This is a genomic window from Variovorax sp. P1_H2, assembly GCF_056405295.1.
In genome coordinates this window covers 1-55408 of sequence record NZ_JBFUCJ010000003.1, presented here as the reverse complement: position 1 = coordinate 55408, position 55408 = coordinate 1, and the positions used below count along the sequence as shown (strand labels likewise).

Annotated in this window: 60 protein-coding genes and 2 tRNA genes (1 of these 62 cut by a window edge); 35 read left to right on the top strand and 27 right to left on the bottom strand. The window is 67.7% G+C overall.

The features are described 5' to 3' along the window. On the top strand, positions 1-312 hold the 3' end of the coding sequence (locus tag AC1D2E_RS02180) for an FMN-dependent NADH-azoreductase (protein ID WP_478195869.1). Its footprint begins 339 nt before the window's first position; only the last 312 of its 651 coding nucleotides appear in the window; its start codon lies beyond the left edge, outside the window; the stop codon is at positions 310-312. Positions 313-384: 72 nt separating this feature from the next. On the opposite strand, the gene AC1D2E_RS02175 is transcribed toward AC1D2E_RS02180, so the two are convergent. The 10 genes from AC1D2E_RS02175 to AC1D2E_RS02130 all read right to left on the bottom strand — a co-directional run bounded on the left by AC1D2E_RS02175 (position 385) and on the right by AC1D2E_RS02130 (position 8171). Then, positions 385-939 carry an NADPH-dependent FMN reductase gene (locus AC1D2E_RS02175; protein WP_478195868.1) on the bottom strand — a complete coding sequence of 185 codons (555 nt, stop codon included), beginning with the start codon at positions 937-939 and terminating at the stop codon, positions 385-387. Positions 940-980: 41 nt separating this feature from the next. Beyond that, positions 981-1895 (bottom strand): serine O-acetyltransferase EpsC, encoded by a 915-nt coding sequence (epsC, locus tag AC1D2E_RS02170; RefSeq protein ID WP_478195867.1) that lies wholly within the window; start codon positions 1893-1895, stop codon positions 981-983. Between the two features lie 81 nt (positions 1896-1976). Further along, positions 1977-2192, bottom strand: a complete 216-nt coding sequence (locus AC1D2E_RS02165; protein ID WP_028250350.1) for a TOBE domain-containing protein — start codon at positions 2190-2192, stop codon at positions 1977-1979. 31 nt (positions 2193-2223) lie between these two features. After that, entirely contained in the window at positions 2224-3060 is an 837-nt protein-coding gene (locus AC1D2E_RS02160) for an ATP-binding cassette domain-containing protein (RefSeq protein ID WP_478195866.1), read from the bottom strand. Then, on the bottom strand, positions 3018-3851 hold the full coding sequence (gene ssuC / locus AC1D2E_RS02155) for an aliphatic sulfonate ABC transporter permease SsuC (RefSeq protein ID WP_478195865.1): 834 nt from the start codon (positions 3849-3851) through the stop codon (positions 3018-3020). Before ssuC ends, AC1D2E_RS02160 begins: the two co-directional genes overlap by 43 nt. Positions 3852-3861: 10 nt before the next feature. Next, complete coding sequence (locus tag AC1D2E_RS02150; protein ID WP_478195864.1) at positions 3862-5100, bottom strand: FMNH2-dependent alkanesulfonate monooxygenase; 1239 nt, start codon at positions 5098-5100, stop codon at positions 3862-3864. Between the two features lie 210 nt (positions 5101-5310). Then, positions 5311-6267: a sulfonate ABC transporter substrate-binding protein gene (locus AC1D2E_RS02145; protein WP_478195863.1), complete on the bottom strand. Its 957-nt coding sequence runs from the start codon at positions 6265-6267 to the stop codon at positions 5311-5313. A gap of 28 nt (positions 6268-6295) precedes the next feature. After that, positions 6296-6436, bottom strand: coding sequence for a hypothetical protein (locus tag AC1D2E_RS02140; protein ID WP_478195862.1), 141 nt, complete (start codon positions 6434-6436; stop codon positions 6296-6298). A gap of 103 nt (positions 6437-6539) precedes the next feature. Continuing rightward, positions 6540-7124 carry an NADPH-dependent FMN reductase gene (gene ssuE / locus AC1D2E_RS02135; protein WP_478195861.1) on the bottom strand — a complete coding sequence of 195 codons (585 nt, stop codon included), beginning with the start codon at positions 7122-7124 and terminating at the stop codon, positions 6540-6542. A gap of 18 nt (positions 7125-7142) precedes the next feature. After that, on the bottom strand, positions 7143-8171 hold the full coding sequence (locus AC1D2E_RS02130; protein ID WP_478195860.1) for a sulfate ABC transporter substrate-binding protein: 1029 nt from the start codon (positions 8169-8171) through the stop codon (positions 7143-7145). Between the two features lie 127 nt (positions 8172-8298). On the opposite strand from AC1D2E_RS02130, the gene AC1D2E_RS02125 reads away from it, so the two are divergent. After that, the gene (locus AC1D2E_RS02125) at positions 8299-8574 is read left to right on the top strand and encodes an oxidative damage protection protein (RefSeq protein WP_478156751.1); all 276 of its coding nucleotides are present in this window, start codon (positions 8299-8301) and stop codon (positions 8572-8574) included. 20 nt (positions 8575-8594) lie between these two features. Beyond that, complete coding sequence (gene mnmC / locus AC1D2E_RS02120; RefSeq protein ID WP_478195859.1) at positions 8595-10469, top strand: bifunctional tRNA (5-methylaminomethyl-2-thiouridine)(34)-methyltransferase MnmC2/FAD-dependent 5-carboxymethylaminomethyl-2-thiouridine(34) oxidoreductase MnmC1; 1875 nt, start codon at positions 8595-8597, stop codon at positions 10467-10469. On the opposite strand, the gene AC1D2E_RS02115 is transcribed toward mnmC, so the two are convergent. Further along, on the bottom strand, positions 10445-13687 hold the full coding sequence (locus AC1D2E_RS02115) for a hypothetical protein (RefSeq protein WP_478195858.1): 3243 nt from the start codon (positions 13685-13687) through the stop codon (positions 10445-10447). The genes mnmC and AC1D2E_RS02115 overlap by 25 nt on opposite strands. Before the next feature lie 112 nt (positions 13688-13799). Here AC1D2E_RS02115 and AC1D2E_RS02110 point away from each other — a divergent pair, with 112 nt between their 5' ends. The 3 genes from AC1D2E_RS02110 to AC1D2E_RS02100 all read left to right on the top strand — a co-directional run bounded on the left by AC1D2E_RS02110 (position 13800) and on the right by AC1D2E_RS02100 (position 17456). Further along, the gene (locus AC1D2E_RS02110) at positions 13800-14696 is read left to right on the top strand and encodes a transglutaminase family protein (RefSeq protein WP_478195857.1); all 897 of its coding nucleotides are present in this window, start codon (positions 13800-13802) and stop codon (positions 14694-14696) included. A gap of 288 nt (positions 14697-14984) precedes the next feature. Next, positions 14985-15998, top strand: coding sequence for a patatin-like phospholipase family protein (locus AC1D2E_RS02105; RefSeq protein ID WP_478195856.1), 1014 nt, complete (start codon positions 14985-14987; stop codon positions 15996-15998). 3 nt (positions 15999-16001) lie between these two features. Then, a complete protein-coding gene (locus AC1D2E_RS02100) occupies positions 16002-17456 on the top strand; it encodes a GntP family permease (protein ID WP_478195855.1) in 1455 nt (484 codons plus the stop codon). A 9-nt stretch (positions 17457-17465) separates the two neighbouring features. On the opposite strand, the gene AC1D2E_RS02095 is transcribed toward AC1D2E_RS02100, so the two are convergent. Further along, positions 17466-17729 carry a hypothetical protein gene (locus AC1D2E_RS02095; protein WP_478195854.1) on the bottom strand — a complete coding sequence of 88 codons (264 nt, stop codon included), beginning with the start codon at positions 17727-17729 and terminating at the stop codon, positions 17466-17468. Positions 17730-18103: 374 nt separating this feature from the next. Between AC1D2E_RS02095 and AC1D2E_RS02090 the strand changes: the two genes are divergently transcribed. The 8 genes from AC1D2E_RS02090 to AC1D2E_RS02055 all read left to right on the top strand — a co-directional run bounded on the left by AC1D2E_RS02090 (position 18104) and on the right by AC1D2E_RS02055 (position 25480). Continuing rightward, positions 18104-19882: a nitrite/sulfite reductase gene (locus AC1D2E_RS02090; RefSeq protein WP_478195853.1), complete on the top strand. Its 1779-nt coding sequence runs from the start codon at positions 18104-18106 to the stop codon at positions 19880-19882. Continuing rightward, positions 19879-20271, top strand: coding sequence for a DUF934 domain-containing protein (locus AC1D2E_RS02085; RefSeq protein WP_478171556.1), 393 nt, complete (start codon positions 19879-19881; stop codon positions 20269-20271). Before AC1D2E_RS02090 ends, AC1D2E_RS02085 begins: the two co-directional genes overlap by 4 nt. Positions 20272-20315: 44 nt before the next feature. Further along, complete coding sequence (locus AC1D2E_RS02080) at positions 20316-20936, top strand: phosphoadenosine phosphosulfate reductase domain-containing protein (protein ID WP_478195852.1); 621 nt, start codon at positions 20316-20318, stop codon at positions 20934-20936. Positions 20937-20980: 44 nt separating this feature from the next. Beyond that, a complete protein-coding gene (gene cysD, locus AC1D2E_RS02075) occupies positions 20981-21934 on the top strand; it encodes a sulfate adenylyltransferase subunit CysD (protein WP_478195851.1) in 954 nt (317 codons plus the stop codon). 124 nt (positions 21935-22058) lie between these two features. After that, positions 22059-23387 (top strand): sulfate adenylyltransferase subunit 1, encoded by a 1329-nt coding sequence (locus AC1D2E_RS02070; RefSeq protein ID WP_478195850.1) that lies wholly within the window; start codon positions 22059-22061, stop codon positions 23385-23387. 42 nt (positions 23388-23429) lie between these two features. Continuing rightward, positions 23430-23759, top strand: coding sequence for a ferredoxin FdxA (fdxA, locus tag AC1D2E_RS02065; RefSeq protein WP_478171552.1), 330 nt, complete (start codon positions 23430-23432; stop codon positions 23757-23759). A gap of 5 nt (positions 23760-23764) precedes the next feature. Next, entirely contained in the window at positions 23765-24787 is a 1023-nt protein-coding gene (locus AC1D2E_RS02060) for an NAD(P)/FAD-dependent oxidoreductase (RefSeq protein ID WP_478195849.1), read from the top strand. A gap of 108 nt (positions 24788-24895) precedes the next feature. Further along, on the top strand, positions 24896-25480 hold the full coding sequence (locus tag AC1D2E_RS02055) for a phosphatase PAP2 family protein (protein WP_478195848.1): 585 nt from the start codon (positions 24896-24898) through the stop codon (positions 25478-25480). Between the two features lie 140 nt (positions 25481-25620). Here AC1D2E_RS02055 and AC1D2E_RS02050 read toward each other — a convergent pair whose 3' ends face one another. From AC1D2E_RS02050 to thiD, 5 genes are all read right to left on the bottom strand, one after another. After that, complete coding sequence (locus AC1D2E_RS02050) at positions 25621-25917, bottom strand: HigA family addiction module antitoxin (protein ID WP_478171549.1); 297 nt, start codon at positions 25915-25917, stop codon at positions 25621-25623. A 165-nt stretch (positions 25918-26082) separates the two neighbouring features. Next, a complete protein-coding gene (locus AC1D2E_RS02045; protein WP_478195847.1) occupies positions 26083-27285 on the bottom strand; it encodes a hypothetical protein in 1203 nt (400 codons plus the stop codon). A 5-nt stretch (positions 27286-27290) separates the two neighbouring features. Beyond that, positions 27291-28292, bottom strand: a complete 1002-nt coding sequence (locus tag AC1D2E_RS02040) for a hypothetical protein (RefSeq protein WP_478195846.1) — start codon at positions 28290-28292, stop codon at positions 27291-27293. Positions 28293-28438: 146 nt separating this feature from the next. Further along, positions 28439-28639 carry a hypothetical protein gene (locus tag AC1D2E_RS02035; protein WP_478171546.1) on the bottom strand — a complete coding sequence of 67 codons (201 nt, stop codon included), beginning with the start codon at positions 28637-28639 and terminating at the stop codon, positions 28439-28441. A gap of 350 nt (positions 28640-28989) precedes the next feature. Then, the gene (gene thiD, locus AC1D2E_RS02030) at positions 28990-29838 is read right to left on the bottom strand and encodes a bifunctional hydroxymethylpyrimidine kinase/phosphomethylpyrimidine kinase (RefSeq protein WP_478171545.1); all 849 of its coding nucleotides are present in this window, start codon (positions 29836-29838) and stop codon (positions 28990-28992) included. Positions 29839-29885: 47 nt separating this feature from the next. Here thiD and AC1D2E_RS02025 point away from each other — a divergent pair, with 47 nt between their 5' ends. The 6 genes from AC1D2E_RS02025 to AC1D2E_RS02000 all read left to right on the top strand — a co-directional run bounded on the left by AC1D2E_RS02025 (position 29886) and on the right by AC1D2E_RS02000 (position 33388). Further along, positions 29886-30986, top strand: a complete 1101-nt coding sequence (locus tag AC1D2E_RS02025; protein ID WP_478195845.1) for an FAD-dependent oxidoreductase — start codon at positions 29886-29888, stop codon at positions 30984-30986. Then, on the top strand, positions 30983-31180 hold the full coding sequence (thiS, locus tag AC1D2E_RS02020) for a sulfur carrier protein ThiS (protein ID WP_478195844.1): 198 nt from the start codon (positions 30983-30985) through the stop codon (positions 31178-31180). The genes AC1D2E_RS02025 and thiS overlap by 4 nt, the downstream gene beginning before the upstream one ends. Positions 31181-31190: 10 nt before the next feature. Continuing rightward, the gene (locus AC1D2E_RS02015; protein WP_478195843.1) at positions 31191-32009 is read left to right on the top strand and encodes a thiazole synthase; all 819 of its coding nucleotides are present in this window, start codon (positions 31191-31193) and stop codon (positions 32007-32009) included. Then, positions 32006-32926, top strand: coding sequence for a thiamine phosphate synthase (locus tag AC1D2E_RS02010; RefSeq protein WP_478195842.1), 921 nt, complete (start codon positions 32006-32008; stop codon positions 32924-32926). Before AC1D2E_RS02015 ends, AC1D2E_RS02010 begins: the two co-directional genes overlap by 4 nt. A gap of 81 nt (positions 32927-33007) precedes the next feature. Next, positions 33008-33083 (top strand) — tRNA-Asn (locus AC1D2E_RS02005). Positions 33084-33312: 229 nt separating this feature from the next. Further along, positions 33313-33388 (top strand) — tRNA-Asn (locus tag AC1D2E_RS02000). Positions 33389-33442: 54 nt separating this feature from the next. Here AC1D2E_RS02000 and AC1D2E_RS01995 read toward each other — a convergent pair. Continuing rightward, positions 33443-34960: an ArnT family glycosyltransferase gene (locus AC1D2E_RS01995; RefSeq protein WP_478195841.1), complete on the bottom strand. Its 1518-nt coding sequence runs from the start codon at positions 34958-34960 to the stop codon at positions 33443-33445. A 131-nt stretch (positions 34961-35091) separates the two neighbouring features. Here AC1D2E_RS01995 and AC1D2E_RS01990 point away from each other — a divergent pair, with 131 nt between their 5' ends. The 3 genes from AC1D2E_RS01990 to AC1D2E_RS01980 all read left to right on the top strand — a co-directional run bounded on the left by AC1D2E_RS01990 (position 35092) and on the right by AC1D2E_RS01980 (position 36717). Beyond that, positions 35092-35541, top strand: coding sequence for a hypothetical protein (locus tag AC1D2E_RS01990; RefSeq protein ID WP_478195840.1), 450 nt, complete (start codon positions 35092-35094; stop codon positions 35539-35541). 130 nt (positions 35542-35671) lie between these two features. After that, complete coding sequence (locus AC1D2E_RS01985) at positions 35672-36238, top strand: phosphatase PAP2 family protein (RefSeq protein ID WP_478195839.1); 567 nt, start codon at positions 35672-35674, stop codon at positions 36236-36238. A gap of 137 nt (positions 36239-36375) precedes the next feature. Beyond that, positions 36376-36717, top strand: coding sequence for a DUF2845 domain-containing protein (locus AC1D2E_RS01980; protein WP_478195838.1), 342 nt, complete (start codon positions 36376-36378; stop codon positions 36715-36717). Positions 36718-36751: 34 nt separating this feature from the next. Here the strand turns inward: AC1D2E_RS01980 and AC1D2E_RS01975 are convergent, their stop codons facing one another. Continuing rightward, the gene (locus AC1D2E_RS01975; RefSeq protein WP_478195837.1) at positions 36752-37423 is read right to left on the bottom strand and encodes a hypothetical protein; all 672 of its coding nucleotides are present in this window, start codon (positions 37421-37423) and stop codon (positions 36752-36754) included. Between the two features lie 321 nt (positions 37424-37744). On the opposite strand from AC1D2E_RS01975, the gene AC1D2E_RS01970 reads away from it, so the two are divergent. The 11 genes from AC1D2E_RS01970 to bcsZ all read left to right on the top strand — a co-directional run bounded on the left by AC1D2E_RS01970 (position 37745) and on the right by bcsZ (position 48042). Continuing rightward, positions 37745-38773, top strand: a complete 1029-nt coding sequence (locus tag AC1D2E_RS01970; RefSeq protein ID WP_478195836.1) for an ABC transporter substrate-binding protein — start codon at positions 37745-37747, stop codon at positions 38771-38773. Positions 38774-38777: 4 nt separating this feature from the next. Then, the gene (locus AC1D2E_RS01965; protein ID WP_478195835.1) at positions 38778-39560 is read left to right on the top strand and encodes an ABC transporter ATP-binding protein; all 783 of its coding nucleotides are present in this window, start codon (positions 38778-38780) and stop codon (positions 39558-39560) included. 7 nt (positions 39561-39567) lie between these two features. After that, positions 39568-40416, top strand: a complete 849-nt coding sequence (locus AC1D2E_RS01960) for an ABC transporter permease (RefSeq protein ID WP_478195834.1) — start codon at positions 39568-39570, stop codon at positions 40414-40416. A gap of 73 nt (positions 40417-40489) precedes the next feature. Continuing rightward, positions 40490-41869, top strand: coding sequence for an FAD-dependent oxidoreductase (locus tag AC1D2E_RS01955; protein WP_478195833.1), 1380 nt, complete (start codon positions 40490-40492; stop codon positions 41867-41869). Further along, positions 41866-43035: a CaiB/BaiF CoA transferase family protein gene (locus tag AC1D2E_RS01950; RefSeq protein WP_478195832.1), complete on the top strand. Its 1170-nt coding sequence runs from the start codon at positions 41866-41868 to the stop codon at positions 43033-43035. The genes AC1D2E_RS01955 and AC1D2E_RS01950 overlap by 4 nt, the downstream gene beginning before the upstream one ends. Then, positions 43032-43808, top strand: coding sequence for an enoyl-CoA hydratase-related protein (locus AC1D2E_RS01945; protein WP_478195831.1), 777 nt, complete (start codon positions 43032-43034; stop codon positions 43806-43808). Before AC1D2E_RS01950 ends, AC1D2E_RS01945 begins: the two co-directional genes overlap by 4 nt. Before the next feature lie 29 nt (positions 43809-43837). Further along, positions 43838-44176, top strand: coding sequence for a ferredoxin (fdxA, locus tag AC1D2E_RS01940; RefSeq protein WP_478195830.1), 339 nt, complete (start codon positions 43838-43840; stop codon positions 44174-44176). A gap of 27 nt (positions 44177-44203) precedes the next feature. Further along, the gene (locus tag AC1D2E_RS01935; RefSeq protein ID WP_478171528.1) at positions 44204-45118 is read left to right on the top strand and encodes a LysR family transcriptional regulator; all 915 of its coding nucleotides are present in this window, start codon (positions 44204-44206) and stop codon (positions 45116-45118) included. Between the two features lie 152 nt (positions 45119-45270). Further along, the gene (locus tag AC1D2E_RS01930) at positions 45271-46194 is read left to right on the top strand and encodes a dihydrodipicolinate synthase family protein (RefSeq protein ID WP_478195829.1); all 924 of its coding nucleotides are present in this window, start codon (positions 45271-45273) and stop codon (positions 46192-46194) included. A gap of 181 nt (positions 46195-46375) precedes the next feature. Further along, complete coding sequence (locus tag AC1D2E_RS01925) at positions 46376-46828, top strand: thermonuclease family protein (RefSeq protein WP_478195828.1); 453 nt, start codon at positions 46376-46378, stop codon at positions 46826-46828. Continuing rightward, a complete protein-coding gene (gene bcsZ / locus AC1D2E_RS01920) occupies positions 46825-48042 on the top strand; it encodes a cellulose synthase complex periplasmic endoglucanase BcsZ (protein ID WP_478195827.1) in 1218 nt (405 codons plus the stop codon). The genes AC1D2E_RS01925 and bcsZ overlap by 4 nt, the downstream gene beginning before the upstream one ends. Here the strand turns inward: bcsZ and AC1D2E_RS01915 are convergent. The 3 genes from AC1D2E_RS01915 to AC1D2E_RS01905 form a co-directional block, all read right to left on the bottom strand. Continuing rightward, a complete protein-coding gene (locus tag AC1D2E_RS01915) occupies positions 48016-49692 on the bottom strand; it encodes a putative bifunctional diguanylate cyclase/phosphodiesterase (protein WP_478195826.1) in 1677 nt (558 codons plus the stop codon). The genes bcsZ and AC1D2E_RS01915 overlap by 27 nt on opposite strands. A gap of 56 nt (positions 49693-49748) precedes the next feature. After that, entirely contained in the window at positions 49749-49916 is a 168-nt protein-coding gene (locus tag AC1D2E_RS01910; RefSeq protein WP_478171524.1) for a hypothetical protein, read from the bottom strand. Positions 49917-50038: 122 nt separating this feature from the next. Next, complete coding sequence (locus AC1D2E_RS01905; protein WP_478195825.1) at positions 50039-50404, bottom strand: FHA domain-containing protein; 366 nt, start codon at positions 50402-50404, stop codon at positions 50039-50041. A gap of 141 nt (positions 50405-50545) precedes the next feature. Between AC1D2E_RS01905 and AC1D2E_RS01900 the strand changes: the two genes are divergently transcribed. After that, on the top strand, positions 50546-50752 hold the full coding sequence (locus tag AC1D2E_RS01900) for a hypothetical protein (RefSeq protein WP_478195824.1): 207 nt from the start codon (positions 50546-50548) through the stop codon (positions 50750-50752). A gap of 25 nt (positions 50753-50777) precedes the next feature. Here AC1D2E_RS01900 and AC1D2E_RS01895 read toward each other — a convergent pair whose 3' ends face one another. The 5 genes from AC1D2E_RS01895 to AC1D2E_RS01875 all read right to left on the bottom strand — a co-directional run. Then, positions 50778-51116 (bottom strand): hypothetical protein, encoded by a 339-nt coding sequence (locus AC1D2E_RS01895; RefSeq protein ID WP_478195823.1) that lies wholly within the window; start codon positions 51114-51116, stop codon positions 50778-50780. A gap of 141 nt (positions 51117-51257) precedes the next feature. Further along, a complete protein-coding gene (locus AC1D2E_RS01890) occupies positions 51258-52742 on the bottom strand; it encodes a Do family serine endopeptidase (RefSeq protein ID WP_478195822.1) in 1485 nt (494 codons plus the stop codon). Positions 52743-52797: 55 nt separating this feature from the next. Next, positions 52798-54120, bottom strand: a complete 1323-nt coding sequence (locus AC1D2E_RS01885) for an ATP-binding protein (RefSeq protein WP_478195821.1) — start codon at positions 54118-54120, stop codon at positions 52798-52800. An 85-nt stretch (positions 54121-54205) separates the two neighbouring features. After that, on the bottom strand, positions 54206-54865 hold the full coding sequence (locus tag AC1D2E_RS01880) for a response regulator (RefSeq protein WP_478195820.1): 660 nt from the start codon (positions 54863-54865) through the stop codon (positions 54206-54208). A 42-nt stretch (positions 54866-54907) separates the two neighbouring features. Then, positions 54908-55408: IclR family transcriptional regulator domain-containing protein (locus AC1D2E_RS01875; RefSeq protein WP_478195819.1), on the bottom strand; the 501-nt coding region annotated here is incomplete at its 5' end.

Genomic DNA, 55408 nt, shown 5'->3' with positions numbered 1-55408 from the left:
ATCGGCCGCACCTTCAAGTACACCGACAAGGGCCCGGTCGGCCTGGCCGGCGGCAAGACCGTGATCGTGGCCTCGACCCGCGGCGGCATGTATTCGACCAGCGAAGGCGGCCAGGCGATGGAACACCAGGAAAGCTACCTCAAGGTGGTCTTCGGCTTCTTCGGCATCACCGACGTGCGGATCGTCCGCGCCGAAGGCGTGGCGATGGGCGATGCGGCCAAGTCTGCCGCGCTGACCGCCGCACGGTCCGATATCGCTGTCGCGACGACCGGCAAGGCCGCGAACCAGGATCAAGCCGCGCTGGCAGCCTGATTCAGGGCCGGACGCCGTCCGGAACGTGACAGAAAGGGCGATCCGCGTTCGGCGGCTCGCCCTTTTCTCGTTCTACTTTCCGGTGTGGGTCTTGATCCAGGCCACGTACTTGTCGACCCAGCCTTGCAGGAACTGCTTGCTGCCCTCGGCGATGTGGCCCTTGTCGTCGAACAAGCCTTCCTTGTTCTGCAGGAAGACTTCGGGCTGGCCGAGCGCCGGCACATCCAGGTAGGCCAGGATGCCGCGCAAATGCTGTTGCGCGACGGCGGTACCGACGGCGCCGACCGACACACCGACCACGCCCGCCGGTTTGCCGGCCCAGGCGCTCTGGCCGTAGGGCCGCGAGGCATTGTCGAGCGCGTTCTTGAGGACGCCCGGAATCGAGCGGTTGTACTCGGGCGTGACGAACAGCAGGCCGTCCGCCGCGGCGACCTCGGTCTTCAGGCGCCGCACCGAGGGAGCCTGGTTGCCGTCGTCGTCCTGGTTGTAGAGCGGAAGGTCATCGATGCGCACATGCTCGAAGGTGAAGTCCTCCGGTGCGAGATGGGCGATCGCGAGCGCGAGCTTGCGGTTCAGCGAATCCTTGCGCAGGCTGCCGATGACGACGGCAATCTTTTTCTGGGCCATGAAGACTCCTTGAAACGGGTTGAGGAAAAGGAAACGATAGCTCAGGCACGGCGCCTCTGCGGCGCGTTCTGCAGGCTGGCCTGCGACACGCTGGCGCCGGGGGGCACGTCGTCGGTGATCCAGACATTGCCGCCGATGGTGGCGCCCTTGCCCAGCGTGACGCGCCCGAGAATGGTCGCACCGGCGTAGATCACGACATCGTCCTCCACCACCGGGTGGCGCGGCAAGCCCTTCTGCAGGTTGCCGTCGGCATCGGTCGGAAAGCGCTTGGCACCCAGCGTCACGGCCTGGTAGATGCGCACCCGCTTGCCGATCACGGCCGTCTCGCCGATCACCACGCCCGTGCCGTGGTCGATGAAGAAGCCGGCATCGATCGTCGCGCCCGGGTGGATGTCGATGCCGGTCTGCCCATGGGCCAGTTCGGCCACGATGCGCGCCAGCAGCGGCAGGCCGAGCCCGTAGAGCTGGTGGCCAAGGCGGTGGTGAATCATGGCCAGGATGCCCGGGTAGCAGAGCAGCACCTCGTCGACGCTGCGCGCCGCCGGATCGCCCTGGAAGGCGGCCAGCACGTCGCCGTCGAGCAGGCGCCGGATCGACGGCAGCGCCGTCGCGAACTGCTGCACCGCAGCGGCCGCTTCGGCCTCGATGTCCTCGGACGCGCGCGGCTGATGGCGTGCCGTGTAGAGCAGCTCGAGCCGGGCCTGGCCCCGCAGCGATTGCAGGGCCGAATCGAGCGTGTAGCCGACATAGAAATCCTCGCTGTCGTGCCGCAGCTCGGGCGGCCCGAGGCGCATCGGGAACAGCGCGCCCTTGAGCGATTCGACGATCCCGGCCAGCGCCTCGCGCGAGGGGAACTCGCGGCTGCCGGGCTCGCGCGAGCGCTGCTGCGAATCGCGCCACTCGTCACGGGCAAGGTGCAGGGCGCGGACGATGTCGCTGACGTCCAGTGGGGGCATGGGGCTTCCTTCGAGGGTGAGGCCGGGCACCGACCATGCACCATCGTACAAAACCCCACCGCGCCGGGGTTAAGCGCCGGCTCACAGCTTCGCGATCGACACCTCCGTCGACTTCACCAGCGCGACGACGTCGGAGCCGGGCTTGAGCTGCAGTTCGTCGACCGAGCGCGTGGTGATCACCGAGGTCACGATGCCCCACGCGGTTTCGACGTCGACTTCGGAGACGACGTCGCCGCGAATGATTTCGCGCACCTTGCCCTTGAACTGGTTGCGAACGTTGATGGCCTGGATGGACATGAAAACTCCTTCGGGTTGAAAAGAATTGAACTCACACGGCCCAGCGCAGCACATGCGCCGGACCGTCGGTCCAGCGGGTGTCGTTGGCAGGCTCGGACCCGGTGGCGTCGGGTTTCTGCAGCACGCGGTCGAGAATGCGTTTCTCGATCGCCGCGAAGGCCGGGTCGCCCTGCGAGCGCGGCCGGGCGAGCGCGATGTTCTCGTCGAGCGCGATCCGGCCGTCCTCGATCAGGACCACGCGATCGGCCAGCGCCACCGCCTCCTGCACGTCGTGCGTGACCAGCAGCGCGGTGAAGCGATGGCGCAGCCACAGGCTCTCGATCAGCCGGTGCATCTCGATGCGCGTCAGCGCGTCGAGCGCACCCAGCGGCTCGTCGAGCAGCAGCAGCCGCGGCTGGTGCACCAGCGCCCGGGCCAGCGCGACCCGCTGGCGCTGGCCGCCCGACAGGCGCGCCGGCCATTCGCCGCCGCGCTCGGCCAGGCCGACCTGCGCCAGCACCTCCCTGCCACGGGCGCGGTCCGCTTCGGGCAGGCCCAGCGCGACGTTGTCGATCACCCGGCGCCATGGCAGCAGGCGCGCCTCCTGGAACATGATCCGGGTGTCGTCGTGCAGTCCGTCGACAGCCTTGCCGTCGGTGAAGAGCGCGCCCTCGGAGGCCTGTTCGAGGCCCGCGACCAGCCGCAGCAAGGTGCTCTTGCCGCAGCCGCTGCGGCCCACGATCGCGATGAACTGTCCGGGTTCGATGGCCAGCTGCGTGTTGCGCAGCACTTCGCGCTCGCCATAGCGCTTCGACAGGCCGCGGATGTCGAGCCGCACGCCGCCGCTCATTTGGCCGCTCCATACGCCGGATGCCAGCGCAGCCACCATCGCTCGAGCCCGCGCGCCAGCAGGTCGGCCAGCTTGCCGAGCAGCGCGTACAGCAGGATGCCGACCAGCACGATGTCAGTCTGCAGGAACTCGCGCGCATTCATCGTGAGGTAGCCGATGCCCGACTGCGCCGAGATGGTCTCGGCCACGATCAGGATGACCCACATGAGGCCGAGCGAAAAGCGCAGGCCGACCAGGATCGAGGACATCGCGCCGGGCAGGATCACTTCCTTGTAGAGCTGCCAGCGCGTCAGTCCGTAGGTGCGCCCCATCTCGATCAGCTGCGGGTCGACGTTGCGGATGCCGTGGAAGGTGTTGAGATAGATCGGGAAGAACACCGACACCGAAATCAGGAACAGCTTGGCCGACTCGTCGATGCCGAACCACAGGATCACCAGCGGGATCAGCGCCAGTGCAGGAATATTGCGCACCATCTGCAGCGTCGAGTCGAGCAGCGTCTCGGCCACCTTCACCGAGCCGGTCAGGAGGCCCAGCGCGAGTCCGAGCCCGCCGCCGATCGCCAGTCCGGTCAGCGCCCGCGCCGCGCTCACCATGACATGGGTCCAGAGTTCGCCCGAAGCGGTGAGCCGCCACGCGGCCTTGACCACGTCGACCGGGGCCGGCAAGACCCGCGTCGACAGCCAGCCGAGCGACGAGGCGATCTGCCAGGCGACGATCAGCCCGACGGGCACCAGCCACGGCACCAGTCGCCGGGCGACGCCGAGCGTGAAGCTCCTGGCCGCGGCCAGCGAGGGCGCTGCCACCGGCAAGGCCTGTACTTGTTGATTCATGGAGAGTCTTTCAGCTCTGGGAGGCGAGCCGCGAGGGCGCGTCGAGATTGGCGACGACTTCGCCGAAGGGACCGCTCAGCACCTGGCCCGGCAAGCCCGGACGCTGCTTGTGCGGCAGCAGCGGGAACACCAGTTCGGCGAAGCGAAAGGACTCTTCCAGATGCGGATAGCCCGAGAGGATGAAGTTGTCGATGCCGAGCGAGGCGTACGCCTCGAGGCGCGCCGCGACCGTCTTCGCATCGCCGACCAGCGCCGTGCCGGCGCCGCCGCGAACCAGCCCGACCCCGGCCCACAGGTTGGGGCTGATCTCGAGCGCTTCGCGCGTCCGCCTGGCACCGCCGGCATGCAGCGCGGCCATGCGCCGCTGGCCCTCGGAGTCCATGCGCGCGAAGGCGGCCTGGGCACGGATCACGGTCTCGTCGTCGACCCGGCTGATCAGCGATTCGGCGGCGCGCCACGCCTCGTCCTCGGTCTCGCGCACGATCACGTGCAGCCGGATGCCGAACTTCAGCGCCCTGCCGCCGGCGCCGCCGGGCCGCCCCAAGGCGGCGGGCGCCCCCTCGGGGGGCAGCGAAGCGTGGGGGTCTGCGTACTTCTCGGCGCGCTGGCGCACGTCGGCGATCTTCTTCGCCACGTCGGCCGGCGGCTCGCCCCAGGTCAGGTAGGCGTCGACCTGCTCGGCGGCGAGATCGTGGGCCGCGGCCGACGAGCCGCCGAACCACACCGGTGGGTGCGGCTTCTGCGTCGGCGGGAACAACAGCTTGGCGCCCTTCACGCTCAGGTGCTTGCCGTCGTAGTCGAAGCTTCGGCCGTCGTGGCTGCTCGCGATGATCCCGCGCCAGATGCGGATGAACTCGGCCGATTGCTCGTAGCGCGAAGCATGGTCCTGGAACACGCCATCGCCTTCGAGTTCGGCCTGGTCGCCGCCGGTGACCAGGTTCACCAGCACCCGCCCGCCCGACAGCCGGTCGAAGGTCGCGGCCATCCGCGCGGCCAGGCTGGGCTGGTGCAGGCCGGGCCGCACCGCGACCAGGAACTTGAGGCGCCGCGTGGCGCCGATCAGGCTGGCGGCGACGACCCAGGGGTCCTCGCAGGAACGGCCGGTCGGGATCAGCACGCCTTCGTAGCCGAGCGAATCGGCGGCGCCGGCGATCTGCTGGAGATAGGCGAGATCGACCGCGCGCGCGCCCTCGGTGGTGCCGAGATAGCGGCTGTCGCCGTGGGTGGGCAGGAACCAGAAAACTTGCATGGGGGTTCTTAGTCGGTCGAGCAGGGTCTTAGTCAGTTGAGGACAGAGCAAAAACTGCTGCGCAGTTTGTTGGTCTGTCCCGCAAGGTCTTCGGAAGTCGAGGACAGAGCAAAAACTGCTGCGCAGTTTCTTGATCTGTCCCGCAAGTCTTAGTCAGTTGAGGACAGAGAAAAAACTGCTTCGCAGTTTCTTGATCTGTCCCGCAAGGTCTCAGGAGGTACCCGCGGCCACGGCTTCGAGCAGGTTGATCTTTTTCGGGATCAGCCCGAGCGCGAGGAAGGTGTCGGCGATCTGCTGCTGCTCGCCGAGGATCGCCTTGGTGATCGGCCCGGTTCCGAACCGGGTGCGCGACACCGACAGGTCGACCACCGGTTGCGGCAGGCCCCACAGGCCCGCGAGCTCGGCCGCGAAAGCGCCGCGGTTGGCCTGGGCCCATTGGTCGACCTTGTCGAGCTCCTCGATCAGGACCTTGACCACGTCGGCGTTCTTGCTCGCGTAGTCGAGCGACGAGAAATAGAAGGCCCGGTTGCCGACCACGCCGGTGGCGTCGGCAAGCAGCCTGGCGTCGAGCGTCTTCTGCGCCGCGGCCAGGAACGGATCCCAGATCACCCAGGCGTCGATCGAGCTCTTCTCGAAGGCGGCGCGGGCATCGGCCGGCGGCAGGAAGATGAGGTTGACATCGCCGTACGCCAGGCCGTTCTTCTCGAGCAGCCTGACCAGGAAGTAATGGACGTTGCTGCCCTTATTGAGCGCGACCTTCTTGCCCTTCAGGTCCTTGACCGACTGGATCGTCGAGGCCTTCGGCACCAGCACCGCCTCGGACTGCGGCCGCGGCACGGTCGCCGCCACGTAGGCCAGCGGCGCACCGGCGGCCTGCGCGAAGATCGGCGGCGCTTCGCCGACGTCGCCGAAGTCGATCGAGCCGACGTTGAGCGCCTCGAGTTGCACCGGCCCGGCCGTGAACTCGGTCCACTTGACGCTGACGCCCAGCGGTGCGAGGCGTTTCTCGAGCGTGCCACGGCCCTTGAGCAGGCTCAGGTTGCCCTTCTGATTGCCGATGCGCAGGGTGCGCGCCGGGGCTTGGGCGAAGGCGGAAAGCGCCGGCAGCGCCAGCGCAGCGGCGCTGACTTGAAGGAGCCGTCGACGAATCGATGAATGCGAGTTCATGGTGATGCTTTCTTTCGAGCTGCGGGAGTCACAGCGGCGCGGAAGTGGCCGCGAGGAAGCCGGTGATGAGCGCGATCGCGGCCACCACCAGCACGCTGATCGCGAGGTCGGCGAGGACCCGGCGCAGCGGGCGCGAGGCTTGGAAGTCGTCGGTGAGAACAGGCGGCATGCGTTTCTTTCGGACAAAGGAAGTCCCGCGCCGCACGAGCGGCGTTTCGAATCGGGAACGGGGTTGTTGAAGGAAGGCGGCGCCGCGACGGACGCCGGGCGGCTCAGACGCTACATCGCACGCGCGAGAAGTCGACCGCCTCGAAGCCCCAGGCCGGCGGCAGGCTGAGGCCTTCTCTGGCCAGCGTCTCGACCGCGTCGTCGAGCCGCTGCGCGAGTTCGGCCTGCAACTGGTAGGCGCCCTCGGGCTGCAGCGTGACCTGGCCATCGGTGGCATAGACGCCCGGCAGGATATGCCGTGCCGCCAGCGATTGCAGCACCGGGCGCAGCGCATAGTCGAGCGCCAGCATATGGTGCGGACTGCCGCCGGTGGCCAGCGGCAGCACGGTCTTGCCCTTGAGCGCCGACTGCGGCAGCAGGTCGAGGAAGACCTTCAGCACGCCGCTGTAGGCGGCCTTGTAGACCGGGGTGGCGATCACGATCACGTCGGCGCGCTGCAGTTGCTCGACCGCATGCTGCACCGACGGGTGCGAGGCCTCGCCGAGCAGCAGGGCATGCGCCGCCAGTTCGCGGATCGCGAGCCGCTGGACCGGCACCGCGCGCGCGGCGAGCCGCGCCGCCACCGCATCGAGCAGCACCGCCGAACGCGAGGGCGCGGAAGGACTGCCGGCAATCAGGAGAACGGACATCGCTGACCTTGCCTGCTGTTACTTCAGCTTCGCCAGATAGATCTGGTCGAAGGAGCCGCCATCGGCGAAGTGCGCCTTGTCGGCCTTGGCCCAGCCGCCGAAGGCGTCGTCGATCGTGAACAACGTCAGCTTGGGGAACTGGCTGGCGAACTTGGCCTTGGCCTTGTCGGAAGTCGGCCGGTAGTAGTTGCGGCCCGCCACCTCCTGGCCTTCATCGGAGTACAGGTACTTGAGGTATTCCTCGGCCACGGCGCGCGTGCCCTTCTTGTCGACCACCTTGTCGACCACGGTCACGGTGGGCTCGGCCAGGATGCTGATCGAAGGCACGACGATGTCGAACTTGTCGGGGCCGAATTCCTTCAGCGCCAGGAAGGCCTCGTTCTCCCAGGCCAGCAGCACGTCGCCGACGCCGCGCTGGACGAAGGTGATGGTCGAGCCGCGGGCGCCGGCATCGAGCACCGGCACGTTCCTGTAGAGCTTGCCGACGAATTCCTTGGCCTTGTCGTCGCCGCCGTACTTGCGCTTGGCGAATTCCCAGGCCGCCAGGTAGTTCCAGCGGGCGCCGCCCGAGGTCTTGGGGTTCGGCGTGATCACCTGCACGCCGGGCTTGACCAGGTCGTCCCAGTCCTTCAGGCCCTTGGGATTGCCCTTCTTCACGAGGAAGACGATGGTCGAGGTGTAGGGGGCCGAGTTGTGCGGCAGCCGCTTCTGCCAGTCGGGCTTGACCAGGCCGCCATGGGTGACGAGGGCCTCCGTGTCGCCGGCCAGCGCCAGGGTCGCGACGTCGGCGTCGATGCCGTCGATGATCGACCGCGCCTGCTTGCCCGAGCCGCCGTGCGACTGCTTGATCGTCACGTCCTGGCCGGTCTTGGCCTTCCAGTACTTGGCGAAGGCCTGGTTGTAGTCGACGTAGAGCTCGCGCGTCGGGTCGTAGGAGACGTTGAGCAAGGTCACGCCTTGGGCAAACGACGGCATTGCTGTCAGGGCGATGCTGGCTGCGGCGGCGGCGCCGAGAGAAAGCTTGATAAAGTCGCGACGGAGGCTCATGGTCTTGTGCTCGTAATAGGCATAACGCTGAAGCCACGTATTCTGAATACGGCATATGGAATCGAGAACAACCAAGTTCTCAGTTCTAAATAACGAAATCAACTAAGACACCCACAAAGGCATCCAAATGGCACGCATGGTCCAGTGCATCAAGCTCGGCAAAGAGGCCGAAGGCCTCGACTTCCCGCCCTACCCCGGCGAACTCGGCAAGCGCCTGTGGGAGAACGTCAGCAAGGAGGCCTGGGCCGCCTGGCTCAAGCAGCAGACGATGCTGGTCAACGAGAACCGCCTCAACCTTGCCGATGCACGGGCCCGGCAATACCTGGCGCGGCAGATGGAAAAGCATTTCTTCGGCGAAGGCGCCGACGTCGCGCAGGGCTACGTGCCACCGCCCGCAGCCTGAGTTCCGGGTCTTCGCGTGCCATGGCCGAGCCCGTAGCCTGGCGCGCCGACGGCATTCCGCGCAGCGCGCGCTTCGATGACATCTACCACTCCGAAAGCGGCGCGCCGGCGCAGGCCCGCCACGTGTTCCTGGGCGGCTGCGGCCTGCCCGCCACCTGGGCCGGGCAGCCGCAATGGCGGATTCTCGAAACCGGATTCGGCTTCGGCCTCAATTTCCTGACAGTCTGGCGCGCCTGGCGCGAGGACCCGCGGCGGCCGCGCCTGCTGCATTTTGTTTCGATCGAGGCCTTCCCGGTGTCGCGCGACGATCTGCTGCGCGCCGCCGGCGCCTATCCTGAATTGCATCCCCTGGCCGAGATGCTGGCGGCACAGTGGCACGGCCTGCTGCCGGGATTCCATCGCCTCGCTTTCGATCAAGGAAAGGTGCTGCTCACGCTCTGCATCGGCGACGTGCAGGCGATGCTGCGTGCGCAGCGTTTCGAGGCCGACAGCATCTTCCTCGACGGTTTCAGCCCGCAGCGCAATCCAGCCATGTGGTCGCCCGACACGCTCAAGGCGGTGTCGCGCTTCGCCCGGCGCGGCACGCGGCTCGCCACCTGGACGATCGCGCGCGCGGTCTGCGATGCGCTGGCGCAGAACGGCTTCCAATTGACCAGGGCGCCCGGCCTGCCGCCCAAGCGCGACTGCCTGCAAGGCATCTTCGAGCCGGCCTGGGAGGTGCGGCAGCGCGCCCCCGCGGCGGCGCCGCTGCCACCGGGCCGCCGCTGCGCGGTCATCGGCGCCGGCCTGGCCGGCGCTGCGGTCGCGGCCAGCCTGGCACGCAGGGGCTGGGAGGTCGAGGTGCTGGATGCCGCCGGGCGCCCGGCGGCCGGCGCCTCCAGCCTGCCGGCCGGGCTGCTGGCGCCGCATGTTTCGCCAGACGATGCGCTGCTCTCGCGCTTGACGCGCGCCGGCATCCGCGCCACCTGGCAGCAGTTGGAACAGTGGCTGGTCGAAGGTGAAGACTGGCGCGYCAGCGGCGTGCTCGAATGGCGCGCCGACGGCGACGATCGCCTGCCGGCCGACTGGTCGGCCGAGGGGCCCAACGAATCGTGGCACGCAGACCCGGATCGGGTCCGCGCGTCGGGCCTGCCGGCCGCTTCGGCGGCCCTCTGGCATGCGCGGGCCGGCTGGGTGCGGCCGGCCCGGCTGGTCGAGGCCTGGCTGGCGCAGCCCGGCATCCGCGTGCGGACCGGCTGCCGCGTGGCCCGGATCGAGCGCCAGGGCACCGGGCACGCGCCATGGGTGCTGCAGGACGCCGACGGCCAGCAGCTGGCCGAGGCCGACCGGGTGGTCATCGCCGCCGGTTTCGAGAGCCATGCGCTGGCGCCCGCCTACCCCCTGCAAGCCGTGCGCGGCCAGGTCGAGGGCGGCCGCATGACGGACGGCATGCGACTGCCCGCGGCACCGGTGAACGGCGATGGCCATCTGATCGCCGGCGTGCCCGCGGCCGGAGGGCTGGAGTGGTTCATCGGTGCCACCTTCGACCGCGACAGCCGCGACGCCCGGCCGCGGGCCGAGGACACCGCCTTCAATCGCGCGCGCCTGGCCCGCCTGCTTCCCGACGCCGCAGTGCAGCTCGGCCGCGCGTTCGACGACGGCGCGACCCGCGCCTGGACCGGCGTGCGCTGCGCCTCGGCGGACCGCCGTCCGCTGGTCGGCCCGCTGTGGCCCGGGCAGCCCGACGGCCTCTGGCTCTGCACCGCACTCGGCTCGCGTGGCCTCAGCTTCGCCGCCCTGTGTGCCGAGCTGCTGGCGGCCCAATGGCACGGCGAGCCCTTGCCGCTGCCGGTCAAGCTCGCGCGGACGCTGGACAGCGCCAGGGCGGCCGGTCAAAGGTTGGCCAGCGCCATGTAGTCGAGCAGGGTCGACCCCCCGAGCGTCGCGAAGGGCAGCAGCACGGCCTTCAGCAGCGGCTGCTGCCAGAACGGCGCAAAGGCGCCCTCATGGAGTTCCTCCACGCGCCCCAGGAGCAGCTTCAGCTGCTCGACCGTGGGTTGGCCTGGGGGCGGCGCCTTCGAGGCGTCGTCGGCGCGCGCGGCGTGGGCCCGCATCAGCGCATCCCGGATCTGGTCGAGGGCGCTGCGCCGGGAGGCCTCGGCCGCCAAGCGCAGCGCCAGTGCGCAGCCGACCGCGATCGCCGCGCCCACGCCGGCCAGCAGGAGGGTGCTGGTGGGCATGAACCAGTCGTCGAAGGTCGCGCTGCGCGACAGCAGCAGCAGCGACAGCACGACGAACGGGTAGTAGATCAGCCGGGTGACGCAGCGCGTGCGCAGCGCGATGAAGCGAAGGTCGATCCAGCTGTCGAGGAACTCCTTGGGAATGCCGAGCTGGCGCTGGAAGGCATCCAGGGTGGACAGCGGCCAGTTGGCGGCCTGGCGGCGCAGGCCGGTGACGAAGCCGACGCACAGCGTGGTGGCATCGACGACGAAGAACTCCAGGTAGTACATCGCCACCACGGCCGGGACCAGCAGCGCCCGGTGCACGCGCAGGGACAGGTCGCCGCGCTGCGGCACGAAGAGGTCCTCGCCCAGGGCCTGCACCAGCAGGCCGCTGAGGCCCAGCATCAGCACGACGAAGACCGTGGTCCGCACCAGCCGCGCGCTCAGTCGGTTCTGCACGATGTGCCGCTTCCAGAAGTCGAGCGCCGCCGCCGGCATGCCGTGGCCCGCCACGGTCTGCGGCGCCGACCGGGGCACGAATTCCAGCGAGAACATGCACAGCAGCCGCTCCCACCAGGGCAGGTCGGCATCGATCGCGCGCTGCTCGGCCACCAGTTCGCGGCGCGTCGGGCCCAGTCGGAACTGGCGGCTGATCTCGTCGACGTTGCGGTCCAGCATGGTCCAGCCGCGCAGCAGCAGATAGAGGCACAGCCACAGCGCGAGCAGGCGGATGCCCTCGGTGGGCCAGAGGCTGATGCCCTCGAAGGCCACCAGCGGCTTGCCGTCGTGCGTCAGCCATTCGGCGAACGGCTGCCATTGCGACGCCAGCCACCAGGGCAGCGCGGCCTGCACCAGCAGCAGCGCCAGCACCAATGCGCCATAGCGCAGCAGCCGCCCGGCCGGACCGACGGCTCCGGCCGCGAAACCCGACAGGCGATGTCGGCCCGAGCGGCTGAGCCACAGCGCGGGAGCCCACAGCGCCAGCAGCAGGCCGCTCAGTATCAGTGCCAGCATGGCCTGCCGAGGCTCCGGATAGCGCGGCGAACCCGGCGGATGGATGTGCTCGCAGCTCATCCAGTCCTGCTCCTTGCAGGGCCTGACCCGGGCCTCGCCGTCGCTGAAGTCGAAGGCGGTGGTGCGCCCGATCTCGAAGATGCGCGGCCGATCGAACCAACTGCTCCTGATCTCGGCCTGCGACACCGATCGGCGTCCGCCATCGTCATGGGCAATCGAAAAACCGGCGCGCTGCGCATCGTCGAGTGCGATGCGCGTGGAGAAGAAGGCCGAGGTCTGGTAGCTGTCGCGAAACGGCGGCGAACCGCCCTGCAGCCGGCGCTCCAGGCTGAGCCCGAAATTGGAGGCCACCAGCAGATTGCGGCTCCAGGCCTGCTCGCGCGGATGCAGGAATCGGGCGTCGAGGTCGGTGGTGAAGAAGATCGCGTTCGGAAACTCGGGCTGCAGTGCCTGCAGCACCAGCAGCTTGTCGTGCACGTCGTTGCCGAGCACGCCGATCGCGCGCAGCCCGCGTCCGTCGGCACTCGACTTGCGTACTTTCCGGTCCTGCACGTGCATCTGGACCGCCAGCCGGCGCAGGTAGTCGAACTGGCTCTGGCCTTCGGCGCGTTCGACGAAGGTGCCGTCCTTGCGCCGGGCGGCATCCTTGTCGTTCGAGACCACCTTGCCGCCGTCGCCGGAACCGGCCGTGCCGTCGCCGCCGCCGCCGCTGCCACTGGGCACCTGGCCGTCGAGCCCGCGAACATAGTTGAAGCGGTCGACGCAAAAGCCCGGCTCGCCCTTCTTCGCCATGAAGGCGCGTCGCAGGCTGCGCCCGTACAGCGTGTCCCATTCAGCCACCACCGCGACATGGCTCGGCGCTTCGACCTGCGAATCGCCCTCGGGCCGGCAGACGGCACTGTAGCCGCCCGCGATCTCGGCGCCTTCGTTGGGTTCCAGCGGCTGCGCGACCAGGCCTCGCCGCACCAGTTCACCGACCAGGCTGGAGACCAATTGCTGGTCGCTGCCGATGGTCCTGACCAAGGTCACGCCCTTGTCCGCCAGAAAGGCGGACAGGGTCGACTTGCCGTCGTAGCCGGCCTTGTTCTCCAGCAGCGCACGATCGGGCACCGTCGCGTAATGCGAGTAGTAGCTGATCCGCTTCAGTCCGGACGGCGCGACCTGGAAATCCCGCTCCACCGTCTCGTCGACCATCGCCTTGAGGCCGTCCGACCCCCAGGGGCCGAGCACCCGCCAGTTCACGCGCACCGACTCGAAGGGCCGGGTCAGGTCCTTCATGCGCTGCAGCGGATGGTCCGCGAAGGATTCGCTCTGCAGCCATACCACCAGCACGGCCGGCCGCGGCCGATCGCCCTCGCGCGGACGGATGTCGGCGGCGGGCTCGAACCATTCGTAGGGCACGACCTCCTGCAGGCGAGACAGGGGCGAACTCGCGGGCGGCGGGATGAAGTAGCCCAGGTGCTCGTTGTCCATCGGGGCATAGCCGCTGACATTGAGGCCGGCGAGCACGGCATAGCGCGTGCGGCGGCGGCTTTCGATGCTGTCCGAGTAAGGCCCGCCGCCGAGCATGACGGCGAGGATCTCCACGCCCTCGCGCCGCCGGACGGCCTCGGCCAGTGCCTCCGCGCTGCGCTGCGCATCGTCCTCGGCGGCCTTGGCCGGCGACTTCTTGCGGAGCTCGGCCCGCCCCCTGGCGACGGCGCCGAAGGGGTCCTGCCAGAGCCGCGCATCGACGTCCTGCAGCGAGAAGTGCTGTTCCATGCCGGGGTCGCTGGCCGGCGGGCGATGGGTCTCCAGCGGGATCTCGCGCACGAACAGCGCTCCGGTCGCCAGCAGCAGCACGGCGATCAGGCCGTTGCCGGAAAGCCCTCCGGCGCCGGGTTTCGACTCCTTGTCCATCCGGGCCTCCTCGTCTCGCCCACGGGATGCGCAGCGGCGTTCATTTGACACCCCCAACGCGGTCGGATGCATCCCCAAACAGGACGAAACGCCGGCGCGGCCACAATGCCCCATGGCCATTCGCTACGACATCACCCACACCACCGTCTACCGCTACAGGACGCCCGTCACCTTCGGACTGCACCGCGTGATGTTCAGGCCGCGCGACAGCCACGACCTGCGGGTGCTCGCCACCGATCTGCAGGTCAGCCCGCAGGCCTACGTGCGGATGATCCAGGACCCGCACTCCAACTCGGTTGCGCTGGTGCAGCCGATGGGCGAGGCGACCGAGCTGCGCATCGTCTGCTCGTTCACGATCGAGCACGTGCCGACGCCGCCGGACGAACTGGCGCTGGACCCCGCGGCGGAAGTGCTGCCCTTCGCCTATTCGCTGGCGGAACGGCTGGACCTCGAACACTACCTGCGCCCGCACCACGACGATCCGGACGGCACGCTGATCCGTTGGGCCCACCAGTTCCTGCACACCGACCAGCCCAACAGCACGCGCGACGTGCTGACGCGCATGAACGCCCACATCGGGCAGAGCCTGCGCTACGCCGCGCGCGACGAGGAAGGCACCCAGACGCCGCTGCAGACGCTGACGCTCGGCAGCGGCAGCTGCCGCGACTACGCGCTGCTCATGATGGAGGCCGCCCGCCGCCTCGGCGTCGCGACGCGTTTCGTCTCCGGCTATCTCTACGACGCCGCCCTCGACACCGGCGAAGCGGAGCCAGGGCAGGCGATCACCGGCTCGGGCAGCACGCACGCCTGGCTTCACGCCTACCTGCCGGGCGCCGGCTGGGTCGCCTTCGATCCCACCAACAACCTGATGGCCAGTTCGCAGCTGATCCGCGTCGGCGTGGCGCGCGATCCGGCCCTGGCGGCGCCGATCTCGGGCAGCTGGTACGGCGACCCCGAGGCCTATGAAGGGCTGGAGGCGACCGTGGTGGTGCGCCGGCTGCCGGACTGAATTGAAGCTCCCCTGAAGCGCCTGCGGCGCCGCCCCCTCGAGGGGGCGATACCAGCGGCCCGGCGAAGCCTGTTCCGCGCGATCCCTGGCGCTGCAGTTCGCTGATTCAGGCGCCGAAAAGCGCGCTTGCGCAAGCCAAACGAAGACGTTGCCGCAATGACCAGCACGCCCTTAAAGTCGTGCGCTGCGCCCGCCTGGGCGCAATTCTTGCTGCTGACACCGTGCCGACACGGCGCGGCTGGACACTCTCGCCAGGCAGCGGCTTCGCTACGCCATCGGAGGTTCTGATTGAAGACTTTTCCCATTGATCTCGCATTGCAGGGAGGTGGTTCGCACGGCGCCTTCACTTGGGGCGTCCTCGACCGCCTGCTCGAGGAGCCCTGGCTGCGCCTCGAGGGTATCTCGGGCACCTCGGCCGGCGCCATGAACGCCGCGGCCCTGGCCTCGGGCCATGCGGTGGGCGGCGCCGAGGGTGCCCGCGAGTCGCTCGACGCCTTCTGGCGCGGGGTTTCCGATGCCGCCAAGTACAGCCCGTTCAAGCGCAGCTGGATCGACATGCTGACCGGGACCTGGACGCTCGACAACTCACCGGCCTTCATGGCGGCCGACCTGGCGACGCGCCTGTGGTCGCCCTACGATCTCAATCCGCGCGGCATGAATCCGCTGCGCGGCATCCTGGCCGAACTGATCGACTTCGAGCGCCTGACGGTTTCGCCGATCAAGCTCTTCGTGACTGCGACCAACGTTCGCACCGGCCGCGGCCGGGTCTTTCGCAACGCCGAACTCACGCCCGACGTGCTGCTGGCGTCGGCCTGCCTGCCGACCATGTTCCACGCGGTCGAGATCGAAGGCGATCCGTACTGGGACGGCGGCTATGCCGGCAACCCGACGATGACGCCGCTGATCCGCGAATGCCAGTCGAGCGACACCATCCTGATCCAGATCAATCCGGTGGAACGCGCCGGCGTGCCACGCAGCGCGAGCGAGATCAACAACCGCCTCAACGAGCTGTCCTTCAACTCGCCGCTGCTGAAGGAACTGCGCATGATCGCGCTGCTGCACCAGGTCGCCGATCCGGGACGCGGCGAAGGCGCCGCCTGGGCCCGCATGCGCATCCACCGCATCGCCACCGACGCCATGCTCGCGCTCGGCGCCTCGTCGAAGATGATCTCGGAGTGGCCCTTCCTGTGCCAGCTGCGCGATGAAGGCCGGCGCTCGGCACAGGCTTTCCTCGATGCCCACAAGAGCGACATCGGCAAGCGCTCGACGCTCGATCTCGACGCCCTCCTCGAAGGAGTCTGAGCCATGGGACTCGCAGGCATCTTCCTCGGCCTCGGCCTCCTGATCTGGCTCTCCTACCGGGGCTGGAGCGTGCTGGTGCTGGCGCCGGCCGCGGCGCTGATCGCCGCGCTGTTCGCCGGCGAGCCGCTGCTGGCCCACTGGACCCAGACCTTCATGGGGTCGGCGRCCGGCTTCCTGGCCCAGTTCTTCCCGCTGTTCCTGCTGGGTGCGGTGTTCGGCAAGCTGATGGACGACAGCGGCTCGGTGCAGACCATCGCCCACTTCATGACCGAGAAGCTGGGTCCGAAGCGGGCGATGCTGGCGGTGGTGCTGGCCGGCGCGCTGGTCACCTATGGCGGGGTCAGCCTGTTCGTCGCCTTCTTCGTGCTGGCGCCGATGGCACAGGCCCTGTTCCGCGCCGCCAACATACCGGCCCGCCTGATGCCGGCCGCAATCGCGCTGGGCACCTCGACCTTCACGATGTCGGCGCTGCCCGGAACGCCGGCCATCCAGAACGCGATCCCGATGCCCTTCTTCGGCACCACCGCCTTCGCGGCACCGGGGCTCGGCGTGATCGCCTCGGCCATCATGCTGGGCTTCGGGATGTGGTGGCTGCGGCGCGCGGAGTCGAAGGCCCGCGCGGCCGGCGAGAGCTTCGGCACCCTGAACTCGGACGCCCACGTCGACGCCGCCGAAGATCCGGTGGTGCGCGAGCGCGCCACCACCGCCGGCAGCTTCGACCCGGCCGAGGTGCAGCATGGCCAGCACAGCGGCGACCAGCCCGCCATCGTGGTGGCGCTGCTGCCGCTGGTGGTGGTGGTGGTGGTCAACCTGCTGATGGCGCTGGTCGTGCTGCCGCGCATGGACACCGGCTACCTCGCCGACGTCCGCTTCGGCAGCATCAGCCTGGCCAACGTCGGCGGCGTCTGGGCAGTGCTGGTGGCGCTGGCCGCGGCGATGGCGGTGCTGGTGGCGCTGAACTGGAAACGCCTGCCCTCGCTGCGCGCCACGGTCGATGCCGGGGCCAATGCCTCGGTGCTGCCGGTGATCTGCGTCGCCAGCCTGGTGGGCTTCGGTGCGGTGGTGGCGGCGATGCCGGCCTTCGAGATCGTCCGCGAATGGGTGCTGGGCATCGGCGGCGGACCACTGGTGTCGCTGGCACTGTCGACCAACATCCTGGCCGCCCTCACCGGCTCGGCCTCGGGCGGCCTGACGATCGCGCTCGACGCGCTGGGCGGCACCTTCATGGAACTGGCCGCCACCACGGGCCTCGATCCGGCCTTGATGCACCGGGTGGCGGTGATCGGTGCCGGCACCCTCGACAGCCTGCCGCACAACGGCGCGGTCGTCACCTTGCTGGCGGTCTGCGGCACCAAGCACCGCGACAGCTACTTCGACATCGTGATGGTCGGCATCGTGAGCGCGCTGATCGCGCTGGTGGCCGTGATCGTGATCGGCTCGGCCGTCGGCTCGTTCTGAGCCGCCGGCTCAGCTCACCCGGTGCCGGAAGCCGGCGAAATGAGGCGTCGGGGGCGCTGCGAGGCGGCGCGCATAGGCGGCCTCGGCCTCCTCCAGGGCTTCGCAAAGCAGGTCCAGCGCCCGGACATCCTGCTGGCACGGCGGCGTTCCGTCCCCGCACATGAAGTCGCCGAGCTGCTCGACCAATGCTTCGCGCGCGGCAGCCACGGCCAAGCGGCAGCGCACCATCTCGCCCCGCAGCTTCGCCAGCTCGCCTCTTTTCGACCGATGCACGTCATCTCCCCGTTTGCCATTTGGAGTACTTAGGTATTAGCAAACGATAAGGCCTTCGCGGCCCGCGGTCCATATGGCTTAGGCCCTATCCGACAAGCTCAGTTGCAATCCGTTTCAGATTGCGCCGGGATCCGCGGGGCGCCGAGCAGTGCATCGCGACACCCGGCTTTTCCTAGAATCGACGGTCCCCCACCGATTCCGCCTTATCCGGAAAAGCCCTCGAATCGCCCGCAAACCCGCATGGGGACTGGCAAATAAGCTTATCCGCATAAGGCGCGAACCAAAAAATAGTTTGTTTCCATAAGGCTGGCTTTTACATTCCACGCTCGCTTTGACGGGCGGTGGACGCGTCGCCTTCCAGCCACTGACACACGATGTACCAATACACAGATTTCGACCGCCAGTTCGTGCACCTGCGTGCCGCGCAATTCCGCGACCAGCTCGAGCGCTGGCAGAGCGGCAAGCTCGCCGAGGACGAGTTCCGTCCGCTGCGCCTGCAGAACGGCTGGTACGTCCAGCGCTACGCGCCGATGCTGCGCGTGGCCGTGCCCTATGGCGAACTGTCCAGCCGCCAGCTGCGCGTGCTGGCGAAGATCGCCCGCGAGTACGACGAGCCCGAGGCCGAGGTCTACAAGCACGCGCTGGCGACCCAGGGCAAGCTCGGCACGCACAAGCTGCCGACCCACTACGCCCACTTCACGACGCGCCAGAACGTCCAGTACAACTGGATCCCGCTCGCCAAGTCGGCCGACGTGATGGACCTGCTGGCCACGGTCGACATGCACGGCATCCAGACCAGCGGCAACTGCATCCGCAACATCACGAGCGACGAGCGTGCCGGCATCGCGGTCGACGAGATCGCCGACCCGCGCCCGTTCGCGGAAATCATGCGCCAGTGGAGCACGCTGCACCCCGAGTTCGCCTTCCTGCCGCGCAAGTTCAAGATCGCGATCACAGGCTCGAAGGAAGACCGCGCCGCCACCGGCTGGCATGACGTCGGCCTGCACCTGCTGAAGAACGAAGCCGGCGAGCTCGGCTTCCGCGTGCAGGTGGGCGGCGGCATGGGCCGCACGCCGATCATCGGCACCGTGCTGCGCGAGTTCCTGCCGTGGAACCAGATCATGAACTACCTCGAGGCGGTGATCCGGGTCTACAACCGCTACGGCCGGCGCGACAACATCTACAAGGCGCGCATCAAGATCCTGGTCAAGGCCGAGGGGCAGCGCTATATCGACGACGTCGAGGCCGARTACCAGCAGGTGATCGAGCACGACGGTGCGCCGCACACCATCACCCAGGCCGAGCTCGACCGCGTGAGCGCCTCCTTCGTGCCGCCGACGCTGGCCACCCGGGTGTTCCGCAGCGCCGAGGCCACCGACGCCGACCTGCGCGCGCAAGCCGCCGACGACGTGATGTTCGCGCGCTGGCTGCAGCGCAACGTGGCGCCGCACCAGAACCCCGCGCTGCGCGCAGTCACGCTGTCGTTCAAGCGCCGCCTGCAGGCGCCCGGCGATGCATCGGCCGACCAGCTCAACACCGCCGCCCGCCTGGCCGACCGCTTCAGCGCCGGCGAGGCTCGCGTCACCCACGACCAGAACCTGCTCTTGCCCTGGGTCCATGCCGAAGACCTGCACGCGCTGTGGCTCGCCGCCCGTGAGGCCGGCTTCGCCAGCGCCAACGTGCACCTGCTGACCGACATGATCGCTTGCCCCGGCGGTGACTTCTGCGCCCTGGCCAATGCGCGCTCGATCCCGATCGCCGAAGCGATCACCGAGCGCTACCAGGACCTCGACGAGCTCGACGACCTCGGCGAGATCGACCTCCACATCAGCGGCTGCATCAACTCGTGCGGCCACCACCACAGCGGCCACATCGGCATCCTCGGCGTCGACAAGGACGGCAAGGAGTGGTACCAGGTGACGCTCGGCGGCTCCGACGGCTCCGCGCTCAGCGGCGCGCCGCAGCCCGGCAAGGTGGTCGGCCCGTCGTTTTCGGCGGCCGAAGTGCCGGACGTGATCGAGGCCGTGCTCAACACCTACCGCGACACCCGCGAAGCCGGCGAGACCTTCATCGACGCGCTGCGCCGGGTCGGCATCGAACCCTTCAAGGCCGCCGCCAACGGCGCCCGCTTCAAGGTCGAGGTGGCCGCATGACCCGCACCTTGACACTCATCGCCGCCGAAGACCACGTCGACAACGGCGACCCGAACGTGCTGCAGTTGACCAACGATGCCGATCCGCTGGCGATCGAGGTCTGCCTCGACGACGTCGATCGCATCGACCTCGAGTTCCCGAAGTTCACCGACGGCCGCGCCTACAGCCAGGCTTTCCTGCTGCGCCGGCGCCTCGGTTTCAAGGGCGACATCCGCGCCACCGGCGACGTCCTGATCGACCAGCTGGTGCAGATGCAACGCATGGGCTTTTCGAGCGCGGTGCTGAGGGAAGGCGTCGACGCCTCCGCGGCCCAGCGCCAGTTCGACCGCTTCGCCGCGTTCTACCAAGGCGACGCCGTGCAAGCCACGCCGTTGTTCACGCGTACCTGAGCGGGCCGTCGGCACGCCCCTGCCCCCACTGGAAACCTCGCCACATGAGCATCGATCTCGCACAAATCAACGCCAAGTTCGGCCGCAACGCCGAGGGCCTCGTGGACTGGGCCGTCGGCCTGGGCCGGCCGGCGATCATCACCACCAACTTCCGGCCCTTCGAGGCGGTGATCCTGCACATGGTCACGCGCGCGAAGCCCGACGTGCCCGTGGTCTGGATGGACAACGGCTACAACACCGACGCCACCTACCGCTTCGCCGACGAGGTGACGAAGCTGCTGGACCTGGATCTGCGCATTTTCGTGCCTCGGCGTTCGCGGGCGCATCGCGAAGCCGTGGAAGGCCCGACGCCGGCGCTCGACGATCCGCGCCACGCCGCCTTCACCGAGGAGGTGAAACTGGAGCCCTTCGCGCGCGCCCTGCGCGAGATGGCGCCGCAGGTCTGGTTCACCGCGCTGCGGGCCACCGACACCGCCGTGCGCGCGCAGATGGAGCCGGTCAGCATCAACCCCGACGGCCTGATCAAGGTCGCGCCGCTGCTGCACTGGTCGTCGAAGGATCTGCACGACTACTGCCAGGCGCATGGCCTGCCCAACAACTTCGACTACCTGGATCCGACCAAGGGCGAGGACAACCGTGAATGCGGTCTGCACCTCGCGCACTGATGTTCCACGCCGCATCCGATCCATTCTCTGAGCGCCCCGATTCCATGAACGCCCGTACCGATTCCGAGCTGTTGCTGCAAACCGCGCAGTCGCTCTCGCGCCTGTCCAACACGCAACTCGACGCGCTCGAGGAAGAAACCATCTTCATCCTGCGCGAGGTCGCAGCCTCGTTCGAGCGGCCGACCTTGCTGTTCTCGGGCGGCAAGGATTCGCTGGTGCTGCTGAAGTGCGCCGAGAAGGCCTTCGGCATCGGCCGCATCCCCTACCCGCTGCTGATGATCGACACCGGCCACAACTTCCCCGAAGTGACGGCCTTCCGCGACGCCCGCGCCAAGGAGCTCGGTGCCGAGCTGATCGTGCGCAACGTCGAGGATTCGATGAAGCGCGGCACGGTGCGCCTCGCCCATCCGGGCGAATCGCGCAACGTGCACCAGTCGGTCACGCTGCTCGAGGCGATCGAGGAATTCCGCTTCGACGCGCTGATCGGCGGCGCCCGCCGCGACGAAGAAAAGGCGCGCGCCAAGGAACGGATCTTCTCGCACCGCGACAGCTTCGGCCAATGGCAGCCGAAGGACCAGCGGCCCGAGCTGTGGACGCTGTTCAACACCCGCCTGGCACCGGGCGAGCACTTCCGCGTGTTCCCGATCTCGAACTGGACCGAACTCGACGTCTGGCAGTACATCGAGCGCGAGCATATCGCCCTGCCCTCGATCTACTACACGCACAAGCGCGAAGTGGTCGAGCGCCGCGGCCTGCTGGTGCCGGTGACCGAACTCACGCCGACGCGCGACGGCGAGCAGGTCGAAGTGCGCGACGTGCGCTTCCGCACCGTCGGCGACATCACCTGCACCTGCCCGGTCGACAGCCTCGCGGCCGACGCCGGCGACGTGGTGATCGAGACGCTGGCCGCCGATGTCAGCGAACGCGGTGCCACGCGGATGGACGACAAGACGTCCGAAGCGTCCATGGAAAAGCGCAAGAAAGACGGGTATTTTTAGCTCGCCCCCAGGTTGCCCGCACCTCGTGTCGGGCGCCCACCCCCTGCCGGGGGCAACACCAGAGGCCCGGCGGAGCCGGTTCCTCGGTGTTTCACGAACAGACAGCGGATTGCAGAGAACGACCATGAACGCGACGACTTCAACCCTTCAACAGGACGCCGAGACCGGCGCCGCCCTGCGCTTCATCACTTGCGGCAGCGTCGACGACGGCAAGAGCACGCTCATCGGCCGCCTGCTGGTCGACAGCAAGACCGTGTTGCAGGACCAGCTGGCCGGCGTCCAGCGCGGCGGCGAGACCGATCTCGCGCTGCTCACCGACGGCCTCTCGGCCGAGCGCGAGCAGGGCATCACCATCGATGTCGCCTACCGCTATTTCTCGACCGCCCATCGCAAGTTCGTGATCGGCGACGCACCGGGCCACGAGCAATACACCCGCAACATGGTCACGGCCGCCTCCAGCGCCGACGCCGCCGTGGTGCTGGTCGACGCCACCAAGCTGGCCTGGGCCGCCGAAGTCGGCGATGGCGAAGTGGTCAAGCGCGAGCTGCTGCCGCAGACCCGCCGCCACACGCTGCTGTGCCACCTGCTGCGCGTCCAGTCGATCGTCTTCGCGGTCAACAAGCTCGATGCCATCGACGATGCCGAGCTCGCCTTCGAGCGCATCTCGGCGGCGCTCAGGGACTTTGCCGAAGCCGCCGGCGTGCAGGTCGCCGCCACGGTGCCGATCTCGGCGCTCAAGGGCTGGAACGTGGCTTCGCGCCACCCCGCCTGGGCCGGCTACCAAGGCCCGAGCCTGCTCGAACTGCTCGAGCAACTGCCGGTCACCGCGCAGGACGAGGCCGTTCCCTTCGCTTTCCCGGTGCAGTGGGTCGAGAAGTTCTCGGCCTCGGCCGACACCTCGCGCGGGCGCCGCGTGTTCTGGGGCCGGGTCGCCAGCGGGCACATCGAGCCCGGCCAGCGCATCACGGTGCTGCCGAGCAACCAGCACGCCACCGTGGCGCAGGTGCTGAGCCACACGCGCGCGCCCAAGGCGGTGCATGCGGGCCACAGCGCCGGCATCGTGCTCGACCGTGAACTCGACGTCTCGCGCGGCGACTGGCTGCTGGCGCCCGACGCCTTCGAACCGGTGCGCGAGATCACCGCCACGGTCGCCTGGCTCGACGACGAGCCGCTGGTGGCCGGCCGGGTCTACTGGGCGCTGCAGGGCCATCGCTGGGTCAAGGCCAAGGTAGCGCGGATCGTCGACCGGGTCAACATCACGACCCTCGACGCCGAGCCGACCGACCAACTGGAGGCCAATGCGATCGGCGACGTCGTGCTGTCGCTGCAGCAGCCGCTGGCCGTGCTGCCCTTCACGCAATCGCGCGCCCTGGGTTCGCTGATCCTGGTCGATACCGCCTCGCACCGGACCTCCGCCGCCGTGCTGGTGCGGCCCGCCGCCGCAAAGGCCTAAAATTCGGGGTTTCCCCGATCATTCCTCCCGTTAGCCAAGACCATGACCCACGTCGTCTCCGAATCCTGCATCCGCTGCAAATACACCGATTGCGTCGACGTCTGTCCGGTCGACTGCTTCCGTGAAGGGCCGAACATGCTGGTGATCGACCCCGACGAGTGCATCGACTGCGCGGTCTGCATCCCCGAATGCCCGGTCAACGCGATCTACGCCGAGGAGGACCTGCCGGCGAATCAACTGGCCTTCATCAAGCTCAACGCCGAACTGGCCCTGGCCGACGGCTGGAAGAGCATCACCAAGCGCAAGCCGGCGCTGCCTGATGCCGAAGAGTGGAAAGACAAGACCGACAAGATCGGTGAGCTGATCCGCTGAGGGAAGTGGCTGCCGCGCTCCCCATCGAAACCGATGCGCTGATCATCGGCGCGGGCCCGGTCGGGCTGTTCCAGGCCTTTCAGCTCGGACTGCTCGAAATCGCCTGCCACATCGTCGATGCCCAGTCCCAGGCCGGCGGGCAATGCGTCACGCTCTATGGCGACAAGCCGATCTACGACATTCCCGGCACGCCCGTGACGACCGGCCGCGGGCTGGTCGAATCGCTGCTGCAGCAGATCGCGCCGTTCAAGCCGCAATTCCATTTCGGCGAACAGGTCGCGACGCTGGCGCGCCAGGACGACGGCCGGCTGCTGCTGGGCACGTCGCGCGGCAGCACGTTCCTCTGCAGGACCGTCTTCATCGCGGCCGGTGTCGGCGCTTTCGTGCCCCGGCGGATCGCGGTCGACGGCATCGATAGCCTGGAAGGCTCGAAGCTCTTCTACCACCCGGACGCACTCGATCGCTTTGCCGGRCAATTGGTGATCGTGCATGGCGGCGACGACGCCGCGCTGGATACCGCGCTGGCACTGGCGCCGCTCGCGAAGAGCGTCACGCTGCTCCACCGCCGCGACGTCTTCCAGGCCGACGAGGCCACTGTCGCCACAGTGCGCGAGCGCATCGCGGCCGGCGCCATTCGCCTGCAGGTCGGGCAGCCCGTGGGCTTCGACGACACGCAGCTCCGGGTCGCGACGCCGGACGCCCAGACCGTGGCACTGCCCTTCGACACCCTGATCGGCTGCCTCGGAATCTCGCCGCGCCTGGGGCCGATCGCCGACTGGGGCCTCGCCCTCGAACGCAAGCAGGTTCCGGTCGACACCGAGAAGTACGAGACGCGGGAGCGCGGCGTGTTCGCCGTCGGCGACATCAACACCTACCCCGGCAAGAAGAAGCTGATCGTCTGCGGCTTCCACGAAGCCACCCTGGCGGCCTGGGGAGCGACGGCCATCGTGTTTCCCGACAAGGCGATTCCGCTTCAATACACGACCACCAGCACACGGCTGCACACGCTCCTCGGCGTCGCGCATTGATCCCGCATCCGCTTTGCGTGGCCCTGCACACGCATGGCTTTCGACCCTGAACCTGGCATGAACGCGGTGTTCATGCTGGCGACACTCCCGGGTCCTAGGATCGGCGCCATGCAGCCACTCAACCTCGCCCTCTTCCAATGGATCGGGGCGGGCTACGTGCCCAACGCGCACCTCCTGTGGTTCGCGACCCGGGTGGCCGAGGGGTCGTCCTGGGTCTGCCTGGCCCTTCTTGCGGCGGTCGCCTGGCGTCAGCCGGCGCAACGCAGCTATGCGATGGCGGCCCTGGTCGCCACGGCGGTCGCTGCCGTCGCGGCGCACGCCCTGGCCAATGCCACCAAGCTGCCGAGGCCCTTCTTCGCGGGCCTGAGCCCGAGCTACATCGGGCACGGGGCCAGGGGCTCCCTGCCCAGCGCCCATGCGGCGGTGATGTTCACATTGGCCCTGGTGATGCTCCTTCGGCCCGGCCTGCGGCGGATGGGACTGGCGGTCTTCGCGATCGCGCTCGTCACAGGCTGGGCGCGCATCTACGTCGGCGTGCATTTTCCGCTCGACATCCCGGCCGGGCTGGCCTTGGCGGCCCTGATCACGGCGCTGTTCTGGGGGGTCTCGATCGGGGTTCGGCGCTTCATCGGGCCGCTGGTCGCGCCCGACGATCCGCGCACGGCGCCTGCCGCGAGCGCCTTTGGCGTCTAGCGCCGGGCCCACCGCCGGCCGCCGCCGGCTCTACAATCCAAGCTGCTTCGCCTGACGGAAGCAACGCTAGGGGTGCCGGCCCGCGACCGACTGTCGCAAGCCGGCTGAGAGAGTCCCTTTGAACCTGACTGAGGTAATGTTCAAGCGAAATCGAATTGCTCGATCGTCGCCAATTCGTCGCCGAGTTCATCCTTTGCCATCGCCGTGTCGTATGCGGCTTGGAGGTTCGTCCAGAAACAGTCGCTCAGGCCGAAAAAGCGTGACAGTCGCAACGCGGTATCGGCAGAAATTCCGCGCGCACCGTCCAAGATGGCGGCAACGCGCGTGAGTGGCACATGGATCGACTTCGCGAGCCGGTACGCCGTGATGCCGGCGGGCTTCAAAAACTCCTCGGCAAGGATCTCGCCGGGATGGGGATACGGGACTTGGCGCGTCATGGAAACTCCTTCTCTACGCAACGTCAACACAAAGTTCAAGCGTGGTAGCTCAGGGCAATCCCGTCAACCTCTATTCCTACATGCCGCCATCCGCAGGCCAGAAAAACCCAAGGCGTTGAGCACCTCGGACTTTCATTTTCTTGGTTGATCAGACTGGCGTGAGCCCTAGCGTCGAGGCATGGTCTGCGGCGCTTGGGGTGTTAGCGTTGGAGGCATCACCGGCCCGGTGGGCGGGGTGAATACGGGCTTGGTGACCGCAGGCGGCGGGTTCGTCATGCGCGCCTCGATCTGGTCCGCGAGTTGCGCCATGTAGGTGTTGCCCGGGTTCTGGTTGGACTGGAGCCGGGCAGTCGCTGCCAACTTCTGCACCTGCGAATCTGGCGCCGCCTCCGCAAGCAACGGCATCGCCTCGGGTGACGACAGATAGGACAGCACCTTGCGCGCATCGGTGCTCGGCTCGCTCAACTTGGCGACGATGATGTCATCCATGCTTTGCCCGGTCTTTTGGCTTTCGATGGCGGCGCTCGCGCGCAGCCAGTCGTTATAGCGCAAGCCATCCACCCCCCCAAACTTCCCGACCGCATTGTCAAATTGGGGTTCGGTGTCTCGCAGTAGCTTCGCCATGTCGGCGGAAGACTTCAGGAACGGCGCGGCGTTGAAGTCCTGGCCGCTATTGAGCGCATTCGCCAGAATCGAGGAGGCGAGCGGATTCTTCGACGCCCCAATTTCCGCCAGGAACTCCTTTTGCTTCTCGGGTGGCGCGCTGGTGATTAGATGTGCCATTTCGCGAAAATACGAGTCGGCGTCTAAAGCGCCGCTTTTCAGGGCATCTTTCAACACGTACTCGGTGTCCGGCAGATATTCCAATCTTGCGTAGTCCGTCGCGGCATAGGCTGCAATCTGCTTGTTCGGATCGGCAGCGAGTTTTTTCAATTCAAGCGCGATTTCCAGATTCGCACCAGATGTGTTCTCCCGGTTATGAATCGCGGAAAGAATAGAAACCATTGCGATCTTTTCTTCGTCACTCAATTGACCGCCGTGCAAGAGCCCAAGGACTAATCTTGCTGATTGAGGGGTCGCGGGAATGCCCTTCGCGAACATTTCCTCCAACGCAATGCGTCCAGCGATTCCTGGCATCGGTTTATAGGAGCGCAAGGGATTCTGATCGTCGATTTTTGAGGCCGCAATTGCTACGTTGGTTTGATATTCGGCGGCGCCGTCTGGCCGAGGGGCGCTCGTGCCAGCGAACGGAGCGCCAAGCTGCTTCGTCGCTGAGAGGTCGGTCTGCGACTGGTCATTGCGATAAAGGGCAAAGGCTACCCCGGTTGCACAAAATATGGCGAGCAGTATCCAATGAAATTTTTTCATCTGGCTTATCCCGCGTATGTCTTTAGAAGCTGGAACACGACTGTCGGAAGGACAGTTTGTCGCAAGGTGTAGTTTACGAAGGAAACCCATCGATCGTACGCCGCGTTGTAGTTCACCTGAACTGGATTTCCTTTTATATCCGTTTGACCGCCAGCGTTGTAGATACTATAGATATCGAGAACGTATGTGTCACAGCGATACAAGCCCTGTTGCGCACCCTCAGTTGCTGTTCTCGGCAGGGCGGGGGTCGCCGTGAACACCAGCGTGTACTTGGCACCCAGTTGCCATATCTGGAACGCGCGCATAACCATAGCGCTACGGCTGCTCCACACCTGACCGGTGTTATAGCAAACCGTGTCGAAGCACCCCTTGACATAGTAATTTGGAATGTTCGGATAGCCCGCACCCCAGTAACCGGTAGGCCCCTGATATGCCACTGTTGCCTTGAAGTTATCGACCGTCACATACTGAACGACTTGCGGCTCATTCATCACTTGATAGATGTTGCCTCCATCGAAGAAACCGAGATGCCCAGGAAAGGCAACGAAGCTTGCGAGGGTGCGGCCTAYCACGTCACCCGCCTGTCTCGGCTCCGGCTTAATCAAATCCGGGTCCTGGCCGATATTCCAAAGCGCCTGCCCGTTCCAGTAAATTACGAGATTGCCATCATTCTGGGCCGAGAGATAGGCGCCAGGATGATTTTGAGTGGCTGCATTCCAAAGCGCGCCCCATCCACTGTTGTACACGACGAAATTTCCGTCCCCCTGCATCGGAGCAACATACCCGCCCTTACCATTGGTGTAGGAGGCCCAGCGGACGGCCCAGTCGGAAGTCCTGTAGTACACAAGATTTCCATCACCCTGCATGATGAGGACATATTGGCGATCGTCCGAATAGATTCCTTGACCCGGATATAGAGAATAGCCCGGCGGTAGATTGGCGGCGCTACTCAAATTCGCCATGCAGAGCAAAGCGACCGCGAACAACCAACGTACAAAAGAATTCACTTCTTCTCCAGTTTTTTAGACCGGCAAAGCTTCTCCATTCATATTCTGTGCGTCCATGAGATTTGTCTGAAAGTTTCTCTTTTCAGAAAAAAAACTACTTTTCATTTTTTTAAGTACCCTCGGGCGACGCGCACCTGGTCGATGATTTACATCACTCGACGACCGCGAACCTTCGGCGGCGGCCAGCGTAGCTCAGCCTCGCACACCACCCGGGCGAACGGCAGGCGAAGGTACTGCGCGGCATCCATGAAGTAGCTCAACCCGTTCTTCTCGGGCTCGCTGCTGTACAGGTGCGCGCCGCTGGTCGAACGTGCCGCGCAGCTTCTTGAACACGTGCCCTCGATCATCCGTGCCGCCTACAATGGCCATTCGCTAGGGGTGCTGTGTCGGCTCGCCGGCCCGGCTGAGAGAAAACCCTTTGAACCTGCTGGTGGGACAAGGTGACGCGGAAGTCGGACCGCTCGCCCTGAACCGCCAGGGACCACAAAGTTTATCTTTGGGTCTTGAGGCAATCCTCGCGCAGGGAAGCTGGTCCGGCGGCCGCCACGTTGTCTCGCGCGGCGGTCGGGCTGCCGGCCTTGCCCACCTGCCAAACACTTTGCACGGAGCAAATGGATGGCAAACACAACCCATGAAACGAGCTCGGCCGGTGCCAACGAGGCCCTGACGCCGCTCGGCGAATCCGGCCGCGTCCGGCTCACGCGTCCGGCGCCGGCAGGCGAACGCTCGGCACTGGCGCGAAGCCATGGTTGAGGGGGCCGTGACCCGAACCGACCTTGAAGTCCGCCCCGGCCGCCATGGCCGCGACCACGTAGCCGCGTGCGCGTTCCACCGCTTCGGGCAGCGCGTAACCGAGCGCCAGATGCGATGCGATGGCCGACGACAGCGTGCAGCCCGTGCCATGCAAGTTGCGGCTCTGGATGCGGTTGGAAGAAAGCCGCAGGCGTTCGCCGTCGGCCTCCGCCAGCAGGTCGACCACGTCGTCGCCCGGCAGGTGGCCGCCCTTGAGCAGGACGGCATGGGCGCCGAGCGCGAGCAGCTCGGTGGCCGCATCGTCGAGCGCATCGACGCCATCGATGGCATGGCCGATCAGCAGCGCGGCCTCGTCCAGGTTGGGCGTGACGACCACTGCCCGCGGGAACAGTTCGCGCACCAGCACGGCCACCGTCTCGGCCGCGATGAGCCGGTCGCCGCTGGTGGCGACCATGACCGGATCGAGCACCACGTTGGGCAGCTTGTAGTGGTCGATGGCCCAGGCCACCACCTCGACGATCTCGGGCGCATGCAGCATGCCGAGCTTGACCGCGTCGACGCCGATGTCCTCGACCACCGCCTGGATCTGCGCCTTCAGGAAGGCCGGCGGCACGCCGTGGATGCCCGACACGCCGAGCGTGTTCTGCGCCGTCAGCGCGGTGATCGCGGTCATCCCGTAGCAGCCCAGCGCCGAGAAGGTCTTCAGGTCGGCCTGGATGCCGGCGCCGCCGCCGCTGTCGGAGCCGGCGATCGAGAGCACGCGTGCGTAGCGGGAGAATGCAGTGGTCGTCATGTTGAAAATTATGGGCCACGCGCGCCCTGGCCCCGCCTGAGATCCCGATGAACCCGCACACCGAACTTCCTTTCCGCTCCGCCGCCGTGCTCGGCGCCGGGCTCATGGGCCGCCTGCTGGCGCTGGCGCTGGCACGAGCCGGCTGCGAGGTCGACCTGTTCGAGGCCGGCGGCCCGGACGCCGAGGGCGCCGCCGCCCGGGTCGCCGCCGCGATGCTCGCGCCGCTGGCCGAATCGGCCGTGGCGCCGGCGTCGGTGGTCCGCATGGGCCATTACGCGCTCGATCGCTGGCCGACGCTGATCGCCTCGCTCGCGCTGCCGGTGTTCTTCCAGCGCGAAGGCACGCTGGTGCTGTGGCACCGGCAGGATGCGGCCGAGGCGGCGCGGCTCAAGCGCGTGCTCGCGCACACCGGCGAGGTGGTGCCGGAGCTGCCCGCGATGCAGACGCTCGACGGTGCCGGCATCGAGGCCCTCGAGCCTTCGCTGGGCCGGCGCTTCTCGCAGGCGCTGCTGCTGCCCGACGAGGGCCAGCTCGACAACCGCGCCTTGCTGGCCTCGCTGCTCGCCACGCTGCAGGCGCTGCCCCGGGTGCGCCTGCACTGGCATGCGCCGCGCACCGTCGACGACTTCGCGCCCGGCGAGGCCGGCCAGCCCGAACGGGTGATCGACTGCCGAGGCCTCGGTGCCAGGCCGCAATGGAAGGCGCTGCGCGGCGTGCGCGGCGAAGTGATCCGCGTCCACGCCCCCGAAGTGACGCTGCGGCGGCCGACCCGCCTGGTGCATCCGCGCTATCCGATCTACATCGCGCCCAAGCCCGACCGGCTGTTCGTGATCGGCGCGACCGAAATCGAATCGGACGACATGTCGCCGGCCAGCGTGCGCTCCACGCTCGAGCTGCTGAGCGCGGCCTACGCGGTGCACAGCGGCTTCGCGGAAGCGCGCATCGTCGAGATCGCGACCCAGTGCCGCCCGACCCTGCCCGACAACCTGCCGGCCGTGCGCGAGCTGCGGCCGAACGTCATGCAGATCAACGGCCTCTATCGCCACGGCTTCATGATCGCGCCGGCGATCCTCGATGTGGCGATGGAATTGCTCGCGGCCGGCCGCTCTGCGCTCGCCGGCCGTTTCGGCCTCGCATCGAACCCATGAACCTCCTGATCAACGACACCCCCCACACGCTGCCGTCCGGCGCGAAGCTCGCGGACGCGCTCGTGCTCGTCGATGCCAAGCCGCCGTTCGCGGTCGCCGTCAACCGGCAGTTCGTGCCGCGCTCCAACTACGGCTCGCAGGTGCTGCAGGCCGGCGACCGCATCGAAGTGATCCGCCCCGTGACGGGCGGCTGAAGGAAATCCCATGACCTCCCTGCCCGACAACGACCCGCTCGTCCTCTACGGCCAGCACTTCGACAGCCGCCTGCTGCTCGGCACCGCGCGCTACCCGTCGCCCGATGTTCTCGAGGCGGCGGTGCGGCGCGCGCGGCCCGCGATGCTGACGGCCTCGCTGCGCCGCCAGACCGCCACGCCGAATGCATCGGGCAGCGACAACGGTTTCTGGGATCTGCTGCGCCGCCTCGGCGTTCCGGTGCTGCCCAACACGGCCGGCTGCCACAGCGTGCAGGAGGCGATCGCCACGGCGCAGATGGCGCGCGAACTGTTCGACACGCCCTGGATCAAGCTCGAGCTGATCGGCGACGACTACACGCTGCAGCCCGACACGCTGAACCTGGTCGATGCCGCCTCGCAGTTGATCCGCGACGGCTTCCAGGTGCTGCCCTACTGCACCGAGGACCTGGTGCTGTGCCAGCGCCTGGTCGACGTCGGCTGCCAGGCCGTCATGCCCTGGGCGGCGCCAATCGGCACCGGGCGCGGGCCGGTCAACCCCTACGCGCTGCAGGTGCTGCGCGAACGGCTCGCCGTGCCGCTGCTGGTCGATGCCGGGCTCGGCCTGCCTTCGCATGCCTGCCAGGTCATGGAATGGGGCTACGACGGCGTGCTGCTGAACACCGCGGTGGCGCTGGCCCAGGACCCGGTCGCGATGGCCGGCGCCTTTGCCGATGCGGTCCGGGCCGGCCGCAGCGCGCACCACGCGGGCGCCATGGCGGCGCAGGATTCGGCCCAGCCGAGCACGCCGGTGCTCGGCACCCCTTTCTGGCATCACGCACCGTCCCAATGACTGCCATCACCAACTCTTCCTCCATCGCGCGGGCCATCGTCGCGGCCCATGCCGCGCGCTTCGGCGAAACGGCGAACACCGCCGCGTCGTTCTCGTCGGACGACCCGCTCTACCGTGGCGCCAAGCAGGCCTGCACGACGCTGGGTTTCATCGACATCGATGCCGAATGCCTGGCACGCGCCTGGCGCGCCCAGACCGAGCGCAACGGCCGCTTCGACGCCGAGGCCTGGCCCGACACGCCGGCCGATTTCGGCCTGCGCCCCTTTCCGCCGACGACCCGCGACGACTCGTTTCCGGCCTGTCCTCAAAGGCTGGGCCTGTATGCGGTGCTGCCCGATGCGCAATGGGTCGGCCGCATGGCGCGTGCGGGCGTGCCGACGGTGCAGTTGCGCTTCAAGTCGGACGATGCCGGCGCGATCGAGCGCGAGGTGCAGGCGGCGGTCGACGCGGTCCGCGGTACCGATGCCCTGCTCTTCATCAACGACCACTGGAAGAGCGCGATCGCGGCGCGCGCCTACGGCCTGCATCTGGGGCAGGAAGACCTCGACGCCCTGACGCCGGCGGAACTGCAGACCATCCGCGACTCGGGCATTCGCCTCGGCGTCAGCACCCATGGCTACGCGGAGATGCTGCGCGCCGACCTCGCGAGCCCGAGCTACATCGCCATGGGCGCGGTCTACCCGACCATGCTGAAGCGAATGGCCACCGCGCCGCAAGGMGTCGCGCGCCTGGCGGCGTATGCGCGACTCATGCGCGGCTATCCGCAGGTCGGCATCGGCGGCGTCGATGAACAGCGCATGCCCGAGGTGCTGGCGACCGGCGTCGGTTCGGTTGCCGTGGTGCGCGCGCTGGTCGCCGACCCGCAGCCCGAGGTGGCGGCGCAGCGGTTGATGGCGATCTGCAAGCGCGCCGCCTGATGTCTCTGGCTGAAGAAAAATATCGCTTTGGCGGGCGGCAGCCGGCGAGCCCCAAAAACCACGCTATAATTTAAGGCTTGTTCCTCGATAGCTCAGTCGGTAGAGCGCCGGACTGTTAATCCGTAGGTCCCTGGTTCGAGCCCAGGTCGAGGAGCCAAACTCAAGCCGCTGTGAACACTGTTCACAGCGGCAATCTCAAGAAGAGCTTCGGCTCTGCATCCGATCTCCACTCGGATGCTTCCCAGGAACGCGCCCATGCAGGCGCGTTTTTTTTCGTCTCGGCCTCGATGGTCGCCAGCAGCTTTGGCACCCTCGCCTGTCTCCCGGGAGACCGGTGCGCGTGCGCGATTTCGGCCCATCCGGTGAATATATAATCTGAGGCTTGTTCCTCGATAGCTCAGTCGGTAGAGCGCCGGACTGTTAATCCGTAGGTCCCTGGTTCGAGCCCAGGTCGAGGAGCCAACTAAAGCCGCAAGGCCCCTGGAAAGCCCGCTACCAATTTGGTAGCGGGCTTTTTCATTCTGTCGCCGCGCGCCAGCGCGGATGACCCTTGTAGTTGATGCCCCGATAGATCGCGATGCGGCGCGCGACCTTGCCGAAAGCCTTGGCCTCGATGACGTCCACGAACTCGATCCTGTCGAAGCTCGACTTCAGTCGTTCATTGTCCAGCGGAGACCAGGCCTGATCCGAAACGAAGAGACCGGTCGCGCCCTTCAATTGCGTAGTGAGCGGGAAGTAGTCGAACTGCAGCGCCGCTTCGCCGTAGATGTCTTCCGCATAAGTGCGCGGCTGGCCGGGCAGATAGAAGCGCAGCAGCGAGCTGATCTTGTAGTTCGGCGAGAACACGAAGGTCTCCGTGCCCTCGGCGCGCAACGCGCCGCTGATCTGGTCGACCCTCGCCGCGGCCCGATCGATGCCGCTCCAGTTGTTCATGTCGCCGGCCAGCGGGAAGTTGGGGACCGTCAGCACGACGCCGGCGATCAGCAAGACGGCGGCCGAGCTCGCCAGGCCGCGCAGCAGCCGCTTCTGGCCATCCTCGCGCGCGAGCAGGTCTCGCACGCCGAGTATCACCAGCGACCAGAAGGCCGGCACCAGCCAGTTGACCTTGACCAGCGAACGAAAGCTGATGAAAGTGAAGAGCACGATCGGAATCGCGGCGCTCAGCAGCAGCAGCCGGCCGCGGTCGTCGAGCTTGCCCGCGAACGCCGCACGTGCCCCGCGACCCAGCACCGCCATTGCCATGACGAACAGGTAGGGCGTCAGCAGCAGGAACTGCGACGCCACCAAGCCAAGGAAGTAGCGAGGCTTCAGTCCACCCAGTTCGCCGAGGCGCCGGCTGCTCTGGAAGGCGAACGACACCCACGCGTGCTGTGAATTCCAGTAGATCGCCGGCATGAAGATGAGGCCGGCCAACAGCACGGCCAGATAAGACTGCGGCTTCAGCAGCCAATGCCGCTGTTCGCGAGAACTCAGCAGGTACAGCAACACCACAGGCAGCAGCAGCACGCCGGCGTACTTGCCCAGCCAGGACAGCCCCATGAACGCGCCGGCAGCGAACCACCACCGGCCATCGCCGCTCTCGCTCAGGCGCCAGACAGACCAGATCGTTGCGACCCAGGCAAAGAGCAAGGGAGCGTCGGGCGTCGGCCCCACGCCGTAGGCCTCGTACAGCAGGCTCAGGTTGAGCGCGGCCAGCGACCAGAAGGCCAGGCGACGATCGGCGTACATGTCGAGGATGAGCCGGGCCCACATCAGGTTCCAGCCCAGCGACCAGAGCACGGCCGCGGCCTTGATGGCGAACGAAGTCTGGCCGAACACCGCCGTGGTGATCGCGATGCTGTAGGTGGTGAGCGGCGGATGATCGAAGTAGGACCAATCGAGGTGCCGGCTCCAGCTCCAGTAATAGGCCTCCTGAGGCAGCAGCGGCAGCACGGCGGCCAGCAGCAAACGCAGCAAGGTGACGCCGCCGATCAGGATGGCAATGGAATGGCTCGCTTCCGGGATCGATCGCCAACGGCTGTTCGTGAGGTGCATGGACGCATTCGGAGTTGCAGCATCGCGATTGTCGGGTCGCCGGGCGCGTTGGCACCCAGGGTTGTGCAGGCGAAAGACCCTGGGCACGGCTATTCAGCTTCCCGTCATGAAGGTCCACATAGAGTGAAGCGATGCTCGCTCGGATTCGTCGTCTGGTTGCAAGGCAATGCACGTGGTGGTGCATCGTCGGCCTGTTGCTGGTCGCCGCACAGCCGCTGATCGGCGCCCACTCCTCCCGCGATGGCCTCGAGGACGAAGGCGAGATCCACGTTCACAGCGCGGCCATGTCGGTCGAATTGGAGGCCGACGACGACGGTCTTCCCGGCGACGTCGAGACCACCGTCTATGTTCCTCACGCCGCCAGCATCGATCTCCCACAGGCGTTCCAGCAAGGCATCGACCACCTGCTGACCCTGGTTCTGCTCCTGCTGCCGCTCCTGGTGTCGGCCGCGTCCATGCCGAGCGCTTTCCGGAGCGCCGGTCGCCGCCGGCCTCTCAACACCAGCGGGGCTTCGCCACCCCCACCCACGGCCCCCCGGCACCGTCTGCCGCCCGAGACTGCTCCGCCCTGTCCGAACTGAATCACGACGCCCGGGATGGCGTCGAGGCCCGCTGCGCGCGTCGCGCGGCCGGTTCTTCATTTCGTGACTCGAAAGGTTCAGTTGTGTTCACATTCATCACCGCGCCGCCTCCCCGCTTCGGGAGGCCGGCATGAAGGCGCTCGACCTCGCCCTTTTCGGCTGGATCGCCGCCGGCTACCACCCCATCGCCTGGTTGCCGCCGCTGATGTCGGCCATTGCGGTCGGCGGCCCCTGGATTTGCGTCGTCCTTGCAGGATGGGCGGCCTGGCACAGGCCGTCCGAGCGCAGCTACCTGATGGCCGTGCTGGTCGCCGCGGCCGCAATGGCCATCATCGCCCACGCGATCGCCCATGCGCTCGGCACGCCACGGCCCTTCATGCTCGGCTTGAGTCCGGCCTACGTCCATCACGGCGACCGCGGCTCGATGCCCAGCGCGCACGCGAGCGTGATGTTCACGGTCGCGCTGGCCTGCCTGCTGCGTCCGGCCCTGCGAAAGCTGGGTGCCGGCTTGTTCGCAGCGAGCCTGGCGACCGGATGGGCGCGAATCTACGTCGGCCTGCACTTTCCGTCCGACATCGCCGCCGGGCTGCTGCTGGCGCTGGTGATGGCCGGCGTCTTCGCGGCAATCCAGATGGCGAGCAGACACCATCTTCGACCAGCGGTGCATGCCGAAGCTTCTTCGTCGACGGGCAAATGAAGCGACTCCTGCGGGTCGATGCGAGCTCGCCGTGCCTCTTCTCCCACACGCCAGCGTGCTGCACTGCATATCCCGGCGAACAGTGCAGCGGGTGCGGCTGGGGCGCAAAATGGCAAGGCGCAATGGAAAGAAGGGCAATGAATCTTCTGAAGCTCGCGGGCGTTTCGGTCTTGGTCGGGTTGCCATGCCTGGCACCTGCGGAGTCGCTGCGGTGCGCTGGAGGCATCGTCGCGGAGGGTGACTCCCGCCTGTCGGTCATCTACAAGTGCGGTCAACCGGTGCTCACCGATACCTACTGTGCACCCGTGTACTACGGCGGCACGCTCAATGTGGTTCCAGAGCCTTTCGCATCCGCTGTGGTGCCGTGTCAGCAGATCGAAGAGTGGCTGTACGAGCGCGGACCGGGCGAGATGCTGGCCACCGTCTACCTGCGCTCGGGCGTGGTGCAGTCCATCGCGTACGGTCGCCAGCCACGATAGGTTTCCGCACTGCCCATTGACTTGCCCGCAGGGCTCATCCAGGCGCTCCACGAGGCAGCCTCGCCAACCACCCTGCCAGCGCGCAAACTAGGACGAGGACCGCCCATGAACTGGCCGCCATGGCCTGCGCAGAAGGCGGAGGCGGCGCCATCGTCATGCCGACGACGGTGAACACGAGAGCGACCAGCGACAGCACGGTGAGTGCGACCCGCCTGCCGCGAGACAAGTGGCATCCAGGAATGAACAGGCAAAGGCCGAGCACCACGATGGCGGCCTCGACGACCAGGGCTGCAGGCATGTTCTGCCAAAGGCCAACGCCCACTTTCGCCGAATCGGCACCGGCCAGAGGCATTTCGGGCCTGTGAACCAGGGCGTCCAGGAGCCAATGCGAGAAGACAGCCGCGGCAACGAGTACGGCGACGCGCATCTTCGAAGGTCCGAGGCGCCCATACGAGACGAAGGCCGCCGCTCCCGCCAAGGCGGACCAGCCGATGGCGGCCAACAATCCATGCGAGCAGGGAAACACGAATGCCGCCTGGTGTGTGCGGGCGAAGTCGGCAGGCAGCGTGACGGACTCCCAGCCCAGCAGCACGAAGAGCCACAACACCACGTCAAGAAGCAGCCCGGCTGCAATGAACACGCCCACATTCACCCGTCGCTCGGCCCGTCCCAAGGCCAAGCCGACACCCAGGTGACCAGCGAACATCGGGGCTCCTTTCAGAGGACAGACAGACCCGGGTCCAAAGCGTGGCCGGCAGTCGCCGGCCGGACGCGAGCTTAGCAGCGCGATCCTGACGCCAGCAAGGCGGGTGGAGCGCCACCTCTCGCGCCGATTCACTGCGACTTTCCGGCCGATGACCGGCGCGGTTGGCGACCTAACTTTTAGCTAGGCCGGTACGAAAAACGATGCTTGGAGGCAACGCTCGCGACTCCTAGTATTCCCTCCACTGGCCCTCGACATGACGTGGACACACACAGGGCCAAGGTCTCCGCGTTCATCCTGTTGCATTCAAAAAAGGAATCTGCCATGGCCAATCTCCGGGACCCCGGTCGCCGAAGCCTTCTCAAGACCTCGCTCATCGCCGGGGGCCTTTCGTTCGGCGGCATGCTGTCGATCGACGCCCTCGCGCAGGGCAAGGCGCGCATCAACATGCAGCTCGGGTGGATCCCCGGCGTCAACCAGATCGGCGAAGTGGTGGCCAAGCGCCTGGGCTTCTACGACCAGGAAGGCATCGAGTTCGCGATCCAGCCCGGCGGACCGAACATCGATGGCGTGGCCATCGTGGCCTCGGGCCGCTACGAGGTGGGCCAGGTTTCGTCCAGCCCCTCGGTGATGCTGGCGGTCTCGCAGGGCCTGCCGATCAAGTGCTTCGCCGTCGGCGCGCAGAAACATCCGTTCACCTTCTTCTCGCTGGCCAAGAATCCGGTGCGCAAGCCCGCGGACCTGGTCGGCAAGAAGGTCGGCATCCCCTCGACCGCGGCCATCCTGCTGCGCGCCCTCCTGGCAAAGAACAAGATCGCCGAGAAGGACGTCACCGTCATCACCGTCGGTTCCGACATGGCGCCGCTGCTGACCGGCCAGGTCGACGTGGTCACGGGCTGGCTCACCAGCACGACGGCGCTCAAGGCACTGGGTCCGGACCGCGCCGACCTGACGCTGTGGGACGGCGGCGTGCAGCTCTATGCACTGCCCTACTACGCGACGACCAAGACGCTCGAGACGCAGCCGAAGGTCATCGATGCCTTCGTGCGTGCGACATCGCGCGGCTGGCAGCACGTGAAGGCCAACCGCGACCAGGCGGTCGACCTGCTGGTGAAGGAATATCCGAACCTCAAGCGCGAGGACGAGCGCGTCGCGGTCGACGTCATGCTCGAGTACGCCTTCGGCGGCCTCGCGCAGACGCAGGGCTGGGGCGCCATGGATCCCGCCGTCTGGCAGGCGCAGATCTCGATGTATTCGGACCTCGGCCAGTTCACCGCACGCACGCCGAAGGTGGACGACGTCATCTCGCTCGATGCACTGAAGTCGACCGCCGCCTACCGCATGAAGGCCTGAGGCCATGGCTGCCGTACTGAACGCCGCGCCGGCGATCTCGTGCCGCGACATCGGCATGCGCTTCTTCACCGAGCGCCGCGATGTCACCGCGATCAAGAGCCTGGACCTCGACGTCGCGCAGGGCGAGTTCCTGACGCTGCTGGGCCCCTCGGGCTGCGGCAAGTCGACCTTCCTGCGCGTGGTGGCCGACCTGCTGGCGCCGAGCCGCGGGAAGATCGATGTGCTCTCCACCTCGCCGCAGGCCGCGCGCAAGAACCGCGACATCGGCTTCGTGTTCCAGGACGCGGCGCTGCTGCCGTGGCGCACGGCGCTGCAGAACGTCCAGCTGCCGCTGCAGGTGGGTGGCGGCGCCAGCCGCAAGGGCCGCCGTTCGCCGCAGGAGTTGCTCGAACTGGTCGGCCTCAAGGACCGGGCGCACGCCTGGCCCCACGAGATGTCGGGCGGCCAGCGCCAGCGCGTGTCGATCGCGCGCGCGCTGGCCAGCGATCCGAAGATCCTGCTGATGGACGAGCCCTTCGGCGCGCTCGACGAGATCACGCGCGACCGGCTCAACGAGGAGATCCGCCGGGTCTGGAAGGACACCGGCGTGACCATCCTGTTCGTCACCCACAGCATCCACGAGGCGGCCTTCCTCGGCCAGCGCGTGCTGATGCTCGCGGCCAATCCGGGCCGCGTCCGCGAGATCGTGACGGTCGACCTGCCCGAGGACCGGACGCTCGGGATCCGCGAAACACCCGAATTCGTCCGGCTCACTGCCCACCTGCGGCGCGTGCTGGAAACCTGCTGAGGCTGCCATGACCACCAGTTCCATCGATACGCCGGTGCCCGGCCTGCCAGTCATGCCGGCCGACTCCGAATACCTCGCCTGGGCGGCGGCACGCCGCCGCCGCCTGTGGCGACGCCGCATCCTGCCGGCGCTCGGCATCGGCGGCCTCATCGTGTTGTGGTGGGCCGTCATCGTCCTCTTCGATGTCAAGCCCTTCATCGCACCGACGCCCTGGGCCGTCGTCGAGACGCTGTATGCCAAGCGCGCCGTCCTGCTGGACAACCTGATCCCCACGGCGCTCGAAGCGGCCGGCGGCTTCCTGATCGGCAACCTCGCGGCGATCGCGGTGGCCACGGTGTTCGTCCACAACAAGACGCTGCAGGACATCTTCTTTCCCGTCGTGCTGATGTTCAATGCCGTCCCGCTCGTGGCCAAGGCCCCCGTGCTGGTGCTCATCATGGGCAACGGCATGGAGCCGAAGATCACGATCGCGGCGCTGGTGTGCTTCTTCCCGACGCTCGTGAACATGGTGCGCGGCCTCGAATCGGTCAACCCGCAGGCCATGGAGCTGATGCGCGTGCTGTCGGCGAGCAAGGCGGAGATCTTCTTCCGCCTGCGGTTGCTGAACGCCCTGCCCTACCTGTTCTCGGCGCTGCGCATCGCTGCATCGATGTGCGTGATCGGCGCGGTGGTCGGCGAATGGGTGGGTGCCACGGTCGGCATCGGCGCCATGATCCTCCAGGCCACCTTCAACTTCGACTCGCCCCTGCTGTACGCCGCGATCGTCATGAGCGCGAGCCTGTCCGGCCTGTTCTTCCTGCTGGTCACGCTGGCCGAGCGCTGGATCATCCGATGGCATCCGGAGAGCACGCACTGAACCTCGCACCTCGCAGTGCGACCCGGTGGCCAGCGCGCCGCCGCCCCTCGAAATTCAAATCAGGAGAATCGTTATGAGCCGTATTGGCGACTGGATGCATGAGTCTGCGCACGACATTCGCGTGGCAGCCGAATCGGATGTGGTGGTGGTCGGCGGCGGGCCTGCCGGCCAGGCCGCGGCCCTCGCCGCTGCACGCAACGGTGCCAGCGTCACGCTGCTGGAGCGCTACAACCACCTCGGCGGCCTCGCCTCGGGCGGCATGGTGCTGGTGCTGGACGACATGTGGGACAGCCACCTGCAGGAAATCTCGGTGCGCGGCATCTGCCTCGAGATGATCGAGCGCATGGCCGCGACGGGCCTGGCCGAGTACCCGAAGCAGCACGAATGGGGCAGCCTGCCCGACGCGGTGCGGCGCTGGAAGCGCTGGGGCACCTTCGACTTCCACAGCAAGGAGAAGCCGCATCCGATCTGCTTCGCAGCGGCCTTCGATCCGGACGCCTTCAAGCGCGCCTCGCTCGAGATGGTGCAGCAGGCCGGGATCGAGCTGCGCCTGCATTCGTGGTTCTCGCGCACGCTGGTCGAAGACGGCCAGGTCAAGGGCGTGGTCTGCGAGACCAAGAGCGGTCGCGAGGCGATTCTCGGCAAGGTGGTGATCGACGCCACGGGCGACCTCGACGTCGCGGCCTCGGCGGGCGCTCCGCATACCAGCGGCGCCTACATCGTGACCACGGTGTTCCGCCTCGGCGGCGTCGACACCGACGAGGCCGAGCGCTTCGAGAACGAGGAGCCGCAGGCCTTCCAGGCCATCGACCGGGAGGTCAAGCACCTGCTGGGCGGCGCCTGGGAATACTGGTGGCTCAAGACCCCGCTGCCGGGCGTGGTCTGGTGCAACTGCCCGCACATGGCGGGCCTCGACGGCCTCAAGGTGGCCGACCTGACGCGCGCCGAGGTGCAGGGCCGCAACACGATCCACAAGGTGGTCGAGTTCGTGCGCGACCGTCTCCCCGGCTTCCGCAACTGCTACATGATCGACATGGCGCCCCAGACCGGCATCCGGCAGACGCGCCTGCTCGAAGGCGAGTACGTGATGACCAAGGACGACGTGGCCCACCGCGTGCGCTTCGAGGACAGCGTGGCGCGCGGCCGCGACTACTACTACCCCTACCGCACCCTGCTGCCCCGCAGCGTGGAGAACCTGCTGGTGGCCGGCCGCCACTACTCGGCGACCTCGGCGGCGCAGAAGGTCTCGCGCGAGATCCCGCCCTGCATGGCGATGGGCGAGGCCACCGGCGTCGCCGCGGCGCTGGCGGTGAACGCGGGCGTGTCGGTGCGCAACGTCGACATCGGCAAGCTGCAGCGCACGCTGCGCGCACAGGGCGCCGACCCCGGCGACCAGAAGGGCCCGAATGCCGACATCCCGGCCATCGCCCGTTCGTTCGCGGAGGCCGCATGAGCACGACGACCCAACACCTGCCGCTGCACGGCATCCGCGTGATCGACTTCACGCAAGTCATGATGGGCCCGGTCTGCACGCAGATGCTGGCCGACCACGGCGCCGACGTGATCAAGATCGAGCGCAAGGGCGCGGGCGACCTGAGCCGCTCGACCTTCGCGCCGGTCGCCGGCAACGACAACCCGATCTTCTGCAGCCTGAACCGGAACAAGCGCAGTGTCGAGATCGACTTGCGCGATCCGGCCCAGGTCGACCTGGTCAAGGCGCTGATCGCCGATGCCGACGTCGTCACCAACAACTTCCGCGCCGGTGTCATGGAGCGGCTGGGGCTGGGCTACGAGGATTGCCGGCGCATCAACCCGCGGATCGTGTACGCCGTGGGCACGGGCTTCGGCGAGACCGGCCCCTATGCGCACAAGGGCGGCCAGGACGTGCTCGCGCAGGCGCTGTCGGGCGTGATGGCGCGGCGCGCCGACGCCGCGGTGCCGATCTCGATCTACCCGACCGCGCTGGCCGACTACACGGCCGGCATGCACATGGTGCAGGGCATCCTGTTCGCGCTGCTGCAGCGCGAACGCAGCGGCGAAGGCCAGAAGATCGCGGTCTCGCTGTACGACTCGATGCTGTCCATGCAGATGCAGGAGGCCGCGATGATCATGATGGAGGACTCGGAGGTCAACTGGGCCGCGATGCCGCTGTCGGGCGTCTTCGATACGCAGGACGGGTCGCTGGTGCTGGTCGGCGCGTTCAAGGCGCATCCGCTGCGCGACATCTGCACTGCGCTGGAAATCGACGACCTCTCGCAGGACGAGCGCTTCGTCGACCTGGCCGCGCAGTTCAGGCACAAGGCTGAGCTGCATGCGATCTTCAGGGAGCGCTTCGCGAGCAACACGCGTGCCTATTGGCTGGCCCGGCTCGAGGCGCAGGACCTGCTCTCGGCGCCGGTGCGCGACATGCGCGAGGCCCTGGTCGATGCGCAGACCCTGCACAACGAAATGATCCTCGAAGGCGAGGCCTCGGCCAGCCGGCCGCTGAAGTTCATCGCCAGCCCGATCCACATGTCCGGCGCCCGGACCGGCCTGCGGCGCGAGCCGCCGAAGCTCGGGCAACACACCGAAGAGGTGCTGGCCGAAGCGCGTGCCTTGATCGAAGAGGCCGGCGTATGAGCGTTCTCTTCGAAGTCGCGAACCACGTGGCAACGGTCACGATCGACCGTCCGGAGGTGCTCAACGCGGTCGACCTCGCCACCGAAGCCGAACTGGTGCGCATCTGGGACGACATCGAACGCAGCGACGACATCCGCGTCGTGGTGCTGACCGGTTCCGGCGAACGTTCGTTCTGCGCCGGCGCCGACCTCAAGAACACGTCCAACCTCAAGGGCGTCGACTACTGGGCGGCGTCGCGCCCCGGCGGCTTCGGCGGGATCGCGCTGCGCGAGACGCTCAACGTGCCGGTGATCGCGAGAGTCAATGGCTTCGCGCTCGGCGGTGGCTTCGAGATGGTGCTGGGCTGCGACCTGGTGGTGGCCTGCGAGGACGCCAGCTTCGGCCTCCCCGAGCCTCTGGTCGGGCGCCTGCCGCTGGACGGCGGCATGTTGCTGCTGCAGCGCCAGATCCCGTACCGCCAGGCCATGGCCATGATGCTGACCGGGCAGCGGGTCAAGGCGCGGCGCGCGCTCGAGATGGGGTTGATCAACGAAGTCGTGGCGCGCCCCGAGCTCGACGGCGCCGTCGAGCGCTGGGTGCAGCAGATCCTGGCCTGTGCGCCACTGTCGCTCAGGGCCCTCAAGCAGGTGGTGCGGCTCACGGGCACGATGTCGCCGGCCCAGGCCCACGGCATGCGCCTGCCGGCGCTGGTGGCGGCGCTGCAGTCCGAGGACTCGAACGAAGGCGTGCTGGCGTTCCAGCAGAAGCGCAAGCCCCAGTGGCAAGGCCGCTAGGCCGGCCATCGCCGACGCGAACAACTGCCATGGCCCACGTCATCACCACGGCCTGCATCGACTGCAAGGACGGCGCCTGCGTGCTGTGCTGTCCCGTCGATTGCATCTACGAGGGCGCGCGTACTCTGTACATTCACCCGGATGAATGCATCGACTGCGGCGTTTGCGTGTCCGCCTGCCCCACGGAGGCGATCTACGAGGAGTTTCGGCTGCCGCCCGAACTACAGCACTACACGGCCATCAACCGCGAGTTCTTCGGCATCGAGATCAGCGCCCTGGGCTCGCCGGGCGGCGCCGACGGACGGCGCCTGGCCTGCGACCATCCGCGCATCGCGCAGGAAGCACCGAGCACCCGGGCGGTGGGATGACGCCGGCTCTTTCGGGAGGGCTGGCTGATGCACGCCATCGTTCTGAAGTACTTCATCGAAGTGGCGAGCGCCGGCTCGGTCCGCAAGGCCTCCGAGCGGCTCTACGTGGCGGCGAGTGCCGTCAACCGGCAGATCCACAAGCTCGAGGACGAATTGGGCGTCGAGCTGTTCGATCGCCTGCCCAATGGCCTGCGCCTCAATGCCGCCGGCGAACGGCTGCTCAAGCACGCGCAGGAAACCCTGCACCAGTTCCAGGTGATGCGCACCGAGCTCGATGCGCTCAAGGGCGAACGCACGGGCCACGTCAAGGTCGCGGCGATGGACTCGTTCTTCGAGGAACTGCTGCCGTCGGCGGTCGAGGAGTTCCTGCAGATCTTCCCTGCGGTCACCTACACCATCACCTCGACCCAGCCGATGGAGATTCCCCAACTCGTGATGTCGGGCCAGGCCGACGTCGGACTCACCTTCGTGAGCCGGCTGCCCGGCGGCATCGAGGCGATCGCCACGGCCAGCCTGCCGATCGGCGTGGTCATGCCGCCGGGGCATCCGCTGTCGAAGCACGCGAGCGTGTCGCTGAAGGACTGCGCCAAATATCCGTTCCTGCGCTCGAGCTCGCACCCGGTGCTGAGCGCCTCGCTTTCAGCCGAATTTGCCGCCTTCTGGGACGACATGGAGCCCGCCGCGACCTGCAACTCGACCCCCCTGCTCAAGCGACTGATCATGGGCGGCAAGGGCATTTCCTGCTTCTCGAAGATCGCCTTCATCGAAGAGCTCCGGCATGGGGACCTGCTCTGGCGGCCCTTCGAACTGCCGGCGTTGAACAAGCTGCAGGTGGGCATCCTGGTGCCGACGCAGCGCGTCTTGCCGCATGTCACGCAGAACTTCGTCGGCCGCATGGCCCGGCGCCTCACGCAACTTGAAATCGCTGCCGCCGCGCTCTGAGCGCCAGGGCAGCGGCGGTCTCTTCCATCCCTTCATCCCAAGAGACTCGACATGAATGATCTGAAGAACGAGGCCGCCCTCCTCACGGGCGCCAGCACGGGCATAGGCGCCGCGGCGGCCCGAGCGCTGGGCAACGGCGGGCAGGTGAGTCCGTGAAGGGCAAGGCCCGGTACCGGGGCATCTTCCCGGTCGCGCCGACCACCTTCACCGAATCGGGCGAGCTCGACCTCGCGAGCCAGAAGCGGTGCATCGACTTCCTGGTCGATGCAGGGTCCGACGGGATCTGCATCCTGGCGAATTTCTCCGAGCAGTTCCTGCTGTCCGACGGTGAGCGTGAGGTGCTGACGCGCACGGTGCTCGAACACGTCGCAGGCCGCGTGCCGGTGATCGTCACCACGACCCACTTCAGCACCAGGGTCTGTGCCGAACGCAGCCGCCGCGCGCAGGACATGGGGGCGGCAATGGTGATGGTGATGCCGCCTTACCACGGAGCGACATTCCGGGTGGCGGAGCCGCAGATCCAGGCCTTCTATGCGCGGCTGTCGGATGCGCTGGACATCCCGATCATGGTCCAGGACGCGCCGGCCAGCGGCACGCCGCTGTCGGCGCCGTTCCTGGCTCGCATGGCGATGGAGATCGAGCACGTCGCCTACTTCAAGATCGAAACGGCGGGCGCGGCATCGAAGCTGCGCGAACTCATCCGCCTGGGAGGCGCCCTGATCGAAGGTCCATGGGACGGCGAGGAAGCGATCACGCTGCTGTCCGACCTCGACGCCGGCGCCACCGGCTCGATGACCGGCGGCGGCTACCCCGACGGCATCCGCCCCATCATCGAGGCGCACCGCGCAGGCGATCGCGACAAGGCCTTCGACCTCTACCAGCGCTGGCTGCCGTTGATCAACTACGAAAACCGCCAGGCCGGCTTCCTTGCCGCCAAGGCGCTGATGAAGGAAGGCGGCGTGATCGCCTGCGAAGCGCCGCGCCACCCCTGGCCCCCCATGCACCCGCAAACCCGAAAGGGTCTGATCGAAACGGCCCGCCGTCTCGATCCGATGGTGCTGCGCTGGGGCCTCTGAGATCGAAGTCCCGTGATCAAGCTGGGGCGGGGCCAATGGCTCGGCTGCGGACACTAACATCGAGGCCTCCCCGAATCCGCCGACCGCACTGCGCATGCATCTCCTTCTCGCCCTCCTCTGTCTTCTTTTCCCGATCGCCTCGCAGGCCGGGCAGCACGCTGAATCCTGCAGGGTCGTCGGCGTGGTCGACGGCGATACCGTTGCCGCCCGCTGCATTGGCCGCAAGGGCCGAGCCCCCCTCCACGTGCGCCTCCAGGGCATCGACGCGCCGGAGAGGCGCCAGTCCTTCGGCATGCGCGCGAAGCAGGCCTTGTCCGGCATGGTGTTCGGGAAATCGGCCCGGCTCGATTGCGTCGGCACCGACCGGTACGCGCGCAGCGTCTGCAAGGTGATGGTCGCGCCGGCATCGGCGCCCGACGGCCCCAAGACCCTCGACGCCGGCCTGGCGATGGTGACCGTCGGCATGGCATGGTGGTACCGGAGCTATGCGGGCGATCAATCGCCCGAGGAGCGGGGGCAGTACGAATTCGCCGAGTTCGAGGCGAAGGCCAGGCGCGCCGGACTGTGGCGAGATCCGCAGCCGATGCCGCCGTGGTCGTGGCGGAAAGCGGAGCGCGGCGCGGCCCATCCATGACACGAACTCCCTCGCCCGACCCGCGCGATCCCACCGCCATGGACCGTCGCCGCTGGCTCGCCGGCCTGGCCCTGTTGCCGCTGGCATCCACCCTGCCGGCCGCTGCGCAACAGATCAACGGGGCCTGCCTGCCGGCAACCGACTGGAGCTCCTTCGCGGCGCGCCACCTCCAGGCCGATGGTCGCATCGTCGATCTCGACGCGCCAAAGCGGCATTCGACCTCCGAAGGCCAGTCCTACGGCCTGCTTTTCGCGCTGGTCCACAACGACCGCGCCGCCTTCGCCCGCATCCTCGAATGGACCGAGACGAACCTGGCCGCGGGCAACCTGGCCAAGCGCCTGCCCGCCTGGCAATGGGGCCGCCGGCCCGATGACAGCTGGGGCGTGCTCGACGACAACCCGGCCTCGGACGCGGACCTCTGGATCGCCTATTCGCTGCTGGAAGCCGGCCGGCTCTGGAACGAGCCACGCTACCAGAGCCTGGGCCGCGCCGTCCTGACAGTGGCCGCGAGCGAAGAAGTCGCGACGCTGCCGGGGCTTGGCCGCATGCTGCTCCCCTGGCCCCGAGCGATCGCCACGGGACCGGCCTGGCGCCTCAACCCGAGCTACCTCCCGCTGCAATTGCTGCGCCGCTTCCAGCAGCAGGACGGCAAGGGTCCTTGGGGCGAGATCGCCGACAACACGGTGCGCATGCTGGCCGAGGTCGCGCCGCACGGCTTCGCGCCCGATTGGTGCGCCTGGTCGACCACCGAGAAGTCCTTTGTCGCCGACCCTGAGAAAGGCGCGGTCGGCGGTTACGACGCGATCCGCGTCTACCTCTGGGCCGGCATGCTCAACGCCGCCGATCCGGCGCGCCAGCCGCTGCTCAATTCGCTCTTCGGACCGCGTCGGCTGCTGGAGCAGCACAAGCCCATGGCGGAGTTCGTCGACGCGGAAACCGGCGCCACGCGCGGCACCGGTCCGGTCGGCTTTTCGGGCGCCCTGCTGCCCTACCTGAAGGCACAGGGCCCCACGCCTCAACTCGACGCCGAGCTTGCGCGGGTCCGCGCCCGCGTCGGCGGACCGGGGCAGCCGGCGTCCACGCCCCTGCCCTACGACGAGCGCATGCTGATTCTTTTCGGACAAGCCTGGCTCGATGGCCGCTTTGCGTTCAGCCGCACCGGGCAGCTGCAAACCCATTGGAGGCTGCTATGCCCTGCCACTCAACTCGCCTGAGAGTCGCCAGGTCGCGCAATCCGCCGCCCTGCCCCAGGGCGGCGCACGCTCGAACCCGGCGATCCACGCGGGAACCTCTGCAGCCGGCAAGGGCTTGGCGATGCCATAGCCCTGGCCGAGCGTGCAGCCGAGCGCCAGCAGCGCATCGCCATGGGCCACCGACTCCACGCCCTCGGCGATGGTCTTGCGCCCGAAGGCGCGCGCCATCACGAGGATGCCGCGGATGATGGCCTCGTCCTCCGGGTCTTCGAGCATGCCGCGCACGAAGGACTGGTCGAGCTTGAGCGCGGCCACGGGCAGGCGCCGAAGGTAGGTGAGCGATGAATAGCCGGTGCCGAAGTCGTCCATCACCACCGGTACCCCCAGGGCCTTGCAGGCACCGATGAATTCGGCCACCGCCGCGAAGTCCTTGATCGCGGTGGTCTCGAGGATCTCGAGTTCCAGCACGCCTTCGTGCAGCTCGGGAAAGCGGCCCAGGTGGAAGGACAGCCGCTCGATGAAATCCGGCCGCAGCAGGTGGCGCGGACTGATGTTGACACTGACCGAGGTCTTGATGCCCGCGGCCAGCCATTCGGCCGCCTGCCGCACCGCCTCGCCGATGGCCCAGTCGCCGAGCTGCTCCACCAGTTCGTGATCCTCGATCATCGGCACGAAGGCGGAGGGCTGCAGCAACCCGCGCTCGGGATGCTGCCAGCGCACCAGCGCCTCGAAGCCGATCACCCGGCCGCAGCGCATGTCCACCTTGGGCTGGTAGGCCAGCAGGAACTCGTGCTTCGCCAGCCCGGCCTGGATGCGCTGTCGGATCTCCAGTTCCTGCTGTTCCTCGAGCGCATGGCCGGCGTCGAAGAAATGAACCTGGCTGCCGCCGGCCCGCTTGGCGAAGAACACCGCGTGCTGCGCATGCTGGAGCATCACTTCGGTCGGCTGCTCGCCACGGCGCATCAGCGACACGCCGACGCTGGTGCGCAGGCGCGCCGAGCGGTCCTGCAGCCGGAAGGGATGCGCCAGCCGCGCCAGGATCTGCTCGAGCAGCGCCTCGCAATCCGCAGCGTCGTTGACGAACAGCAGCAGCGCGAACTCGTCGCCACCGACCCGCGCGACGCTTGCAGCGTGCGGCACCGCGGCCTTGAGACGGCGGGCCACCTCGCGCAGCACGGCGTCGCCTCCTTGCGGGCCGAAGTTGTCGTTGACGTCTCGGAAGCGGTCGAGGTCGAGCAAGCAGACCGCCAGCAGGCGCTCGGGGTCGCCATCGCGCACCGGGGCCGGCGTCAGTTCGTCGGCCGAAGGCACGCGGTTGGGCAAGCGCGTCAGCGCGTCATGCCGCGACAGCAGGTCGAGCCGCTCGCCGCGCACGCCGCGCGCGGTCGGCGTGAAGGACCACAGCGCGCAGCGGTCTTCCATCCGCTCGCCGCGCACATCGGCCAGGATGCTGTTCCCGTGACCGCCCCGCAACACGACCCGGCGGCCGTCGACCGCGCCGCGCGCAGGCAACTGCATGGCCAGCGCCGCGGCCGGCGCCAGCACGTCGCTGAAGGGCATGTCCGCGAGGGCGCCCGACGGATAGTCGAGCAGCGTGTGCGCGTCGTCGTCGGCCCAGAGGATCAATCCGTCGCAGATCTTGAGGTGGCCGACGAGGGTGCGAATGGGCATGGACGCTATTGTTCACTCAAAACGAACCGTCCCGCGTCCCTCCCGGACGTCGACAGTCAGTGTCGGTGCAACGGCGCGCCGCGAATCGTGTCGGCCGACTTCTTGATCTGGTGGACCATCCGGCGCTGCAGCGGCGACGCTTCCCGGTGGCTGAGGACATCGATCAGCCAGCCGCCGGCCACCAGGATCGCCAATGCGCCAAGGGTCAAGACCTCTGAGTCCATGCTGTTCTCCCGGAATCGTCGGAGCGCCACTTTGCACCACAAACGTGCGAACGGGAATCAGCCGAACGGCGTGTCTGCCTTGTGACTTTGTTCCTTGTTTTCCATCCTTCGGAGGGTTCCGATCAGGATTTGACACCAAGTCGTTGCAGGTCGATTTCCGCCAGCCGGCCCGGCACGGTGACCAGCCGGAGCGCCTCGGCCGGAGCGATCGGGCCGCCTTGCGCCAGGAAACGGATCTGGCAGCCGCCGATCTTGATTTCATCGCCGCCGCACAGGGCGGCATTTTCGACCCGCTGGCCGTTGACGTAGGTTCCGTTGTGGCTTTGAAGGTCGCGGATGTTCATCGCTTCGCCTACGGCCTCGAACACGGCGTGGGAGCGACTCACGAGCGGATTGTCCAGCACCAGGTCGCAGCTGTCGGCACGGCCGACCACGAAAGGCGTGCGGGTCATGTTGACCTGCTTCGCCGAGCCATTCTTCTGCAGCACGATCAGTCTCGACATTGTTCCTTCCTCTCCTTTGTTGACGCCGAAAGCGGTAGCCGCCCTTCCGGTCTATGTCGCCTTGGGGGTGCCAAGCCTCCTTCGGAGAGATGGGCGAAAGCGCGGCGGCCGCGTAACTTCGAGATCATGCAACATCCCACGACGCTCGCTGCCAGATTCCTGCTGCCGTTCGCGGCGGTCGGCTTGCATCGCAGATCCCCGGCCCCCTGCCGGGGCGCACCGGCCCAGCCGCTGCTGGTGCTGCGCGGCGTGTCGCAGCAAGGCACGATCCGCTCGCAGGCGGCCCGGGTCATCGCGGTCACGGCAATGTACTTCGACGCCCAGGGACGCTAGGCGCCCGCAGGACAGATTGCAGCAACTACAGGATCGAGTGATCGGTCGTGAAGAGACAAGAGTCCAGGTCGCCGGAGGAACCCGAGGCTGCCGTGCCCGCCTCGGGCAGGTCGGCCGAGGCGCTTTCGCCGATGCCGACCGGCATCTTCGGCTTGCCGAAAGGGGCGAGGCCCTGCAGCACGCGAAGTGCCGAGGCGCCCTGGATAAGGGCCTCCGAGTAATCCGGCACGCCCTGGGTCGAACAGTCGATCGGCCGGAATCCCAGGCAGTCCTCGGATTCGGCCTGGACTGCCTCCATCAGGACCCAATGGAATTCATTGGGTTCCAGTTCAAGAACAGTCAGCGCTATATCGCGAAGTGCCACCGGGAAACCTTTCGATCAGTAATGTACTTATTGTTACTCAGGGTTAATTTGAATACCAAGGCACTATTGCACGCTGTTTTGAGGAAGGGTCCGCGAGACCGGCACTAAGTCGCACACGGCCGGTCCCGCGGCCCTCTCGCCTCAGCCGAGGCGCACCGGCACGAAGATCTTGTTGCCGTCGCGCTGGATCAGCAGGGCCACCGACTTGTCGGCCTTGGCCACCACCTCGCGAACCTGCTCGATGCTCTTCGCCGGCGTGCCGTTGATGGCCAGCAGCACGTCGCCGGTCTGCACGCCGGCCATCGCCGCCGGGCCGCCGACGTCCGCGATCAGCAGGCCGCCGTCGACCTGCGCCTCACGCTGCTCCTGCGGCTGCAGGGGGCGCAGCGCAAGGCCGAGCTTGCCCTGGTTGGCACCGCCCTGCTCGTTCTTGGCCACGGCAGTGCCCTTTTCGGCCGCATCGCCGAGCTTGGCGGAAATCTCCTCGCGGGCACCCTGGCGCCAGATCTCGAGCGTGATCTTGCTGCCGGGCTTCTTCTGGCCGATCAGCGCCGGCAGATCGCCCGAGGCGACGACGGGTTCGCCATCGACCTTGCGGATGACGTCGCCGGACCGCAGGCCGGCCTGGTCGGCCGGTCCGCCCTTGTCGACATTCGACACCAGTGCGCCCTCGGGCTTGTCGAGCTTGAACGAGTCGGCAAACGCCTGGTTCACTTCCTGCACGGCGACACCGAGGCGGGCATGCGAGGCCTTGCCGGTGGCGACGATCTGGTCCTTGACCTGCATCGCGACCTCGATCGGGATCGCGAAGGACACGCCCTGGTAGCCGCCGCTGCGGCTGTAGATCTGCGAGTTGATGCCGACCACTTGGCCGCGCGTGTTGAGCAGCGGGCCGCCCGAGTTGCCCGGGTTGATYGCGACGTCGGTCTGGATGAAGGGCACGTAGCCGTCGTCCGGCAGCGAACGGCCCTTGGCGCTGACAACGCCCGCGGTCACCGTGTTCTCGAAGCCGAAAGGCGAGCCGATCGCCAGCACCCATTCGCCGGCCTTCAGGTCCTTGGTGCTGCCCACCGACAGCACCGGCAGGTTCTTGGCCTCGATCTTGATCACGGCGACGTCGGTCTTCGGATCGGCGCCCAGCACCTTGGCGCTGAATTCGCGGCGGTCGGTCAGCTTGACCGTGACTTCCTTGGCGTCCTTCACCACGTGCGCGTTGGTCAGGATGATGCCGTCGGCGCTCAGGATGAAGCCCGAGCCTTGGCCGTGCACCGGGGTCTCGCGCTGCGGCTGCATGCCGCGCGGGCCGCCCTGGCCGCCGCCGAAGCGGCGGAAGAACTCGTACATCGGATCGTCCGGATCCATCTGCGGGCCGCCCTGCGCATCGGCGGTCTTGGTGATGCCCGTGACGCTGATGTTGACCACCGCCTGGCCGTCGCGGGCGGTGATGGTGGAGAAGTCGGGCATGGTCACCACGGGAGCGGTGGAACCGGCCACGGCAATGGCCTGCGCCGGCGGCGCGGCCACGGCACGGGCGCTGGTGTAGGCGCCGGCGCCGACGGCACCGATCACGCCGGCGGCGGCCAGCGAAAGCACGAGCGCGCGGGGCGAGGTCAAACCGGTTTTCATCAGGAATCCTTTCGAGTGTTGGAAGAGAGCACGAAAGGAATGTCGGGCCGGTTGCTTAAGCAGTGCTTAAAGCTCGCCCCCCAAATCGCACTTGCACGCGCAGGCCGCCGAGGGGGGAGCGGTCCAGGGCGACGGTGGCGCCGTGGAGATCGGCGATCGACTTGACGATCGCCAGGCCCAGGCCGCTGCCGGGGGCCTGGGCTTCGCCGGCGCGGTAGAAGCGATCGAGCACCCGCTCGCGCTCGCTCTCGGGCAATCCGGGTCCGCTGTCGTCCACGCTCAGTTCGACCTCGCCCGCGCCAGCCGCGATGGCGATGTCGACGCGACCGCCGGGAGGCGTGTACTTGACCGCGTTGTCGATCAGGTTGCGCAACAGCGTGCGCAGCGCCTCGGGCTGGCCCTGCACAGTGGCCGGGTCGGCCCGCGCGATGCCGATATCGATGTCGCGCGACTGGGCCGCTGCCACGGTGTCGGAAATGGCCAGGCGCGCCACCTCGGGCAGGCTGACCGATTCCGGCCGCGCCCCGGCCGCCGCACTGGCCTCATGGCGCGCCAGGGCCAGCATCTGCTCGACCAGCCGGGTCGCCCGGTCGATGCCGGCTGCCAGCCGGGCCACGGCGAGCTCGCGCGTCGCATCGTCGGAAGCCCGCTGCAGGCCCTGCACCTGGAGCTTGAGCGCCGCCAGCGGCGAGCGCAGTTCATGCGCCGCATCGGCGACGAAGTGTTTCTGGGCCTCGAAGGCCTGCCGCAGCCGCACGAACAGCAGGTTCAGTTCGTGCACCAGCGGGCGCACTTCCTCCGGCAGCTCGGACTCGCTGAGCGGCGACAGGTCGTCGGCCTGGCGGATCGCCACCTGCCGGCGCACCCGCGAGACCGGCGCCAGCGAGCGGCTCACCACCCACCACACCACCAGCATCAGGAGCGGCGCCGCCAGCACGATCGGCCCGACGGTGCGCAGTGCCAGGGTGCCCGCCATGCGGCGGCGCGCCGCCATGTCCTGCGCCACCTGGATCACCAGCGCCCCGGTCGCCAGCGAGAACACGCGGTAGGTGGTGCCGCGCGCCTGCACGTTCGAGAAGCCCAGCACCGCGCGCTGCGGCAGTGCCGCCTGGGCCGCCGACTCGAAGATCCGGATGCCGTCCAGGGTCCAGACCTGGACAATGAATTCGAAGTTCTCCTCGCCGCCGCCGAGGCCGCCGACCGTGGAACTGGGCGGCAGGCCGGCACGCAGCGACAGCGCCATCTGCTGCATGTGGTGGTCGAAAATGTCATCGGCCTCCTGCAGCACCGTGCGGTAAGCGACAAAGGCCTGGGTGCCGGCCGCCAGCACGATGGCCGCCAGCAGGAACCACAGCAGGCGCGCCCTGAGCGATTTCACGAGAGCCCCCACGCTCGGCACTGCGTGTCCTCGCTGCCCCCCGAGGGGGCGCGAGCTTGCTCGGGGCGGCCCAGCGCTGCGCTCTTCATTCCCTTGGCACCATGTAGCCGACCCCGCGCACATTGCGGATCAGGTCGGCGCCGAGCTTCTTGCGCAGCCCGTGCACGTAGACCTCGACCGCATTGCTGCTGATCTCGTCCTTCCAGCTGTAAAGCTTCTCCTCGAGCTGGGCCCGCGACAGCACCATGCCGGGCCGGGCCAGCAGCGGCTCGAGCACCGCCCATTCGCGCGCCGACAGGATCACCGGCTGGCCAGCCACGGTGACTTCGCGGGTGGCCGGATTGACGCTCACCCCCATGTGCTCGTAGACCGGCTCGGCCCGACCCGAGGCCCGTCGCAGCAGCGCCCGGATGCGGGCCAGCAGTTCGTCGAGGTCGTAGGGCTTGAGCACGTAGTCGTCGGCGCCGGCATCGAGCCCCTCGATGCGCTGCGCCACCGAGTCGCGCGCGGTGGCGATCAGCACCGGCATGCGCTGCTTGCGGGCCCGCAGCGCGCGCAGCACGTCGAGCCCGTCGCGGCGCGGCACCCCGAGGTCGAGCAGCACCAGGTCGTACTGCTGCGTGCGCAGGGCGGTGTCGGCGGCATCGCCGTCCTTGACCCAGTCGACCGCGTACTGCTCCGCGCGCAGCAGGTCGAGCACGGCCTCGCCGATCATCACGTCGTCTTCGAGCAGCAGCAGTCGCATGGTTCCGTCATCCGCAGTTGGACTGGTCCGGATGGTAGCGACTCACAAGAGCGCACGAACCTCGCGGGCGGCTTCGAACAGCAGCGGCAGCAGGTCGCGGCGCAGTGCCTCCTCCTGGTAGCGGCCGCCGGACAGCACCACGTTGAGCGCCGCCACGGTGCGTCCCTGCATGTCGCGCAGCGGCACGGCCAGCGCCTGCACGCCGAGCTCGTGCTCCTCGCTGGCGAAGCAGAAATCGTCCTTGCGGGCCTGCACGATCCGCTGGCGCAGCACCCGCGCCTGGGTGATGGTCTGGGGCGTGAGCCGCGACAGCCGCCGGGCCTTGAACCACGCGGTCAGCTGAGTCGGGCTCAGCGCCGCCAGCAGCACCCGGCCGGTCGACGTCGCGTGGGCCGGCAGCCGGGCCCCGAGATGCAGGCCGTAGGCCAGCACCCGCGTCGGCGCGCCGTAGCTGCCGCTGCGGGCGACGATCACCACCTCCTCGCCATCGAGCACCACGGCGGAAAACGATTCCTGGGTCTGGGCGGCAAGCCGGTTCAGGGT

Coding starts and splice junctions, on each gene's coding strand:
- fdxA (WP_478195830.1), top strand. CDS start 43,838: ATGGCCCACGTCATCACCACGGCCTGCATCGACTGCAAGGACGGCGCC.
- AC1D2E_RS02125 (WP_478156751.1), top strand. CDS start 8,299: ATGGCACGCATGGTCCAGTGCATCAAGCTCGGCAAAGAGGCCGAAGGC.
- thiD (WP_478171545.1), bottom strand. CDS start 29,838: ATGACGACCACTGCATTCTCCCGCTACGCACGCGTGCTCTCGATCGCC.
- AC1D2E_RS02110 (WP_478195857.1), top strand. CDS start 13,800: ATGGCCATTCGCTACGACATCACCCACACCACCGTCTACCGCTACAGG.
- AC1D2E_RS01880 (WP_478195820.1), bottom strand. CDS start 54,865: ATGCGACTGCTGCTGCTCGAAGACGACGTGATGATCGGCGAGGCCGTG.
- bcsZ (WP_478195827.1), top strand. CDS start 46,825: ATGACACGAACTCCCTCGCCCGACCCGCGCGATCCCACCGCCATGGAC.
- ssuC (WP_478195865.1), bottom strand. CDS start 3,851: ATGAATCAACAAGTACAGGCCTTGCCGGTGGCAGCGCCCTCGCTGGCC.
- AC1D2E_RS02085 (WP_478171556.1), top strand. CDS start 19,879: ATGACCCGCACCTTGACACTCATCGCCGCCGAAGACCACGTCGACAAC.
- AC1D2E_RS02175 (WP_478195868.1), bottom strand. CDS start 939: ATGGCCCAGAAAAAGATTGCCGTCGTCATCGGCAGCCTGCGCAAGGAT.
- AC1D2E_RS02080 (WP_478195852.1), top strand. CDS start 20,316: ATGAGCATCGATCTCGCACAAATCAACGCCAAGTTCGGCCGCAACGCC.
- AC1D2E_RS01950 (WP_478195832.1), top strand. CDS start 41,866: ATGAGCACGACGACCCAACACCTGCCGCTGCACGGCATCCGCGTGATC.
- AC1D2E_RS02050 (WP_478171549.1), bottom strand. CDS start 25,917: ATGACGCGCCAAGTCCCGTATCCCCATCCCGGCGAGATCCTTGCCGAG.
- AC1D2E_RS02045 (WP_478195847.1), bottom strand. CDS start 27,285: ATGAAAAAATTTCATTGGATACTGCTCGCCATATTTTGTGCAACCGGG.
- AC1D2E_RS02150 (WP_478195864.1), bottom strand. CDS start 5,100: ATGCAAGTTTTCTGGTTCCTGCCCACCCACGGCGACAGCCGCTATCTC.
- AC1D2E_RS02070 (WP_478195850.1), top strand. CDS start 22,059: ATGAACGCGACGACTTCAACCCTTCAACAGGACGCCGAGACCGGCGCC.
- fdxA (WP_478171552.1), top strand. CDS start 23,430: ATGACCCACGTCGTCTCCGAATCCTGCATCCGCTGCAAATACACCGAT.
- AC1D2E_RS01945 (WP_478195831.1), top strand. CDS start 43,032: ATGAGCGTTCTCTTCGAAGTCGCGAACCACGTGGCAACGGTCACGATC.
- AC1D2E_RS01955 (WP_478195833.1), top strand. CDS start 40,490: ATGAGCCGTATTGGCGACTGGATGCATGAGTCTGCGCACGACATTCGC.
- AC1D2E_RS01965 (WP_478195835.1), top strand. CDS start 38,778: ATGGCTGCCGTACTGAACGCCGCGCCGGCGATCTCGTGCCGCGACATC.
- thiS (WP_478195844.1), top strand. CDS start 30,983: ATGAACCTCCTGATCAACGACACCCCCCACACGCTGCCGTCCGGCGCG.
- cysD (WP_478195851.1), top strand. CDS start 20,981: ATGAACGCCCGTACCGATTCCGAGCTGTTGCTGCAAACCGCGCAGTCG.
- AC1D2E_RS01975 (WP_478195837.1), bottom strand. CDS start 37,423: ATGTTCGCTGGTCACCTGGGTGTCGGCTTGGCCTTGGGACGGGCCGAG.
- AC1D2E_RS01980 (WP_478195838.1), top strand. CDS start 36,376: ATGAATCTTCTGAAGCTCGCGGGCGTTTCGGTCTTGGTCGGGTTGCCA.
- AC1D2E_RS01960 (WP_478195834.1), top strand. CDS start 39,568: ATGACCACCAGTTCCATCGATACGCCGGTGCCCGGCCTGCCAGTCATG.
- AC1D2E_RS02145 (WP_478195863.1), bottom strand. CDS start 6,267: ATGAACTCGCATTCATCGATTCGTCGACGGCTCCTTCAAGTCAGCGCC.
- AC1D2E_RS01970 (WP_478195836.1), top strand. CDS start 37,745: ATGGCCAATCTCCGGGACCCCGGTCGCCGAAGCCTTCTCAAGACCTCG.
- AC1D2E_RS02165 (WP_028250350.1), bottom strand. CDS start 2,192: ATGTCCATCCAGGCCATCAACGTTCGCAACCAGTTCAAGGGCAAGGTG.
- ssuE (WP_478195861.1), bottom strand. CDS start 7,124: ATGTCCGTTCTCCTGATTGCCGGCAGTCCTTCCGCGCCCTCGCGTTCG.
- AC1D2E_RS02160 (WP_478195866.1), bottom strand. CDS start 3,060: ATGGTGGCTGCGCTGGCATCCGGCGTATGGAGCGGCCAAATGAGCGGC.
- AC1D2E_RS02015 (WP_478195843.1), top strand. CDS start 31,191: ATGACCTCCCTGCCCGACAACGACCCGCTCGTCCTCTACGGCCAGCAC.
- AC1D2E_RS01985 (WP_478195839.1), top strand. CDS start 35,672: ATGAAGGCGCTCGACCTCGCCCTTTTCGGCTGGATCGCCGCCGGCTAC.
- AC1D2E_RS01910 (WP_478171524.1), bottom strand. CDS start 49,916: ATGGACTCAGAGGTCTTGACCCTTGGCGCATTGGCGATCCTGGTGGCC.
- AC1D2E_RS02035 (WP_478171546.1), bottom strand. CDS start 28,639: ATGATCGAGGGCACGTGTTCAAGAAGCTGCGCGGCACGTTCGACCAGC.
- AC1D2E_RS02025 (WP_478195845.1), top strand. CDS start 29,886: ATGAACCCGCACACCGAACTTCCTTTCCGCTCCGCCGCCGTGCTCGGC.
- AC1D2E_RS02130 (WP_478195860.1), bottom strand. CDS start 8,171: ATGAGCCTCCGTCGCGACTTTATCAAGCTTTCTCTCGGCGCCGCCGCC.
- AC1D2E_RS01995 (WP_478195841.1), bottom strand. CDS start 34,960: ATGCACCTCACGAACAGCCGTTGGCGATCGATCCCGGAAGCGAGCCAT.
- AC1D2E_RS01990 (WP_478195840.1), top strand. CDS start 35,092: ATGCTCGCTCGGATTCGTCGTCTGGTTGCAAGGCAATGCACGTGGTGG.
- AC1D2E_RS02055 (WP_478195848.1), top strand. CDS start 24,896: ATGCAGCCACTCAACCTCGCCCTCTTCCAATGGATCGGGGCGGGCTAC.
- AC1D2E_RS01915 (WP_478195826.1), bottom strand. CDS start 49,692: ATGCCCATTCGCACCCTCGTCGGCCACCTCAAGATCTGCGACGGATTG.
- AC1D2E_RS02115 (WP_478195858.1), bottom strand. CDS start 13,687: ATGGACAAGGAGTCGAAACCCGGCGCCGGAGGGCTTTCCGGCAACGGC.
- epsC (WP_478195867.1), bottom strand. CDS start 1,895: ATGCCCCCACTGGACGTCAGCGACATCGTCCGCGCCCTGCACCTTGCC.
- AC1D2E_RS01900 (WP_478195824.1), top strand. CDS start 50,546: ATGCAACATCCCACGACGCTCGCTGCCAGATTCCTGCTGCCGTTCGCG.
- AC1D2E_RS02140 (WP_478195862.1), bottom strand. CDS start 6,436: ATGCCGCCTGTTCTCACCGACGACTTCCAAGCCTCGCGCCCGCTGCGC.
- AC1D2E_RS01935 (WP_478171528.1), top strand. CDS start 44,204: ATGCACGCCATCGTTCTGAAGTACTTCATCGAAGTGGCGAGCGCCGGC.